General features: G+C 67.1%; 57 protein-coding genes and 2 pseudogenes (2 of these 59 cut by a window edge). 23 read left to right on the top strand and 36 right to left on the bottom strand.

Translation table 11 applies throughout. The features are described 5' to 3' along the window. Positions 1 to 846, top strand: partial view of a cyclopropane mycolic acid synthase family methyltransferase gene (locus ABQE44_RS18340; RefSeq protein ID WP_448393918.1) — the 3' portion only. 39 nt of this gene lie to the left of the window's left edge; 846 of the gene's 885 nt are visible here — the last part of the coding sequence; its start codon lies off the left edge, out of view; its stop codon occupies positions 844 to 846. Here ABQE44_RS18340 and ABQE44_RS18335 read toward each other — a convergent pair whose 3' ends face one another. Genes ABQE44_RS18335 through ABQE44_RS18325 form a run of 3 tightly spaced genes read right to left on the bottom strand, consistent with a single transcriptional unit; the run spans position 847 to position 3,806 of the window. After that, positions 847 to 1,077, bottom strand: coding sequence for a hypothetical protein (locus ABQE44_RS18335; protein ID WP_448431251.1), 231 nt, complete (start codon positions 1,075 to 1,077; stop codon positions 847 to 849). 5 nt (positions 1,078 to 1,082) lie between these two features. Further along, positions 1,083 to 2,909, bottom strand: coding sequence for an MFS transporter (locus ABQE44_RS18330; RefSeq protein WP_448393917.1), 1,827 nt, complete (start codon positions 2,907 to 2,909; stop codon positions 1,083 to 1,085). Positions 2,910 to 2,963: 54 nt separating this feature from the next. Continuing rightward, positions 2,964 to 3,806, bottom strand: coding sequence for an alpha/beta fold hydrolase (locus ABQE44_RS18325; RefSeq protein ID WP_448393916.1), 843 nt, complete (start codon positions 3,804 to 3,806; stop codon positions 2,964 to 2,966). A 61-nt stretch (positions 3,807 to 3,867) separates the two neighbouring features. On the opposite strand from ABQE44_RS18325, the gene ABQE44_RS18320 reads away from it, so the two are divergent. Beyond that, positions 3,868 to 4,518 (top strand): TetR/AcrR family transcriptional regulator, encoded by a 651-nt coding sequence (locus tag ABQE44_RS18320; protein WP_448393915.1) that lies wholly within the window; start codon positions 3,868 to 3,870, stop codon positions 4,516 to 4,518. Then, complete coding sequence (locus ABQE44_RS18315; protein ID WP_448393914.1) at positions 4,502 to 5,047, top strand: lipoprotein LppJ family protein; 546 nt, start codon at positions 4,502 to 4,504, stop codon at positions 5,045 to 5,047. The genes ABQE44_RS18320 and ABQE44_RS18315 overlap by 17 nt, the downstream gene beginning before the upstream one ends. A 10-nt stretch (positions 5,048 to 5,057) precedes the next feature. On the opposite strand, the gene ABQE44_RS18310 is transcribed toward ABQE44_RS18315, so the two are convergent. Both ABQE44_RS18310 and ABQE44_RS18305 read right to left on the bottom strand, forming a co-directional pair. Continuing rightward, positions 5,058 to 5,435, bottom strand: coding sequence for a thiol-disulfide oxidoreductase DCC family protein (locus ABQE44_RS18310; RefSeq protein ID WP_448393913.1), 378 nt, complete (start codon positions 5,433 to 5,435; stop codon positions 5,058 to 5,060). A 5-nt stretch (positions 5,436 to 5,440) separates the two neighbouring features. Next, positions 5,441 to 6,430: an NAD(P)H-dependent flavin oxidoreductase gene (locus ABQE44_RS18305; protein WP_448431205.1), complete on the bottom strand. Its 990-nt coding sequence runs from the start codon at positions 6,428 to 6,430 to the stop codon at positions 5,441 to 5,443. Positions 6,431 to 6,481: 51 nt separating this feature from the next. Between ABQE44_RS18305 and ABQE44_RS18300 the strand changes: the two genes are divergently transcribed. Continuing rightward, on the top strand, positions 6,482 to 7,432 hold the full coding sequence (locus tag ABQE44_RS18300; RefSeq protein ID WP_448393911.1) for a threonine ammonia-lyase: 951 nt from the start codon (positions 6,482 to 6,484) through the stop codon (positions 7,430 to 7,432). A gap of 347 nt (positions 7,433 to 7,779) precedes the next feature. Next, positions 7,780 to 8,556, top strand: a complete 777-nt coding sequence (locus ABQE44_RS18295) for a L,D-transpeptidase (protein ID WP_448393910.1) — start codon at positions 7,780 to 7,782, stop codon at positions 8,554 to 8,556. Here the strand turns inward: ABQE44_RS18295 and ABQE44_RS18290 are convergent. Genes ABQE44_RS18290 through ABQE44_RS18270 form a run of 5 tightly spaced genes read right to left on the bottom strand, consistent with a single transcriptional unit; the run spans position 8,553 to position 11,628 of the window. Beyond that, positions 8,553 to 9,239: a sterol desaturase family protein gene (locus tag ABQE44_RS18290; RefSeq protein ID WP_448431203.1), complete on the bottom strand. Its 687-nt coding sequence runs from the start codon at positions 9,237 to 9,239 to the stop codon at positions 8,553 to 8,555. The genes ABQE44_RS18295 and ABQE44_RS18290 overlap by 4 nt on opposite strands. Beyond that, on the bottom strand, positions 9,236 to 9,958 hold the full coding sequence (locus tag ABQE44_RS18285; protein WP_448431201.1) for a FadR/GntR family transcriptional regulator: 723 nt from the start codon (positions 9,956 to 9,958) through the stop codon (positions 9,236 to 9,238). The genes ABQE44_RS18290 and ABQE44_RS18285 overlap by 4 nt, the downstream gene beginning before the upstream one ends. A gap of 51 nt (positions 9,959 to 10,009) precedes the next feature. After that, a complete protein-coding gene (locus tag ABQE44_RS18280; protein ID WP_448393907.1) occupies positions 10,010 to 10,381 on the bottom strand; it encodes a nuclear transport factor 2 family protein in 372 nt (123 codons plus the stop codon). Between the two features lie 8 nt (positions 10,382 to 10,389). Continuing rightward, positions 10,390 to 10,809, bottom strand: coding sequence for a lipoprotein LpqH (locus ABQE44_RS18275; protein ID WP_448393906.1), 420 nt, complete (start codon positions 10,807 to 10,809; stop codon positions 10,390 to 10,392). A 42-nt stretch (positions 10,810 to 10,851) separates the two neighbouring features. Next, entirely contained in the window at positions 10,852 to 11,628 is a 777-nt protein-coding gene (locus tag ABQE44_RS18270) for a helix-turn-helix domain-containing protein (protein ID WP_448393905.1), read from the bottom strand. Positions 11,629 to 11,713: 85 nt separating this feature from the next. On the opposite strand from ABQE44_RS18270, the gene ABQE44_RS18265 reads away from it, so the two are divergent. Continuing rightward, positions 11,714 to 12,007, top strand: coding sequence for a hypothetical protein (locus tag ABQE44_RS18265; protein WP_448393904.1), 294 nt, complete (start codon positions 11,714 to 11,716; stop codon positions 12,005 to 12,007). Here ABQE44_RS18265 and ABQE44_RS18260 read toward each other — a convergent pair. Further along, positions 11,986 to 13,227, bottom strand: a complete 1,242-nt coding sequence (locus ABQE44_RS18260) for a cytochrome P450 (RefSeq protein ID WP_448393903.1) — start codon at positions 13,225 to 13,227, stop codon at positions 11,986 to 11,988. The genes ABQE44_RS18265 and ABQE44_RS18260 overlap by 22 nt on opposite strands. 218 nt (positions 13,228 to 13,445) lie before the next feature. On the opposite strand from ABQE44_RS18260, the gene ABQE44_RS18255 reads away from it, so the two are divergent. Beyond that, the gene (locus tag ABQE44_RS18255; RefSeq protein WP_448431199.1) at positions 13,446 to 13,985 is read left to right on the top strand and encodes a hypothetical protein; all 540 of its coding nucleotides are present in this window, start codon (positions 13,446 to 13,448) and stop codon (positions 13,983 to 13,985) included. Positions 13,986 to 13,989: 4 nt separating this feature from the next. On the opposite strand, the gene ABQE44_RS18250 is transcribed toward ABQE44_RS18255, so the two are convergent. The 6 genes from ABQE44_RS18250 to ABQE44_RS18225 all read right to left on the bottom strand — a co-directional run bounded on the left by ABQE44_RS18250 (position 13,990) and on the right by ABQE44_RS18225 (position 20,512). Next, entirely contained in the window at positions 13,990 to 14,406 is a 417-nt protein-coding gene (locus tag ABQE44_RS18250) for a hypothetical protein (RefSeq protein WP_448393901.1), read from the bottom strand. Positions 14,407 to 14,408: 2 nt separating this feature from the next. Next, positions 14,409 to 16,637 (bottom strand): molybdopterin-dependent oxidoreductase, encoded by a 2,229-nt coding sequence (locus ABQE44_RS18245; RefSeq protein ID WP_448431197.1) that lies wholly within the window; start codon positions 16,635 to 16,637, stop codon positions 14,409 to 14,411. Next, a complete protein-coding gene (locus ABQE44_RS18240; protein WP_448431195.1) occupies positions 16,627 to 17,223 on the bottom strand; it encodes a TetR/AcrR family transcriptional regulator in 597 nt (198 codons plus the stop codon). The genes ABQE44_RS18245 and ABQE44_RS18240 overlap by 11 nt, the downstream gene beginning before the upstream one ends. A gap of 137 nt (positions 17,224 to 17,360) precedes the next feature. Beyond that, positions 17,361 to 18,494: a nitronate monooxygenase gene (locus ABQE44_RS18235; protein ID WP_448393898.1), complete on the bottom strand. Its 1,134-nt coding sequence runs from the start codon at positions 18,492 to 18,494 to the stop codon at positions 17,361 to 17,363. 162 nt (positions 18,495 to 18,656) lie between these two features. Next, complete coding sequence (locus tag ABQE44_RS18230) at positions 18,657 to 19,421, bottom strand: HAD family hydrolase (RefSeq protein ID WP_448393897.1); 765 nt, start codon at positions 19,419 to 19,421, stop codon at positions 18,657 to 18,659. Positions 19,422 to 19,438: 17 nt separating this feature from the next. Beyond that, positions 19,439 to 20,512 carry an NAD(P)H-dependent amine dehydrogenase family protein gene (locus ABQE44_RS18225; protein WP_448393896.1) on the bottom strand — a complete coding sequence of 358 codons (1,074 nt, stop codon included), beginning with the start codon at positions 20,510 to 20,512 and terminating at the stop codon, positions 19,439 to 19,441. Positions 20,513 to 20,580: 68 nt separating this feature from the next. On the opposite strand from ABQE44_RS18225, the gene ABQE44_RS18220 reads away from it, so the two are divergent. Next, positions 20,581 to 21,330, top strand: a complete 750-nt coding sequence (locus ABQE44_RS18220) for a glucose 1-dehydrogenase (RefSeq protein ID WP_448431193.1) — start codon at positions 20,581 to 20,583, stop codon at positions 21,328 to 21,330. 14 nt (positions 21,331 to 21,344) lie between these two features. Here the strand turns inward: ABQE44_RS18220 and ABQE44_RS18215 are convergent, their stop codons facing one another. Then, on the bottom strand, positions 21,345 to 21,731 hold the full coding sequence (locus ABQE44_RS18215) for a PaaI family thioesterase (RefSeq protein WP_448393894.1): 387 nt from the start codon (positions 21,729 to 21,731) through the stop codon (positions 21,345 to 21,347). A 57-nt stretch (positions 21,732 to 21,788) separates the two neighbouring features. Between ABQE44_RS18215 and ABQE44_RS18210 the strand changes: the two genes are divergently transcribed. Next, positions 21,789 to 23,060 (top strand): competence/damage-inducible protein A, encoded by a 1,272-nt coding sequence (locus ABQE44_RS18210; RefSeq protein WP_448393893.1) that lies wholly within the window; start codon positions 21,789 to 21,791, stop codon positions 23,058 to 23,060. On the opposite strand, the gene ABQE44_RS18205 is transcribed toward ABQE44_RS18210, so the two are convergent. Beyond that, entirely contained in the window at positions 23,057 to 23,554 is a 498-nt protein-coding gene (locus ABQE44_RS18205) for a macro domain-containing protein (protein ID WP_448393892.1), read from the bottom strand. The two genes, ABQE44_RS18210 and ABQE44_RS18205, sit on opposite strands and share 4 nt — an antisense overlap. Positions 23,555 to 23,596: 42 nt before the next feature. Here ABQE44_RS18205 and ABQE44_RS18200 point away from each other — a divergent pair, with 42 nt between their 5' ends. After that, positions 23,597 to 23,821, top strand: coding sequence for a hypothetical protein (locus tag ABQE44_RS18200; protein WP_448393891.1), 225 nt, complete (start codon positions 23,597 to 23,599; stop codon positions 23,819 to 23,821). On the opposite strand, the gene ABQE44_RS18195 is transcribed toward ABQE44_RS18200, so the two are convergent. The 3 genes from ABQE44_RS18195 to ABQE44_RS18185 are packed head-to-tail and all read right to left on the bottom strand — an operon-like array spanning position 23,818 to position 25,916. Continuing rightward, the gene (locus tag ABQE44_RS18195) at positions 23,818 to 24,732 is read right to left on the bottom strand and encodes an alpha/beta fold hydrolase (protein ID WP_448393890.1); all 915 of its coding nucleotides are present in this window, start codon (positions 24,730 to 24,732) and stop codon (positions 23,818 to 23,820) included. The genes ABQE44_RS18200 and ABQE44_RS18195 overlap by 4 nt on opposite strands. Before the next feature lie 36 nt (positions 24,733 to 24,768). Beyond that, positions 24,769 to 25,617 carry a hypothetical protein gene (locus ABQE44_RS18190; RefSeq protein ID WP_448393889.1) on the bottom strand — a complete coding sequence of 283 codons (849 nt, stop codon included), beginning with the start codon at positions 25,615 to 25,617 and terminating at the stop codon, positions 24,769 to 24,771. A gap of 59 nt (positions 25,618 to 25,676) precedes the next feature. Further along, positions 25,677 to 25,916 (bottom strand): hypothetical protein, encoded by a 240-nt coding sequence (locus tag ABQE44_RS18185; protein WP_448431191.1) that lies wholly within the window; start codon positions 25,914 to 25,916, stop codon positions 25,677 to 25,679. A 121-nt stretch (positions 25,917 to 26,037) separates the two neighbouring features. Here ABQE44_RS18185 and ABQE44_RS18180 point away from each other — a divergent pair, with 121 nt between their 5' ends. Further along, the gene (locus ABQE44_RS18180) at positions 26,038 to 27,669 is read left to right on the top strand and encodes a fatty acid--CoA ligase (RefSeq protein WP_448431189.1); all 1,632 of its coding nucleotides are present in this window, start codon (positions 26,038 to 26,040) and stop codon (positions 27,667 to 27,669) included. Between the two features lie 3 nt (positions 27,670 to 27,672). On the opposite strand, the pseudogene ABQE44_RS18175 reads toward ABQE44_RS18180, so the two are convergent. Then, a pseudogene (locus ABQE44_RS18175) lies at positions 27,673 to 28,493 on the bottom strand (oxygenase MpaB family protein). A gap of 48 nt (positions 28,494 to 28,541) precedes the next feature. Here ABQE44_RS18175 and ABQE44_RS18170 point away from each other — a divergent pair. Continuing rightward, the gene (locus ABQE44_RS18170) at positions 28,542 to 29,042 is read left to right on the top strand and encodes a hypothetical protein (RefSeq protein WP_448393886.1); all 501 of its coding nucleotides are present in this window, start codon (positions 28,542 to 28,544) and stop codon (positions 29,040 to 29,042) included. On the opposite strand, the gene ABQE44_RS18165 is transcribed toward ABQE44_RS18170, so the two are convergent. From ABQE44_RS18165 to ABQE44_RS18150, 4 genes are all read right to left on the bottom strand, one after another. Beyond that, complete coding sequence (locus tag ABQE44_RS18165; protein WP_448431187.1) at positions 29,039 to 30,325, bottom strand: HNH endonuclease; 1,287 nt, start codon at positions 30,323 to 30,325, stop codon at positions 29,039 to 29,041. The genes ABQE44_RS18170 and ABQE44_RS18165 overlap by 4 nt on opposite strands. 45 nt (positions 30,326 to 30,370) lie before the next feature. Then, positions 30,371 to 31,114, bottom strand: a complete 744-nt coding sequence (yaaA, locus tag ABQE44_RS18160; RefSeq protein WP_448393884.1) for a peroxide stress protein YaaA — start codon at positions 31,112 to 31,114, stop codon at positions 30,371 to 30,373. 31 nt (positions 31,115 to 31,145) lie between these two features. Continuing rightward, entirely contained in the window at positions 31,146 to 31,682 is a 537-nt protein-coding gene (locus ABQE44_RS18155; RefSeq protein ID WP_448393883.1) for an NlpC/P60 family protein, read from the bottom strand. A 211-nt stretch (positions 31,683 to 31,893) separates the two neighbouring features. Continuing rightward, positions 31,894 to 33,030, bottom strand: a complete 1,137-nt coding sequence (locus ABQE44_RS18150) for an alkaline phosphatase family protein (RefSeq protein ID WP_448431185.1) — start codon at positions 33,028 to 33,030, stop codon at positions 31,894 to 31,896. A gap of 102 nt (positions 33,031 to 33,132) precedes the next feature. Here ABQE44_RS18150 and ABQE44_RS18145 point away from each other — a divergent pair, with 102 nt between their 5' ends. Next, positions 33,133 to 33,909 carry an ArsR/SmtB family transcription factor gene (locus ABQE44_RS18145; RefSeq protein WP_448393881.1) on the top strand — a complete coding sequence of 259 codons (777 nt, stop codon included), beginning with the start codon at positions 33,133 to 33,135 and terminating at the stop codon, positions 33,907 to 33,909. Beyond that, complete coding sequence (locus ABQE44_RS18140; RefSeq protein WP_448431183.1) at positions 33,906 to 34,580, top strand: DUF899 domain-containing protein; 675 nt, start codon at positions 33,906 to 33,908, stop codon at positions 34,578 to 34,580. The genes ABQE44_RS18145 and ABQE44_RS18140 overlap by 4 nt, the downstream gene beginning before the upstream one ends. A gap of 9 nt (positions 34,581 to 34,589) precedes the next feature. Here ABQE44_RS18140 and ABQE44_RS18135 read toward each other — a convergent pair whose 3' ends face one another. Beyond that, positions 34,590 to 35,240, bottom strand: a complete 651-nt coding sequence (locus ABQE44_RS18135; protein WP_448393879.1) for an MBL fold metallo-hydrolase — start codon at positions 35,238 to 35,240, stop codon at positions 34,590 to 34,592. Positions 35,241 to 35,358: 118 nt separating this feature from the next. On the opposite strand from ABQE44_RS18135, the gene ABQE44_RS18130 reads away from it, so the two are divergent. After that, on the top strand, positions 35,359 to 36,627 hold the full coding sequence (locus ABQE44_RS18130) for a nucleotide disphospho-sugar-binding domain-containing protein (protein ID WP_448431181.1): 1,269 nt from the start codon (positions 35,359 to 35,361) through the stop codon (positions 36,625 to 36,627). A 4-nt stretch (positions 36,628 to 36,631) separates the two neighbouring features. Here ABQE44_RS18130 and ABQE44_RS18125 read toward each other — a convergent pair whose 3' ends face one another. The 5 genes and pseudogenes from ABQE44_RS18125 to ABQE44_RS18105 form a co-directional block, all read right to left on the bottom strand. Beyond that, complete coding sequence (locus ABQE44_RS18125) at positions 36,632 to 37,291, bottom strand: alpha/beta hydrolase family protein (RefSeq protein WP_448394079.1); 660 nt, start codon at positions 37,289 to 37,291, stop codon at positions 36,632 to 36,634. 542 nt (positions 37,292 to 37,833) lie between these two features. Next, positions 37,834 to 38,193: pseudogene (locus ABQE44_RS18120) on the bottom strand (oxidoreductase); the annotation flags it as partial. Between the two features lie 65 nt (positions 38,194 to 38,258). Then, positions 38,259 to 39,002 carry a glutamine amidotransferase gene (locus ABQE44_RS18115; protein ID WP_448431249.1) on the bottom strand — a complete coding sequence of 248 codons (744 nt, stop codon included), beginning with the start codon at positions 39,000 to 39,002 and terminating at the stop codon, positions 38,259 to 38,261. A 72-nt stretch (positions 39,003 to 39,074) separates the two neighbouring features. Beyond that, positions 39,075 to 41,306, bottom strand: coding sequence for a catalase/peroxidase HPI (gene katG / locus ABQE44_RS18110; protein WP_448431179.1), 2,232 nt, complete (start codon positions 41,304 to 41,306; stop codon positions 39,075 to 39,077). A 31-nt stretch (positions 41,307 to 41,337) separates the two neighbouring features. Beyond that, a complete protein-coding gene (locus ABQE44_RS18105; protein ID WP_448393876.1) occupies positions 41,338 to 41,790 on the bottom strand; it encodes a Fur family transcriptional regulator in 453 nt (150 codons plus the stop codon). 307 nt (positions 41,791 to 42,097) lie between these two features. Here ABQE44_RS18105 and ABQE44_RS18100 point away from each other — a divergent pair, with 307 nt between their 5' ends. The 7 genes from ABQE44_RS18100 to ABQE44_RS18070 all read left to right on the top strand — a co-directional run bounded on the left by ABQE44_RS18100 (position 42,098) and on the right by ABQE44_RS18070 (position 50,872). Continuing rightward, the gene (locus ABQE44_RS18100) at positions 42,098 to 43,330 is read left to right on the top strand and encodes an acyltransferase family protein (protein WP_448393875.1); all 1,233 of its coding nucleotides are present in this window, start codon (positions 42,098 to 42,100) and stop codon (positions 43,328 to 43,330) included. A 35-nt stretch (positions 43,331 to 43,365) separates the two neighbouring features. Beyond that, positions 43,366 to 44,058, top strand: coding sequence for an Rv0518 family GDSL lipase (locus tag ABQE44_RS18095; protein ID WP_448393874.1), 693 nt, complete (start codon positions 43,366 to 43,368; stop codon positions 44,056 to 44,058). A gap of 29 nt (positions 44,059 to 44,087) precedes the next feature. Next, on the top strand, positions 44,088 to 45,410 hold the full coding sequence (locus ABQE44_RS18090; RefSeq protein ID WP_448394077.1) for an ATP-binding protein: 1,323 nt from the start codon (positions 44,088 to 44,090) through the stop codon (positions 45,408 to 45,410). Positions 45,411 to 45,437: 27 nt separating this feature from the next. Beyond that, the gene (locus ABQE44_RS18085; protein ID WP_448431177.1) at positions 45,438 to 45,872 is read left to right on the top strand and encodes a type II toxin-antitoxin system Rv0910 family toxin; all 435 of its coding nucleotides are present in this window, start codon (positions 45,438 to 45,440) and stop codon (positions 45,870 to 45,872) included. A 27-nt stretch (positions 45,873 to 45,899) separates the two neighbouring features. Beyond that, on the top strand, positions 45,900 to 47,246 hold the full coding sequence (locus ABQE44_RS18080) for an aldehyde dehydrogenase family protein (protein ID WP_448393872.1): 1,347 nt from the start codon (positions 45,900 to 45,902) through the stop codon (positions 47,244 to 47,246). 237 nt (positions 47,247 to 47,483) lie between these two features. Then, positions 47,484 to 48,281, top strand: coding sequence for a peptidoglycan-binding protein (locus ABQE44_RS18075; RefSeq protein WP_448393871.1), 798 nt, complete (start codon positions 47,484 to 47,486; stop codon positions 48,279 to 48,281). A 38-nt stretch (positions 48,282 to 48,319) separates the two neighbouring features. Further along, the gene (locus ABQE44_RS18070; RefSeq protein ID WP_448431175.1) at positions 48,320 to 50,872 is read left to right on the top strand and encodes a hypothetical protein; all 2,553 of its coding nucleotides are present in this window, start codon (positions 48,320 to 48,322) and stop codon (positions 50,870 to 50,872) included. A 5-nt stretch (positions 50,873 to 50,877) separates the two neighbouring features. Here the strand turns inward: ABQE44_RS18070 and aceA are convergent, their stop codons facing one another. Together aceA and lhgO are read right to left on the bottom strand one after the other, a co-directional pair. Further along, positions 50,878 to 53,190, bottom strand: coding sequence for an isocitrate lyase ICL2 (aceA, locus tag ABQE44_RS18065; protein ID WP_448431173.1), 2,313 nt, complete (start codon positions 53,188 to 53,190; stop codon positions 50,878 to 50,880). Between the two features lie 37 nt (positions 53,191 to 53,227). Next, positions 53,228 to 54,439, bottom strand: a complete 1,212-nt coding sequence (gene lhgO, locus ABQE44_RS18060; protein WP_448431171.1) for an L-2-hydroxyglutarate dehydrogenase — start codon at positions 54,437 to 54,439, stop codon at positions 53,228 to 53,230. A 221-nt stretch (positions 54,440 to 54,660) separates the two neighbouring features. Here lhgO and ripD point away from each other — a divergent pair, with 221 nt between their 5' ends. After that, positions 54,661 to 55,212: an NlpC/P60 family peptidoglycan-binding protein RipD gene (ripD, locus tag ABQE44_RS18055; RefSeq protein WP_448431170.1), complete on the top strand. Its 552-nt coding sequence runs from the start codon at positions 54,661 to 54,663 to the stop codon at positions 55,210 to 55,212. Here the strand turns inward: ripD and ABQE44_RS18050 are convergent. Next, a protein-coding gene (locus tag ABQE44_RS18050) for a DJ-1/PfpI family protein (protein ID WP_448393866.1) crosses the window boundary here: on the bottom strand, positions 55,202 to 55,622 show its 3' portion. 191 nt of this gene lie beyond the right edge of the window; the window shows 421 of its 612 coding nt (coding positions 192-612); its start codon lies off the right edge, out of view; it ends in the stop codon at positions 55,202 to 55,204. The genes ripD and ABQE44_RS18050 overlap by 11 nt on opposite strands.

The raw sequence follows: 55,622 nt of genomic DNA, 5'->3' as shown, positions 1-55,622 counted from the left end.
CACTTCGAGGATGTGCAGTCGCACTACGACCTCTCTGACGACTTCTTCCGGCTCTTCCTCGATCCGACGCAGACGTACAGCTGTGCTTACTTCGAGCGTGACGATATGACGCTGGAAGAAGCGCAGCTCGCCAAGATCGACCTATCGCTGGGCAAGCTGGGCCTGCAGCCGGGGATGACGCTGCTCGACATCGGCTGCGGTTGGGGTGCGACGTTGAACCGGGCGTTGGAACGCTACGACGTCAACGTCATCGGCCTGACCCTGAGCGAGAACCAGAAGGCCCACGTCGAGAAGTTGTTCGCGCAATCGTCGAGCCCGCGAAGCAAGCGGGTGCTGCTGCGCGGCTGGGAGCAGTTCGACGAGCCAGTTGACCGGATCGTGTCCATCGGCGCGTTCGAGCATTTCGGTCGCGACCGATACGACGACTTCTTCAACATGGCCTATTCGGTGCTGCCTCAGGACGGTGTGATGTTGTTGCACACCATCATCAAGCCGAGCGACGAGGAGTTCGCCGAGAGCGGGCTGCCGTTGACGATGAAGCTGCTGCGGTTCTCGAAGTTCATCATGGACGAGATCTTCCCCGGCGGTGACCTGCCGAAGCCGAACGTCGTCGAGGAGCACGCCGCAAAGGCCGGCTTCGAACTCACGCGCGCTCATCGGCTGCGCCTGCACTACGCCCGCACCCTCGATATCTGGGCCGGGGCGCTCGAAGCCCACAAGGACGAGGCCATCGCGATCCAGTCCGAAGAGGTCTACGACCGGTACATGAAGTACCTGACCGGTTGTGCGGATCTGTTCCGCGAGGGCTACACCGACATCTGCCAGTTCACGCTCGCCAAGAGCTGATCACCCGCGCCGGAACCGGCGCCACAGCCGCAACGGCAACAGCCCGATCAACGGTGCGCGCTTGCCCAGGTCGTCGGCGTCACGCTTGTTGAACGCCGCGGCATAGCGTTTCGCATCAGCGGCGGTCCGATATTGCTTGGCGCCGGCCGCTTCTCCGCACCGCTCACACGACCACCGCATGGTCTTGCCTTCGGCGACAAACGTCGGCTGGTGCCCGAACACCAGGCACATCGCAGTCACCTGGGCGCTGCCTCGCTCTCCTGCGCGACGATCAGACCGCGACGCTGGCGGGCGATTCGGTTCTCGACCAACGCTTCCCGCATGGCCTTACGGAACTCGCCGGGACCCCAGTAGCGCGCGCCGACAGCCCTGTGCAGTTCACGCAACGTCATCGGCCCGTGTTCGCGCACCGCACGGGCGATCGTTTCGATCTCGTGGTCCAGGGCGGTCTCCGGAACCCCCGGGGTGGGCGGCTCGCGCCAGGCGCCGGTCCATCCCGGAGCCGGACCGGGACGGTAGCGCCGCGCTGTCGCCAGGCTGGCCCGTTCACGTTCAGCGCGTGCGGCGATGCGCTCCGCGCGCGCCTTCCGGTCGGGATCCTCGTCGGGCTTCGACTCCGCGTCTGCGGTGGTCAACGGCGCTGCCAGCGACTCGAGGTCCTGCCCCTCGGCCTTCACACCCAAGAACAGTTCGACGACTCCGGCGCTCGCCATCACCGCGGCACCGATCAGAAATCCGATTGCCACCAGGCCGCGGTCCCCGGAACCGATCAGCTGACCGAACAGCAAGGGTCCGCTGATGCCGCCGATCGCGGTGCCGACCGCGTAGAAGAAGGCGATCGCCATCGCGCGGGTTTCCATCGGGAAGATCTCGCTGACCGTGAGATAAGCCGCGCTGGCACCCGAGGACGCCAGAAAGAAGCAGAACGCGAGCACCGCGATGAACACCCAGGCGCCACCGGCTTCGGCCAAAAAGATTCCCGCGAGCACCGCCGCGACGGCCGCCGACCCGATGTAGGCGAAGGAGATCATGGGTTTTCGCCCGATGGTGTCGAACAACCGCCCGAGCACCACGGGCCCGCCGAAGTTGCTCAACGCCCACACGATGAAGAACAGCGGGACCAGCCCGGACGCCACACCGTAGAACGTGCTCAAAATGGTGCCGAGGTTGAACGTGAACGCGTTGTAGATGAACGCCTGCCCGATGAACAGGGCCAGACACAGGAAAGCCCGTCGCGGATACAACGTGAAGGCGACCTTGGCGATCTCCCGGAACGAGATCGTCTTGCGCTGACGCACGGTGATCGAGCCCTCGGCTTCCTCTAGCGGCTGCTCGGTCTCGCGTTCTACACCGCGTTCGATCTCGCCGACGATCCGTTCGGCTTCATCCTCGCGGCCGTGGATGAAAAGCCAACGGGGGCTTTCGGGTACGTTGCGGCGCACCACCAGCACGATCAGACCGAAGACGGCGCCGAGACCGAACGCGACCCGCCAACCGATGTCGGCGGGGAAGATCGAGGTGTCCAACAGCAGCAGTGCGCCCGCGGCGCCGCCGGCCGCACCCAGCCAGTACGAGCCGTTGATGACCAGATCAACACGGCCCCGCACGCGCGCCGGAATCAGTTCGTCGATCGCGGAGTTGATTGCGGCGTATTCGCCGCCGATACCCGCGCCGGTGAAAAACCGGGTTAGATAGAAGTACCAGGGCGCGAACGCGAAAGCCGTTGCCACCGTTGCGGTCAGATACACCACGAGCGTGAGGATGAAGAGCTTCTTGCGGCCGAACCGGTCGGTCATCTGACCGAAGAACAGCGCTCCTAGACATGCCCCCGTGATGTAAATGGCTGCGGCGATACCGATTTGACCGGCAGTGAGCTCGATGCCGCTACCTTCTTCAGTCAGCCGGGATGCGACGTTGCCCACCATGGTGACTTCGAGCCCGTCGAGGATCCACACCCCGCCCAGCCCGAGGACTACGCGCCAGTGAAAACCCGACCAGGACAGTCGGTCCAACCGGGACGGAACCTGCGTTGTGATCGTGCCGGTCTCCACCTGACTGCCCATCACGCCCTCCCTACCCGTTGGTGGCTGGCGGGGGAGTACCCAACGCGCGAGCGGTTAAGCCCGGGCGGCGCGCACACCGGCGATCGCGTCGACCACGGCATCGGGCGCGTCCAGCGACACGAACGTCCGCGCGTCGGGCACCTCGACCAGGGTCGAGTGGGGGAACTGGCCGGCCAATCGCCGGCCCAGCGCAGGCGTGAACGAACGGTCGCGAAGCCCCCACACCACGGTGACGGGCTTGGTGAACTGCGGCAGCCGAGCGGCCACCTCGACCAGATCCGTCTTGGCCACCGCGCGCAACAGGGTGGCCAGGTCGCGGCGGATGCGCGCGTGGCTGCGGGCCGGTTGCACCCAGGACGCCGTCAGGTGCGGTTCGGGGCGCAACAGCAGGCCGTAGCCGAGCGGGGAGTGGCGCAACGGCCGCCACCTCAACGCTTCGAACAGCAGCTTGATCGAGACCTGTCCGCGCAACATGCCGAACACGAAGTTGAACGGGAACGGCGGAAACTTGTCGAACGCATCGCAGTTGGTCAGCACCAACCGGCCGATGTGTTCGGGATACGCGTCGACGACGAGTTGACACAGGGCGCCCCCGGTGTCGTTGCCGACCAACGTCACGTCGGAAAGGCCGAGCGCGACAATGAAGTCTCGGATCATCGCCGCGAGCCCCGCCGGCGTGAGCTGCGCCGACGGCTCGACCGGGATGGTGTGCGCGCCCAGCGGCCAGTCCGGCAGATAACAGCGGTATCCGCGGGCAGCCAGGCCGTCGGCGACCCGGTCCCACAGTCGGCTGTCGGCGAGGATGCCGTGGACGAACACCACCGGCGGATGCCGCGAGTCCTGTGGACCCAACACGCGGTAACCGACCCTGGCCTGCTCCAGCGCTATCTGCGGCATCTTCGCTATCCTTTCGATCAGAACTTACAAACAACTAGTATGGAAGTTACGTGCAGACTGTATGAAAGTCAACGACGGGAATGCTTCTGTGCCTCCGGTGCGGCGCAGCCAGGCCGAGCGGTCGGCGGCCACCAGGGCGCAGCTGATCGGTGCCGGCCGGAAATTGTTCGCCGACAAGGGATTTTCGGAGGTTTCCACGCAGGCGATCGTCGACGCGGCCGGTGTCACGCGCGGCGCCCTCTACCACCAGTTCGCCGATAAGACCGAGTTGTTCGCCGCGGTCTACGAAGATGTGGAGCGGGAACTCGTCGCCGATATCGGACGCCAGATCAGCTCTGCGCAGCCCGGTGATCCGGTGGCGGCGATGCGGATCGGCGCCCGGTTCTTTTTGGACGGGTGTTCGGCGCCCGATGTGCAGCAGATCGTGCTGATCGACGCGCCCGCCGTGCTCGGCTGGGAGCGGTGGCGCGCCGTGGGTGTCAAATACGGGCTCGGCGTCATCGAAGCCATGCTTGCGGCCGCCGTCGAACAGGGCGCGATCCCGCAGCAGCCGTTGCGTTCGACGGCTCATGTGCTGCTGGGTGCCCTCGACGAGGCCGCGCTGTTCGTCTCGCGGGCGGCCGATCGCCACCAGGCGCGCAGCGATATGGAGGCCGTGTGTGACCGATTGATCAGCGGCATCGCCGGGACGGGCCATGCCCGACCGGGGTGACTGGTTACGGTCGCGGCAGTCCACGGCGCTGCTGTGGGCCGCTCTGATGCTGTGCCTGCTTCTTGGGGTGGGGTTCGTGGTGGTCAACGAACCCGCCATGCAGGCGCCGCACCAACGCGCCGAACCTCTCACCGACGAGCAGGCTGCGGCCCAGGTCCTCGACGCGGCGCGCCAGGTCGTCGCCGCAGCGCAGCTGCAGCGGCCGGCGGGCGGCTATGCGTACATGTCGTGCAAGAACGTCGACGAGCCGCCGTATCAGGCGGTCTTTCACCTCAATTTTCCGCTACCACAAGGCAATTGGCACTATCTGGACGACGTCGCCGCGACGATGGCCGCACACGGTTGGGCGCAGGCGCCGACGACGGCCGAGCACTTCGGGCACAAGCTCACCAAGGACGGCGTCCTGGCGGTGCTGCACCGCCAGGACGAGGGCGTCGCTGTGCTGCGGCTTTACGGCGAGTGCCGCAACACCGGTGATCACCGCGACGACAACCCGGCATGGACCGACGTCTTCCTCGCGCCGCGCTGAGCGGACAGGTTCAGCAGGAAACCGGATGCGATTGGCAGTACGGGGTGGTGCCGGGAAAGCGGTGCCGGTGATCGGCGACCCAGCGGTACACCGCTTCCTGGACCGCGCCGACGCCGGGCAGGTGGTAAAGCCGCAGCGGTAGGCGTGAACCCAGCGCGCAAGACAGGGCGGCGTTCACCGCTTCGGCGCCCCCGCAGACCGCGCCGGATGCATCGAGCCAGCGCACCGACTCCAGCAGCTGTGATTCCGCAATGCCGAGGCGTTGCGCGGCGCCTTCCCCCTGCAGCGGTTCGGTCGTCAGCTCACCGGTGCGGTCGAACTTCAGCAGAAGGTTTCGCGCCCTGGTGCACATGCCGCATCGGCCGTCGAAGAACAGCACTCCGTTCATGGTCTTCATTGTCCTCGCGGCGCGAGCATCGCGACAGCCTCGCGTGCCGATATCACCGAGTCGATCCGCAGCACGGTTTCGCCGGCGTAGAGCGCCGTACGGTCGACCGCGGAGTCCGGCATGTCCACCGTCGGGGCGACGGGGGAGAACAGCGGCATGATCGGCTTCTGCAGGCCGCCCACCGATGCCGCCGCGCGGTCGGGAAGCCGGGCCAGCGGGGCGCTGAACGCGTTGAGCAACCGTGGCGCCAGCCGTGCGCGTCCGTCGTCGTCACACCAGCGTCGGGTGGCGGCGTTGGCTACCACGCGGTGCGGTGCGGGCCAGCCGAGCCCGAACAGGGTGGTCCGAAACGTCTTGTCCGCGGCCAGGATCCGCTGCTGATACCGGTGATGGGCGCGGGACTCTCGGGTCAGCAGAAACCGGGTGCCCGCCACCACGCCGCCCGCACCAGCCGCCAGCGCCGCGCGGGTGTCCTGCGCCGACGCGATCCCCCCGGCCAGCAGAACCGGCCGGCCGTCGGCGACGCGCAATGCCGCCGGCAGAAAGCTCAACGCCTCGGTGTCGCCGGTGAGGTGGCCGCCGGCTTCGCGTCCCTGCGCGATCAACCCGTCGGCGCCCCAGGCGATGGCCTGGCGGGCCTGCGGTTCGGTGCCGACCATGACGAACACGAACAACCCGCCGTCGCGGAGCTGCGAGATCATCGCCCGGTCGATTCGAAACGCCATCACCGCGACGTCGACGCCCGATTCCACGCACACCTGGACATGGCTGCGACGGACGAAGGGCATCAGCAGGTTCACCGCGACCGCGCGGCCGGGCGCGGCCTCCCGCACGTACCTCACGGCGTCGGTGAGCCGGTCGGGCGCGGTCAGCCCCAGGGTGCCCAATCCGCCGGCCGCAGCGACCGCAGCGGCCAGTTCAGGGCCGGCCAGCCCGCCGCCCATCCCCGCTTGGGCGACCGGAACGTCGAGGCGTAGGCGGTCAAGCAGATCCATCAGCCGTCACGGCGCCACCATATCGCTGCCGTCATGCGTCAGACTGAACGCGTGCGGCTCGTGACGGTCGACGACATCGAAGAGGCGGCCACCAGGGTCCGCGCCTTCATTGTGCGCACCCCGCTGCTTGCGGCGGTGTGGGCGGGCGACGAAGACCGGCCGCTGTGGGTCAAACCCGAAAGTCTGCAATCGATCGGCGCATTCAAGGTGCGCGGCGCGTTCAACGCGATCGGTCGTCTCGACGAGTCCGTGCGCACCAGGGGAGTGGTCGCGTACTCCAGCGGAAACCATGCGCAGGCGGTCGCGTACGCCGCGGCGGTGTTCGGGATCCCCGCGCATATCGTCATGCCGCGCGAGACCCCGCAGGTCAAAGTGGCCGCTACCCGCAACCACGGTGCCGAGGTGGTGCTGTGCGACGCCGGGCAGCGCGAGCGCGTGGCCGCCGACGTGGTCGAGCAGACCGGCGGGGTGCTGGTGCCGCCGTTCGACCACCCCGACATCATCGCCGGACAAGGCACCATCGGCATGGAGATCGCCGAGGACATGCCCACCGTCGACAACGTTTTGGTGCCGGTCAGCGGCGGCGGTCTGGCATCGGGGATCGGCACGGCGATCAAGGCGCTGTGTCCGAACGCGCGGGTGTTCGGGGTGGAACCGGCGTTGGCGTCCGACACCGCTGCGGCGTTGCGTGTCGGTCACCGCGTCGACTGGCCGATCGAGGACCGCAACCGCACCATCGCCGACGGCCTTCGCTCTCAACCGTCTGAGCTGACCTTCGCCCACCTGCAGGCCGTGTTGGACGGCGTCGTCACGGTGACCGAGGGTGAAATCCGGTCCGCGGTACGCGAACTGGCGCTGCGCGCACGGCTGGTCAGCGAGCCCAGCGGTGCGGTTGCGTTGGCGGCCTACCGGCAGGGCTCAACGCCACCCGGGCGCACGGTGATGGTGCTGTCCGGCGGCAACATCGAACCCGCGCTGCTGCAGGAGATTCTGTGCTCGTAGCGGCTGAGTGCACGCCCGGCATCATCTGCCTGCCGGTCCACGGCGCCAACGCGAAGACCACGACTCCGGCCAAAACTGCCATCGCGCCGATGATTCCGAAGTGGGCGAACTCACGTGCCGGATCGCAGTAGCGGGCCAAACCGACTGGATGGGCGACGAACGTGCGTCCCGCCGGCGGACCCTTAGCCTGGTCGACTGCTGCCGAGTTTGACTCGAGTTTGCCCTGAAACGATTTGGGCAATTAGATCGATGAACCGGGTAGACCGCAGGTATGGAGCCAGCCGACATGGGCGCTGGTCGACGTGCGGTTGCCGGTGTAATCGGGCGAGAGAACTTAGGATGGCAGTGTGCTGAACGACGAAACGCACGGGTTGCGGACCCTACGTCGGGCCCTGCGGTTGGTCGTGGTCACGGCAGGTGTTGCCGCGCTCACAACGATCGGGTCCGTCGCGGTCAGCCCTGCGGCCGTGACCACATCCACCCACGTCGTCGGCATTCAACCGGCAGGTCAGACGGTCGGCGTGGCGCATCCGGTGACGGTCACCTTCGCGGGCGCCGTCGCTGACCGGGCCGCCGCCGAGCGCGGCATCGACATCGCATCCCCGGAACCGCCCGCCGGCACGTTCACATGGCTCAGCGACCGGGTGGTGGAGTTCACCCCGACGACGTTCTGGCCGGCCCACTCGACCATCGCGATAACCGCGGGTGGCGCGAAGGCCAACTTTCAAACCGGCGCGAAAGTCGTCAGCGTTGCTGACATCAGCGCCCACACGTTCACGGTCAGCATCGACGGTGAGGTGGCACGCGAGATGCCCGCGTCGATGGGCAAACCCAAGTTCCCGACGCCAACCGGCACGTTCACCGCACTCGAGAAGCAGCGCCGGCTCACGTTCGACTCGCGCACGATCGGTATTCCGCTCGACGATCCCGAAGGCTATCTGATCAAGGGCGAGTACGGCGTTCGCGTCACCTGGGGCGGTGTCTACGTGCATTCGGCGCCGTGGTCGGTGGGTTCACAGGGCTACGCCAACGTCAGCCACGGCTGCATCAACCTCAGCCCATCGAACGCGGCCTGGTACTTCGACACCGTTCGCATCGGCGATCCGATCATCGTCCGAGCCTAAGAGCCTTGCCTACCCGCCACCGATACCTGTTCGGCATGAAGGTTTTTCACCGTAGGTGAGTTCTCCACCGTGGCCGGGTCGGGATACGTCCCGAGCACCCGGTCGGCGGTGCCAGAACTGGTCACGGTGAACCAGTAGCGCTCGTTCTTGAAGTGGTGCTGGCGGTGGTTGCGCCAAATCGCGCGGTATAGACGTGTTTTGGGCTTGTAGTCGGTGTGGATCAGGTAGTGCGTCCACTCATAGGCCAGACCGAACGCTGCGATGCACACCAGGAAAGTCAGGCCCATGCCCAACCGCGGGAAGGCCAGCAGCGCGACGCCGAGCGTGAGCGGAAGCACCCACAGCAGCGCCTTCCACGGGATGAAGATCAACGCGACGGTGCGCGGGTCCCGGTGGTGAGCCCGGTGCTCGCGGGCAAGGAGCGGATCGAAGGTGAACTGACCGAATTTCTTTGGCCGCCAGTGCAGGATGAACACGTGCACGATCCACTCGAGGAACGGGAACAACGCCACCATCACCAACGGCACGACCGCGTCGGTGGGCGCAAAGTCGCCGATGGCGATCCGCGCCACAAACGCGACACCCAGCAACGCGCCGATCATCCACGGGGACGGGTGCTTCCAGAACTCGCGGCGCGCATCGGCCAAGGTGAACGTCTTACGGGCGGCACGCGTGGCGCTCATCGCTGTTCCTCCAGGTTCTCCAGTGCGGCCAGCAGGGCGGTGGTCGCGGGTTCGAGAAGCTCGTGTGCGGCCTGTCTGGCGCGCTCCGGCTCACCCGCCTCGATCGCGTCGGCCACCGCGCGATAGGCCTGCGGGCGGCCGACCTCGTCGGCCATCACCGCGGCCAGGGCAGGCAACGCGGGTTCGTAGGTGGCGCGCAGCGTGTTGTACATCAGGCGGAACGCGATCGAATCGGCGCCGTCGACGACGCGATCCCAGAAGGTCAGCGCATGGCGCTGCTGTTCGACCGGGTCGGGTTCGGCGCCCAGAGCGCGCAATACGTCGTCCAGCAGCCCCGCCAGCTCCGGACCGCGTCGCTCGGCCGCCAGCTCAGCCACCTTCGGCCCGTTGTGCAGCCGCGTCTCCAGGATGCTGCGCACCACCGCCACATCCAGTTCGCCCGAGCGGATGAGCAGCCGGGGCAGCAGGTCCAGCCCGGCGTGCCTGCGGAAGTCGCGCACGGTGGTGGCGTCGCCCTGTCGCACCTCGACCAGACCGGCGGCGGTGAGCCGCTTGAGCGCTTCACGCACGGCGGGCCGCGACACCCCGAGCACCTCGGCCAACCGGCGTTCACTGGGCAGCGTTTCCCCGGGCTGCATCTGGCCGCTGAGCACCTCGGCGACGATCTGCTCGAAGACGTCTTCGGGCACGGAGCGTCGGTTCACCGGTTGCAGGGCCATGCTGCCACCCTGCCAGCGCACCGGCCAGAGGTCAAGTGGTCTGACCAGTTGTCAGGTCGCGCTGAGCCGGGCCTTCATTGCCTCGGCCAGCGCCAGCATCGCCGACATGGGCCGCACCATGACGGTGAGCTCGGTGATCACGCCGGCGTCATCGCGCCGGATGAAGTCACAACCCTCCAGACGCTTGTCACCGACCCTGGCCTCGAACACCAGCGCATGATCGGGGCCGTCGTCGGCACCGATTTCACGGACATAACGAAAATCCTCGAACACCTCCACCACGGCCGCCAGGATCTGCCGCAGCGGTTCCCGCCCGACGTACGGGGCGAACACGACCGGGCTCTTGAACACCACGTCATCGTGGGTCAGCGCGAGGGCAGAGTCCAGGTCTTTAGCTTCGATCGCGCGGCGGAAAGGATGCATCGCCGGGCTCAGCAGTCGGCCTCGATGCGGAACTGCGCGGTGACGGCGTTGCTCGGGTTGTCGGTGAACGCACCGTCGGCCGACCCGTCGATGATGAAAGTGCCGCGCTCGCTGGTCACCTCGGCTTCACCGATGCTGCCGTTCCAGAAGGTGCCCGTGAAGCCGCCGATGTCGCGGAACTCCACCGACTGGACGGTGACCTGATCCCCGGTGTCGATGCTGGCCGTGAACCCCTTGTCCTCGCCGGGAGTTTCGATGGTCCACGCCCATCCCGACTGTGAACAGCTCACGGGATGGGGCTGGCCGGTGCTCTCGCCGTTGATGATCACCTTCGCGGTCGTGCTGCCCAACGCCGCCGGCTGCGCCGCACATCCAGCCGCGCCGGCGATCAGGGCGACTGCGGCCGTCGCAACAAGTCGGTTGTCCATGGGGCCAGACTCTATTGCCGTTGGCGGTCATCGGTGTGTGTTTCACCGCAGAGCGGCAGCGGTGTCGTCGTCGGCAGGGAGGAACGCCTCGATGGAAAGCTCTGCGGCGGTGACGTCGAGCGCGGTGCCGAACGTGGTGACCATGCTGAGGAAGGTCAGCAGTCGACCGTCCGGTGTGCAGAGCTCAAGGGGGACGGCGACACCGCCGAGGTCGAGGGTTTCGTCGAAACCTCCTGGATAGTCTTCGATCTCGGCCAAAAGCGCCGACAGGTCGGCCGAGCCGCTGACAGCCGCTTCGCGGCGCAACCGGGCGATGAGGTGGTGGCGCCACTGCGCGAGGTTGCGGATCCGCGGCGCCAATCCGTCGGGATGCAGAGCCAGGCGAAGCGCGTTCGGCCGTTCGAGGAGGTGGGATGCGACGCCCTCCAGCAGCACGCCGGTGCCGGCGTTGGCGCGCACGATCTGCCAACCCCGGTCCACCACCACGCACGGAAAAGGGTTGTAGGCGCCAAGAACCCGATCGACCCCGTCCCGCACCGCGGCCATGTCCGGATCGTCGAGGGAGCGTTCGCCGTACACCGGCGCCAGCCCGGCGGCCAGCAGCAGCTGGTTCTGTTCGCGCAGGGGCACGTCGAGCACCTGGGCGAGGCGCAACACCATGGCCCGGCTCGGCGCCGACCGTCCGGTTTCGATGAAGCTGACGTGGCGCGCCGAGACGGCGGCCTCGATTGCCAGGTCGAGTTGCGACAAGCGGCGGCGTTGGCGCCAGTCGCGCATGAGGGCGCCGAACGCCGGAGCCGACGCGTCGAGTGTGCTCACGGGTTCAGTGTCGCCGACCACTACGGCCGCGACCACTACCTGTCAGGTAATTGCGACGCTTACCTGCGGGGTGCACGGTGAGGGCATGAACAACCAGCAGCCGATTCCACGGTGGCTGCGCTTCGTGTTGGTCTCCGACCGCGCGGGGTCGGCGGCCTACATCGGCGCCGGCTTCTTTTTCGCCCCGGTGCTCGCGGTGCTGTCACCGTGGCCGACGGTGACCGCGGTGCTGTGGGCGGTCATCGGGCTGTTCGGGTTGTGGCTGGCCCTGCTCGGGATCGCGATGGCGACCGGCCTGGCGATGGTCTTGCGCGCGAACGCCGAGATCCCCGAGGAGTACTGGCGTTCGATCATCGACTACGGGCGTGCGCCGGAGTAGTCCACCTGCCAGTGTTTGATGCCGTTGAGCCAGCCCGACCGTAGCCGTTCAGGCTTGGCCAGCGGAGCCAGGTCGGGGATGTGGTCGGCGATGGCGTTGAACATCAGGTCGATCGTCATGCGGGCCAGGTTGGCGCCGATGCAGTAGTGCGCGCCGGTGCCGCCAAATCCCACGTGCGGGTTGGGATCTCGCAGAATATCGAAAGTGAACGGATCGTCGAACACGTCCTCGTCGAAGTTGGCCGAGCGGTAGAACATGACGACCCGCTGGCCCTTCTTGATCTGCACGCCGGACAGCTCGGTGTCCTTTAGCGCGGTGCGCTGAAACGAGGTGACCGGGGTGGCCCACCGGACGATTTCGTCGGCGGCGGTGCCCGGGCGTTCCTTCTTGAACAACTCCCACTGATCGGGGAAGTCGGTGAACGCCATCATGCCCTGGGTGATGGAGTTGCGCGTCGTCTCGTTGCCCGCGACGGCGAGCAAAATGACGAAGAAGCCGAGTTCGTCGTCGGAGAGCTTGTGCCCTTCGACGTCGGCCTGCACGAGCTTGGTGACGAGGTCTTCGCCGGGCTGGTCGGCGCGCTCGGCGGCGAGCTTCATCCCGTACATGATCAGCTCCGCCGACGCGGTAAGCGCGTCGTTGTCGGCGAACTCTGGGTCCTGGTCGCCAACCATCTGGTTGGACCAGTGGAACAGCTTCATCCGCTCTTCCTGCGGCACCCCCATCAGGCCCGCGATGGCCTGCAGCGGCAGTTCGGCGGACACCTGCTCGACGAAGTCGCCGGTGCCTTCGGCTGCGGCGGCCTTGGCGATCGCCTGTGCGCGCTGGCCGAGTTCCTCGCGCAGCCGCTCGACGGCCCGTGGGGTGAAGGCCCGCGAGATGATCTTGCGCAGATGGGTGTGGTGCGGTGCGTCCATGTTGAGCAGGACGTATTTGCCCCGCTCGACCTGCTCGCCGACCGTGCCGTCGCGGTAGCGCGGCAGCGCGGTCTTGGCCAGGCTGGAGAAGACGTCGCTGCGCAGCGACACCTCCTTGACGTCCTTGTGCTTGGTGACCACCCAGAAGCCGCCGTCGTCGAAGCCGCCCGTTCCGATCGGCTGCTCGTTCCACCAGATCGGTGCGAGCCTGCGCATCTCGGCGAGTTCCTCGACCGGCAGTCGCTCGGCGTAGATGTCGGGATCGGTGAAATCGAAGCCGGGCGGGAGATTCGGGGTCGGCATGGATGCATTCCTCACATGACGGGATCTAGTGCGCCTATCGCATTGCTACACCACAGTTGAGCCTGTTGAGCCGTGTTGAGGAATTTCGGAAGTGAAACGTGTTCCGACGGCGTCGCTAATTGACTTCTTGGTCACTAGGGGCACAGGTGTAACAATTCTGGCGGCCCGGCATATTCATCCAGTGACGCCACCTGTGGAGTAACCGGAAGGGGGCATGCGTGAGGTTGGACATCGACGCGAAGGCACTCGGGGTCACCGCAGGCCTCGGCCTGCTCTCGGCGCTGCTCATCGGAGCGCCGTCGGCGCTGGCCGCGCCCGTCTCGCCCACGCCGCCCGCCCCGCCGCCGCCCGCACCGGTTACCGCGCAGACGGTGCCCGTCCCGTCTGCACAGCCCGCGCTCGCTGCGCCCGCGCCGACCACGCCGGCACCTGCACCACACACCCCGCCTGGCGATGGAGTTGTCGCGGAGGCCGCTGCGCCGGTGGAAGGTACGCCGCACCTGCCGAGCCCGCAGAACCTGCCGCCCAACACCACGATGGTGCCGACCGACAGATCGCAGAGCCGAGGGTTGACCTACCTGCGTGAGCTGTGGCATGCCGTGCGGACTCAGGAGGTCAGCGGCGAGGACGCCCTGCTGCTGCTGACGCAGCGTCCGCTCGACCCGAACGCCACCCCGCCTCCCGGCTTGTCCGCGCATCCGAACCCGCCGCCTGGCACCGCACCGCCGCCACCCGCTGCACCTGCGCCTGCACCCTGAGCGGTTAGCGACGGCTGGCGTCCTCCAGCAGCGAAGTCACCGTGCGCACATGCGTCGGTTTCACGGCCGCCCACAGCAGCCGGACGATCGGGTTTCCGAATTGCACAAAGGTCGCGAACAACAAGCCGTGCTCGGTGCGCCGCAACAACAGCTCACCGGGCATACCGATCCGTGATTTCCGGCCGAGCAATACGAAATCGGCTGTGCTGTCCCTGATCTGCCAGCCGAGTATCGACCGCTCGGAGCTGTGCGGGACTGCCTTGAGCCCCAGCGATTTCCAGCCCGAAAGCAACTGCCGCCGCACCGCCGCCGGCGCGCCTTCGAGGATCACCCGCATCCATTGTTCGGCCGTGCGCGCCTGCGGCGATGCGACGTCGACGAAGAACGTGTCCTCGTAGTCGATCCGAGAAAGCGTGCTCACGGTCATGGTCGCTGTCCCGGAAGCGCCTCAATGCGTGCCGGCACATGTTTGTGCCACGGCGTCGCGGAGTAGGCGTCACGCCATTCGGAGGAGGTCAGCGCGTTCAGCGCGACACCGGCGACATCGTTTTCGAAGTCGAGGCCGTAACCATTGGGCAGCGACGCGTGCCCGGGCAGCATGGCCTCGCTGATCTCGACACTCGCCTCGGCGGCGCCTGCGACGGTGGTGATGCGGGCGCGGCCACCGTCGCTCAGCCCCAGCGCCTCGGCGTCTTCGACGCTGACCCGCAGCGCACCGTCGCGGTCACGTTTGCGCCAGGACGGGTCGCGCAGGATGTCGTTGGCGGTGTAGGCGCGACGCTCGCCCGCCGACAGCACGATCGGGAACTCCTGGCTGGTCAGCGGGGGCACCGGCGCGGCGAGGGCACGGATCTCGTCGAGCATCTCGGGTATGTGCATGGCGATCTTGCGGTCGCGGTGGCTGATCAGCTCGAAGTCGTCGCCGTAGTCGTGCACGGTGAACGTCAGCCCCGACGGGCTCGCCAGGATTGCGTCGAACAACGCGTTACCGTCGGCGTACCCGGCGCGGCGGACCGCATCGGGATAGGTCAGTGCCACTTTCTGCGCCAGCCCCCATAACGCCGCCGCGCTCCGCAGCTCTTCGGGCAGCGTGGGACCCAGCGTCTCGTACAGCACAAAGGGGAGCACCTTGCCCAGCATCGGCGAGGACCCGACCGCGTTCAGGAAGGCTTCTGTGAACGCTGCGCGGCCCTGTTTGGCCGCCACTCGCAGCGGCGCCAGGTCGGCCTCGTCGACCACGTCGAGCCGACGCACGAACCGCGCCCAGATCTCGGCCTCGGGCAAGGTGCCGGGCAACGGATCCATCAGCGGATGACGCAGGTGAAATGTGTTGTGTGGGAACTCCAGGTTGAAGAACGTCGCCTCGGCCTTCTCGAACTGGGTGGCTGCCGGCAACACGTAATGGGCGAGCCGGGCCGTTTCGGTCATCGCGACGTCGATGACCACCAGCAGGTCCAGCGACCGGAACGCGTCGCGGCACGCCGCGGAATTCGCCAGCGAGTGCGCCGGGTTGCTGCTCTCGACGATCATCCCCCGGAACCGGTCGGGGTGGTCGGTCAGAATTTCTGCGGGCACCACGTTGCCCGGCACCAGACCACCGATGACCGGCGCGCCGGTGACCGGGGTCCGACCGATCTCAGGCGCGTGCCGCAGCAGCGGACCGAACGTCGAATGCAGGTGTTGTCCACCGCGTTTGGCGAAGTTCCCAGTCAGAATCCACAACAGCTTGTTCAAGTAGGAGCACAACGTGCTGTTGGGGGACTGCTGCACACCGAGGTCTTCGAACACCGCGACGCTGCCTGCGCTGCCGATCCGCCGCGCCGCGACTCGGATCAGTTCATCGTCCACGCCGCACCGCTGTGCGTAGTCGACGACTGAGACGTCGCGCAACGCCGCACGCACCGGCTCGGTGCCGGTGACGTGGGCGGCCAGAAATGTTTCGTCGCAGAGGTCTTCCTGCACGAGCACGGCGGCGATCGCAGCCAAACACCAGGCGTCGGTCCCCGGCCGGACCCGCAGGTGGAAGTCCGCCATCTTCGCGGTGTCGGTGAGCACCGGGTCGATGACGATCATCGAGCGGTCGGGGTCCTTTGCGATGTCGTTCAGCACCACGCGTGCGCGCGGGAAACTCTGCGACATCCACGGGTTCTTGCCGACGAACACTGCGACCTCGGCAAGTTCGAACTCGCCGCGGGTGTGGCCGCCGTAAAGCTGTGCGTCGATCCAGGCCTCGCCGGTCTTCTCCTGCGCCAGCGCATTCGACCGGTACCGCGAGCCAAGCGCGTTGAGAAACGCGCCGCTGTAGGCGCCGCCGAGGTGGTTGCCCTGGCCGCCGCCGCCGTAGTAGAAGATCTTGTCGCCGCCGTAGCTGGCCGCAATGTCCTTGAAGCCGTCGACGATCTCAGAAACCGCGGTGTCCCAGTCGATCTCCTCATACTCACCGTCGGGCCGTCGCCGCAGCGGCGAGGTCAGTCGGCCGCGGTTGTTCTGATAGTGGTCCAGCCGCAGCGCCTTGTTGCACGTGTAGCCCCGTGAGGCCGGATGCGCCTTGTCGCCCCGGATCTTCGTCAGGTTGCGGCCGTCGACTTGGACCACGATGCCGCAGTTGCATTCGCAGAGGATGCAGGCTGTCGGCTGCCAGTCACCGGTCATCTACGGGTTTCCTTTCCGGCATCGACGCCTTCAGCAGCGTCCGCAGTTGGCCGTGAACAAGATCCAGCGGCTTGACGTCGCGGGAAGCCCGCGCCACCACGATCGCCCCCTCGATGGCGGTGGTGACCAGCATGGCGAGCTCGTCGGCGTGCTTCTTCGGCACCCCGTCGGCGATCAGCTGTGCTGCGATGAGGTCGGTCCAGCGACCGAAAGCTGCGGCGGCGCGCTCGATCACGGGGGCGGTTTGCTCCTGCTTGGCAGGTTCGCCGGCCTCGACGCTGACGGCGACGACGGGGCAACCCGCCCGGTAGTCGGTGCGGAGGAGTTCTTTGCGATAGTCGCTGACAACCCGGTCGAGTATCTCGATTCCGCTGCGGCTTTTTTGAATTCGCGCAGCAATATGGTCGCCGGCGAAATCGATGGCCTCACAGAGCAGTTGGGTGCGGCCGCCGGGGAAGTAATGGTACGCCGAACCGCGCGGGGCGCCGCTGTGTGCGAGCACGTCGGCGATGGCGGTCGGATGCGCGCCGCGTTCGCGGATCAACAAGGCAGCGGAGACGACCATCCGCTCTCGATGGCTGACCATGTGCGACCGACCCTCCGTCCGCCGTTATGTATGACACCATACATAACGGCGGCGCAGCGCACCAGACCCGCGGCCGAGCCGCGAATTAGACAGCCGCGGCCGAGCCGCGAATTAGACAGCCGCGGCCGAGCCGCGAATTAGACGGAAGCGGCCTCGTTGATCTCGTTGAGCGTGTTGGTGGCTTCCAGGTACTCCTGAACCCAGCGCTCGATCACCGCTGCGGACCTCTCCACCTTGCTGAACTGCCCGACGACCTGACCGATCGGGTTGAACGCCACATCGACGCTCTCGTTGGGATACTTGTGGGTGGCGGCGACCGCCATGCCCGAGACCATGTACTGCAGCGGCATTCCCAGCGGCTTCGGGTTGTCTGGGTTCTCCCACGCCTCGGTCCACTCGTTGCGCAGCATCCGCGCGGGCTTGCCGGTGAACGAGCGGCTGCGCACGGTGTCGCGGCTGGTGGCCTTGGCGTAGGCGGCGTGCTGCACCGGGGTGTGCTCGGACTCCTCGACCATGACCCACTGCGAGCCGGTCCATGCGCCCTGCGCGCCCATGGCGAGCGCCGCCGCGATCTGCTGACCGCTGCCAATTCCGCCTGCGGCCAGCACCGGCACCGGCGCGACCTCCTTGACGACCTGGGGCCAAAGCACGATCGAGCCGATCTCGCCGCAATGGCCGCCGGCCTCACCGCCCTGGGCGATGATGATGTCCACGCCGGCGTCGGCGTGCTTGCGGGCCTGCGACGGCGAACCGCACAGCGCGGCGACCTTGCGGCCGGACTCGTGGATGTGCTTGATCATGTCGGCGGGCGGGGTGCCCAGCGCGTTGGCGATCAGCGTGCACTTGGGGTGCTGCAGTGCCACCTCGACCTGCGGGGTGGCGGTCGCCTCAGTCCAGCCCAGCAGCTGCAGCGCATCGTCGTCGCTGTGCTCGACCGGCACGCCGTGGTCGGCGAGGATCTTCTTGGCGAAATCGATGTGTTCTTGGGGCACAAGGTCGTTCAGCGTCTTCTTGAGCACGTCGGGGTCGAGGTCGCTGGCGTCCATGCCCTCGTACTTGTTCGGGATGACGATGTCTACGCCATAGGGGTGGTCGCCGATGTTCTCGTCGATCCACTTCAACTCGATCTCGAGCTGCTCGGGCGTGAACCCGACCGCACCGAGCACGCCGAACCCGCCGGCCTTGCTCACGGCGACGACGACATCGCGGCAGTGGGTGAAGGCAAAGATCGGGAACTCGATATTGAGTTCGTCGCAGATGGGGGTGTGCATGCCGGCTCCTCGATAGGACGCTGTCGCGAACTGAAACGTGTTCTAGTTTAGCGTAGTGGCTGCGTCAACCGCGCCTCGAATCCGGCGAACGTGGGTTACCCGCACGCCGCGGTCGCGTCGAGCGTGTTTCGACCCCACACTCGGCGGCAAAGGGGCGCCGGGTCAGTCATAGCCGACGAGCCGGCGTAGCGACCGGCGCCGTCGCGGCGATCCGGCCACGCGCAGCACCGGCCAGCCGTGCTCGGCGGCGATCGCGGACAGCCGCGGGCGCGGGTTGACCGGCCGGGGGTGGCCGACCAGCACCATCAGCGCAGCGTCCTCGTCTCCGTCGGCGTAGAAGTAGCTGTGCTTGAGGTCGATCCGGTTTGACTCGCAGAAGCCCTGCACCGCAGTGGATTTCCGCCGCCCCCAGATGACGGGTTTGGCGATGCGCCCGGTGAGCAGACCGGCGTCGTCGAGCTCGAAGCGGTTGCACAGTACGTGGTCGATGCCGAGGTAGCGGGCGACGGGTTCGGCGTGGATGGTCAGCGCCGAACTGCTCAGTACGACCGTGTGCCCACGCTGCTGGTGCGCGACCACGATCTCGTGCATGACGGGAAACACCCGCGAGAGGACGCGTTCGACGAACAGCCGCTCGCCGAGCACGTCGAGTTCGGCCAGCGATTCGCCGCGCAGGTATCCGGCGGCTCGGGTGAGCAGGCGCTCGAACTGCATGCGCCCGAAGCGATATCGCAGCGAGGCCTCCACGACGCCGAGCACCTCGCCGATACGCGCCTGTCTGCGCCTGATGCGGTCGGCGGCGTGCGCGGTCGCGGTGAAACCGTCGACGAGCGTGCCGTCCAGGTCGAAGAACGCGCCGACGTGCGGGCCGGGCGGGCTCGCGGCGATTTCCGCGATCGGGTCGGGTGCCACCGGGTGGGCGCTCATGTTGCGCTCCAGACTACTTAAGGGCGCAGCAGGCCCTTACCGGTCACGAGCGGCATGTCCAAGGTGGTCCGGATGCCGGGCGGCGCGGCGAGCACGTCCGGGATGGCGTTGACGATGCGTCCGGCCGCAGCGAGGATCGCCGCATAGTTGTGGTCGCCGTTGCGGCTCGTCGGGCAGATGTCCATGGTGTAGGACGGCTCGCCGACGATCTCCACGCGGTAGGAACCGCCGGGCTGGGCCGACTGCGCCCAGTCCGGGCGCAGGTCTGGTCGCAATCGGGTGATGTGTTCGACGACGATCACCGGTTTGCCTTTGACCATGCCTTCGATCTGGAAGCGCAGCGCGGCCACGGCGCCCTTCTTGATGGTGCCGACGGCGACGTCGAAGTCCTCGGGCGCCGGTTCCTGTTCGACGGAGTCCTTGATCTCGTCGACCTCGACCCCGAGCCCGGCGGCGAGCTGCCGGATCGCGGTGCCCCAGGCGATGCTGAGCACCCCGGGCTGAAACAACAGCGGGAAGTCGCCGATCTGGTTGCCGAAGCCCATCACCTCGAACATCACCGTCGCGCCGTCGTAGCTGGCGTAGTCGGCGATCTCCATGGTGCGGATCTGCTCGATGCGCTGGCAGGTGCCCGCCAGCGCGAACGGCAGCAGGTCGGTCGCGAACCCGGGATCGACGCCGGTCATGAATACACTTGAATCGCCCTGGCGTGCAGCGTCTTCGATGCGTTCGATGTACTTGTCCGGAATCACCTGCCACGGGTACTGCAGCACCCCGGGCGCCGAACCGACCACATCGATGCCCGCGGACAGGATCTGGCGGATGTCGGCCATGGCCTGGGGAAGCCGGGTGTCGCCCATCGCGCAGTACACGATGGCCTGCGGTTGTGCGGCGATGATCGCGTTGAGGTCGTTGACTGCGGTGACCCCGGTGGTGACGTTCAACCCGGCCAATTGCCCGGCGTCCTTGCCGACCTTGGCGTCCGAAGACACCCAGACGCCGGTGAGGTCGAAGCGCGGATCGTCGACGAGTTGCCTCAGCGCGAGGCTGCCGCAGTTGCCGGTACCGATGAGCGCGACGCGGATGGCCATCCTGCTTCCCTTCGCCGAACTGGAACAGGTTCTACTTGTAGCACGTGTGCCCTGTAGCCTGACCCCTCATGGGACGCGTGGACGGAAAAGTTGCACTTATCAGCGGCGGCGCCCGAGGTATGGGCGCCGCGCACGCCCGGATGCTCGTGGCCGAGGGCGCCAAGGTGGTCATCGGTGACATCCTCGACGGCGAGGGCAAGGCGCTGGCCGACGAACTCGGCGGGGCGGCACGCTACGTGCATCTCGACGTCACCGACTACGACCAGTGGCAGGCTGCGGTCGCGACCGCGACCCAGGACTTCGGCACGCTCAACGTGCTGGTCAACAACGCCGGCATCGTGGCGCTGGGCCCGCTGAAGACGCTGGACGTGAAGAAGTGGCAGGACGTGCTCGACGTCAACCTGACCGGCACCATGCTCGGCATCAAGGCCGTGATCGATCCGATGACCAACGCGGGCGGCGGTTCCATCATCAACGTCTCGTCCATCGAGGGTCTGCGCGGCGCCGCCTGGGTGCACAGCTATGTCGCCTCCAAGTGGGCGGTGCGCGGCCTGACCAAGTCGGCGGCACTCGAACTGGCGCACAACAAGATCCGCGTCAACTCGATCCACCCCGGCTTCATCCGGACCCCGATGACCAAACACCTGCCCGAGGACATGGTGCAGGCGCCGTTGGGCAGGCCCGGCACCGTCGACGAGGTGGCGACGTTCGTGCTGTTCCTCGCCAGTGACGAATCATCGTTCGCCACCGGGGCCGAGTTCGTCATGGACGGCGGCCTGGTCGCCGACGTGCCGCACAAGGCGCTGCCGACGGGCTGACCGACCCCCGGCGCTCAGTCGACGGCGGCGAAGTTGACCGTCGCGGTGGCGCAGACCTGCTCGTCGTTGCCGCGGTAGATGTCGACCTGCACCACCACCGAACGCTTGCCGGTGCGCAGGATGCGCGCCACGGCGCGGGCCGGGCCGACCTTGATGGGCCGCAGATAGCGGATGAACAGGTCCGTGGTGGCGATGGCGAGCCCGAACGGGGTGGCCCGCGACGCGAGTTGGCCTGCGGTGACATCGGCCATCGTGGCGATCAGCCCGCCCTGCAACCCGCCCGCGGTGTTGACGGTGCGCTCATCGACGGGCATCTCCATCACGACGGTGTCGTCCGACGACGGGACCTCGGTCAACCCGAGCTGATCGAACAGTTCGCGAAGCGACTTCGGCGCCGTCATGGGTAATGACATTACCGGGCTGCTGCTCCGACGCCGTTGTGCGTAGTCTCGTAGCTCGTGAGCGCACGCGCGGGCATCGTCGTCACCGGGACCGAGGTCCTCACCGGCCGCATCCAGGACCGCAACGGCCCCTGGATCGCCGACCGTCTCCTCGAGCTCGGCGTCGAGCTGGCGCACATCACGATCTGCGGTGACCGGCCCGGCGACATCGAGGCCCAGTTGCGGTTCCTGGCCGCCGAAGGAGTGGACCTGATCGTGACGAGCGGCGGCCTCGGCCCGACCGCCGACGACATGACCGTCGCAACCGTGGCCCGGTTCTGCGGCCGCGACCTCAAACTGGACAGCCGCGTCGAGGCGATGGTCGCCGACATCGTGGCGCGGCTGATGGCGCGCTTTCCGGACGTGAACGCCGAGGCGCTGCACGCGGCCAACCGCAAACAGGCTCTGATCCCCGATGGTGCCCACGTGCTGGACCCGGTCGGCACCGCACCCGGTGTGGTGGTTCCCGGTAAGCCGACGGTCGTGGTGCTACCCGGCCCGCCGCGCGAACTGCAGCCGATGTGGCGGGCCGCGGTACAGACACCCGCCGTGCAGGAGGCGATCGCGGCACGCACCGCCTACCGCCAGGAAATGGTCCGCATGTTCGGGCTGCCGGAATCCGGGCTGGCCGAAACACTGCGCGAAGCCGAGCAGCGCGTCGACGGTTTTGACCGGCTCGAGATCACCACCTGCCTGCGTCGCGGCGAGATCGAAATCGTGACGCGCTATGAACCTGGTGCGGCCGGCGCGTACGCGGACCTGATGACGCTGCTGCGGCAACGCCACGGCCACGAGATCTTCTCCGAAGACGGCTCCACCGTGGACGAGCAAGTCGCCGACCTGCTGGCCGGGCGTTGGCTGGCCACCGCGGAATCGTGCACGGCCGGACTGCTGGCGGCTCGCCTCACCGATCGGGCCGGCTCATCGGCCTACATCGCCGGGGGAGTGGTGTCCTACTCCAACCAAGCCAAGTCGGAACTTCTCGGCGTCGACCCCACACTAATCGAAACCCACGGGGCGGTGTCGGAACCGGTCGCAGAAGCCATGGCCGACGGCGCATTGCGCCGCTTCGGGGCTGACACCGCCGTCGCGATCACCGGTATCGCGGGCCCCGGCGGCGGTACCGCCGAAAAGCCGGTGGGAACAGTCTGTTTCAGCCTCAAGATGCACGACGGCCGCATCGTGACGCGCACCTTGCAGCTGCCGGGGGACCGCGCGGATGTACGCGAACGGTCGACCACCGTCGCCATGCATCTGTTGCGCCGCACATTGAGCAGCGACGTGGTTTAGCCCCGTTCCACTTCGGCCGCAAACGCCTGTTCGGCGGCGTCACCGTGGACGGCGAACACGACGCGCTGCAGGCTCTGCGGCTCGTGGCGACGCGCAACACCGACCATCAGCCGCGCGGCCTCCTCGAGCGGGAACCCGCCGACGCCGGTCCCGAAGGCCACCAAAGCCAAAGAGCGGCAGCCGAGTTCGTCGGCCTTGGCCAGCGCGGAGCCGGTGGCGCGCTCGATGATCTCCCCGGAGGTGGGCCCGCCGAGCTCCATCGTCGCGGCGTGGATGACGTAGCGGGCCGGCATGTCGCCAGCGGTGGTTTCGACCGCCTCACCGAGCCTGATCGGCGCCTTCTGTCGCGACTCCCGTTGCAGTTCGTCGCCGCCGGCTCGGGCGATGGCGGCGGCCACCCCGCCGCGGTGCCGGAGCTCGGTGTTGGCCGCGTTGGTGACCGCGTCCACGTCGAGTTTGGTCACATCGGCCTGAAGCACCTCGAGTTCAATCATGCGGGTATCGTCTCTCGCCGGGCGACACAGGAGGAATACCTAATGACGACAATCGTCGAACGAGGGGAGCTATCCGAGTTCGCCACGGAGGCCGGATGGCACCGCAGGGACTCGGACCGGGTCGACTACTACACCCGCAGCCCGGTGCGCGTGCACGTGATCTGGCAGGGCGATGACGCGATCAGCGGCGGCGCGCTGTATCAGGACGATGTCCTGATGGCCTACTCGCGCGACCTCAAAACGGTCGTGGGCTGGCTGAAACGCTAAGCCGCGTACTCGTCCCAGACCTTCATCATGGTCTGCAGGATCTCCTCGGCGCGCCCGAGACCGGCGAGATGGCTCTCGCCGGGCATCGGGTAGAGCTCGGCGTCGGCCAGGTTCGACACCACGTGCTGACCGTGTTCGTACGGGACGATGTGGTCGGCGTCGCCGTGCCACCACCGCACCGGCACCCGGATATCGGCGAGCGTAAAGCCCCAGTACCGGGAGAACGTGACGATGTCGGAGAACGGGGCGGCCATCTGCTTGCGGCTGCCGTGGAGGATGTCGTCGAGGAACATCGCCTTGACCTCGGGGCGAGCCAGCAGACGCCGGTCGGCCTCCGGCGACACCCGGCCGTACAGGTCGGCGATGGGCTCGGCGACCGGCTTGATCACCCGGATCAGCGCGCTGGCCACCACGCCGATCGGGGCGCCGGCGATCTGCAGCAGCGGCGCCACGCGAGTGCCGACGTTGCCCATCAACCCACCGGAGATGGCGTCGACGCCCACTGTCGGGGCCACACCGCCGATGACACCGGCGGCCACGACGCGGTCCGGTAGCGCCGCCGCGGCGGCCAGCGTGTAGGGACCGCCGCCGGACAAGCCGATCACGATCATCTTGTCGATGCCGAGTGTGTCGGCGATGATGCGCAGGTCGTCGGCGACGGCAATCACGCAGTCGTACTGGTGCGGGGTGGACGAGCCGATGCCGGGCCGATCGAGGCCGATCAGCCGGATCGCTTCACGCTCCGCATAGACCCGGGCCTCCATCGGGATCTGCCGACGCGCGCCGGGCGTTCCGTGCAGCCAGAAGACGGGGCGGCCCCGTGGATCGCCGAATTCGGCGAACCCGATGCGCCGGTTGTCACCGACGGCGATGCTGCCCTCGAGCTTGGGGCGGGCGATTGCGACAGCCATGCCGAAAGTGTCTCACGGTCCACAGCTGGCCTGCGGCTACACCACCCGGAACTGATAGGAGCCCACGGTGGTGAGCCGGTCCTCGAACCCTTCGTCGTACATGTGCACGCGCACGGCGACCATGCCGTCGGGGCCGGATATGGGTTCGGTCTCCAGGCGGAACGGGCCTGCTTTTCCGCGGGCCATGAACATGACGTGGTTCGACACGCCCTGGATCCGGTCGGTGCCCGCGAACGTCGCCGCCGCGTCGATGGCGGCCGTCTCGAGCATGACGAACTGCGGACCGATGTGCAGGGCTGCGTCCGGCGAGGCGACCTCGACGGCGAGTTCGGGCAGCCCCCAGTTGCCGTCGTCCCTGCGGAACCCGCCGAAGACCTGCCACAACGCAGGCAGGTCGGGGGAGTCGACGACCTCCAGCGGGTTGGCCTCCATCTTCTGCAGGCCTTCGGGCGGTGTGCCGATGCTGACGCCCTGGCCCTCGATGAGCGCGAGCACCCGGTCGCGGTTCTCGGCGTCGACGATCGTCGCCCGGCTGTACCCCATCTGGCGGCCGCGCCGAAGTTCCTCGGAGATGATCTCGATGCGTGCGACGTCGCGGCCGGGGTCGAGGATCTGACACGAATGGATGACCGGGTTGGGCACCGCCTCCAGATCCGACATGTGGCCGCTCTCCGGCGCGCAGATGCCCAGCACCGCGAACAGCAGCCCGCCTGTGGTGTTGCGCATGTCGCGGCGCAGCGTGACGGTGTTGTCCTCGGGGCCGAGGTCCATCTGCGCGTAGCGGCGACCGATGTAGCGGTAGCTCAGCAGGCCGCCCCAGCGGCGACGCAGTTCGGCGGCGTACTCTCCCGGCGAATCGGTCAGCTCACGGATATCTCGCAGCATGCGCGCTCCCATCGGTGTCGACTTGCTGAGCTAATCATGTGTGCGTCGCACCGGCGCAACTACCAGAAGTGCCGGGGCGACCTACCCATCTGATATCCGGCGGGGAACGACATTTCGATCACCCGAAACTGGTCGTCGACCTTGGATTCCAGTTCCAGGACCACACAGCCTTCGCCGAGGACCTTGGATTCCAACACCTTGTAATGCTGACCGCCACCGTTGACGTCGGTGATGGGGTCACCTGAGCGCAGTGCCTCGACCGGGATCAGATCGGGGGCTTTTGCCGGGTGTGCTTCCACGCCTGAAACGGTAGGGGAATGCGGCGCGGTGATACGCCTTTTTTCGTTTCCCGCCGAATGGCTGCGGCATCGACCATCATGGCGCTCATCGGGCGCCGGCACCTGTTAATGGGAGTGGTTCATGGACAGTACGATGCAAGACTTTCCATTGACGGTTACCGGGATCCTGCGGCACGGAACCGGGTTCTACTCGGGCCGCAAGGTCATCACGGCGACCTCTGACGGTCACCGCGAGATCAGCTTCGGCGAGTTGGGGACGCGGGTGGCCCAGCTCGCCCACGGGCTGCGGGAACTGGGCGTCACGCCCGGCCAGCGGGTGGCGACGTTTCAGTGGAACAACCAGGAACACCTCGAGGCGTACTTCGCCGCACCGTGTATGGGTGCGGTACTGCACACGCTCAACATCCGGCTGACGGCTGACCAGCTCACGTTCATCGCCAACCAGGCCGAGGATTCGGTTGTGCTGGTTGATATGTCGCTGGCCCCGTTGCTCGCGCCCATGTTGCCGGAGATGACGTCGGTGCACACCGTGGTCGCCGTGGGCGAGGGCGATCTGGGCCCGCTCGAGGAGTCCGGGTGCAACGTGGTCCGCTACGACGCCCTGATCGAAGGCCAGCCGATCACCTACGACTGGCCCGAACTCGACGAGAAAAGCGCTGCCGCAATGTGTTACACCAGCGGCACCACCGGAAAGCCGAAAGGCGTGGTGTACAGCCACCGTTCGAGCTATTTGCATTCGATGGCGGTGTGTGCGGCCAACGCCGTCGGCCTGGCCGACGGGGACCGGGTGCTGCCGGTGGTGCCGATGTTTCACGCCAACGCGTGGGGGCAGCCGTATGCAGCGGTGATGGCGGGCGCCGACCTGCTGTTGCCTGACCGGTTTCTGCAGGCTGCTCCGCTGGTCGACATGATCGAACGCCACCGCCCGACGGTCTCGGCTGCCGTTCCGACCATCTGGAACGACGTACTGCAGTACCTGCACGCCAACCCCGGCCGCGACATCTCGTCGCTGCGACTGGTCGTCTGTGGCGGTTCGGCGGTTCCGCTCGGGATGATGAAGGAATACCAGGAGCACTACGGCGTGATGATCCGCCAGGGCTGGGGTATGACCGAGACGTCACCGTTGGCCGCGGTGGCCACCCCGCCGCCGGAGGTCACCGGAGCCGACCACTGGACGTTGCGCGCCTCGGCAGGGCGGGTGATGTGCGGGGTGGAGACGCGACTGGTCGACGACAACGGCGACGTATTGCCCAACGACGGAAAGGCCGTCGGGGAGATCGAGATCCGCGGGCCGTGGATCACCGGCTCCTATTACCTCAATGCCGATCCGGAGAAGTTCGACGACGGCTGGCTGCGCACCGGAGATGTCGGCCGCATCGACCCGCAGGGCTTCATTACCCTCACCGACCGCGCCAAGGACGTCATCAAGTCCGGCGGGGAGTGGATCTCCTCAGTGGAACTGGAGTTGCGCATCGCCGATCATCCGGCAGTGCGGGAGGCGGCCGTGGTGGCGGTGCCCGACGAGCGGTGGCAGGAGCGCCCGCTGGCGGCCGTCGTCGTGCAGGAGGGTGAGTCGCTGACGCCGCAGGAGCTGCGAGATCATCTGTGCGACAAGGTTGCCCGATTCTGGTTACCGGAGTGGTGGACGTTTATCGACGAGGTGCCCAAGACCAGCGTCGGCAAGTTCGACAAGAAGCGGATCCGGTCGCGCTATGCCGACGGCGGCTACGACGTCGTCGAGTGCCGGGAGTAACCGTCAACGGCCGGCGCTGAGCGCCCAGCGGATACCGCCGACGAGAATGCGGCCGGACATTCGGATCACGGTCGATTCGATCGGAGGAAAGTAGGGCAGCAGCAACGGTTTGCGCGCCCACGGCGGCAGCATCGACACCGCCGTCGCTGCCAGCACGCCGTAGGGTGCGCGCGCCACGAGCGGTAACGGGGGAGTCAACAGCAAGAACCGGGCGGCGTCGCGGGCGGCGGTGGTGCCGCGCAGCTCGGGGCGGTAATCCTGGACCCGTTGGACCAGTTGGCTTTCGGTGCGTGGCGGGTCGGGCACCCCGAGTGCGGCGGCGACGCGGGCGGTGTCGGCCACATAGTCGTCGCGGCCGCGTTGGTCGAGCGGCGCCGCACCATAGAGTTGGTGGGCGAGCAGAAAGCTGTCCGTCTCGGCGATGTGCACCCACTCCAGCAGGTGTGGGTCGACGGCGTGATACGTCCGCCCGTCGGGGGCGGTGCCGCGTACCCGCTGATGGATGCCGCGCACCCGGTCCACCGCACGCTGGGCGTCGGCGGCGGGACCGAACGTGGTGACGGCGAGGAAGGTACTGGTTCGCTGCAGGCGGCCCCACGGGTCGGACCGGTAGTCGGAGTGGTCGGCGACACCCGCAATCCGCCGACGAACATGGACGCGTCGGCGTGCACACGTCGGATCGGGCGGTCCTCGTCGAACCAGCGCGGGCCTGGGGTGTCATGGATCTGTGCGCGGTTGGCTGGGCCTTCGGGGCCGGCGACCATGCTGAACAAACTGCGTCCCAGGTGTCTGCGCACGCCGTCCAGGTCCGGCACCACCGACATGGGTTCAACACTATGCCCCTGGACTCGCGGGTGGTTTAACGTAGTGACGTGCAGAAATTGACTCGGGTTGTGATCATGGCGGCGGCAGCTGTTGTCGCGGCGCCGCTGGCGCCTGCACTGACTACTGGTGCCGGCACGGCGGGGGCTGCAGATGGCACGTTCATGCCGTTCTCCCAGGTGCTGCGTCGGTGCGACTTCAGCGAAACGAACTACAACGGCCCGACGGGCCAGGGCAGACCTACCGCCAATGTCCGTTCGGACGGGTCCGGGGTGACCGCTGACGTCCAGCTGGTGCTGGCAATCCCCAACACTCCCTACCAGGTGCGGCTGATCCAGACGCCACGGCCATCGTCGGCGCCGTGCTGGGGCAACGATCCCGGCGTCGCACAGGCGACCTTGCACACCGATGGGGTGGGCGCTGGCGCGGTGACGCTGTCGGATGCGATCGAACCGGGCGCCACAGGCGTGTGGGTGTTCGTCACCCGTCCGGACGCCTTCTCGCAGACCCCCGCCGAGTTCTACACCACTGACCTGATCGCCAGCATCTAGGCGGCGTGCAGGTTGGCGAGTTCGATGCCGATGCGCATCTCGAGCTCGCTGACCTCAATTCGTGGAGGACCCGGCGGCGGTGGTGCCGCGGAGTGATACGTCGCCCCGGTCGGAGTGATGAATTCAGCCTCATGGACACCGTCGACCTCACGGGTGTTGACTTGCCAGCCCGGGGCTTCCTTGACGTAATTGCACCGTTCACACATCCCCACTCCGTTCACTCGGCTGGTGGGCCCGCCCCTGTGATGCGGCACCGCATGGTCGCGGTGTCGAATCGGGGCATCACAATACGGGGTGCGACATCGCTGGTCGCGCAAGCCGATAAACAGCGCCAATGCCTTGGGAAACCGCCGCGTGCGCGACTCCATCGCCACCAACGCCCCCGACTTCGGGTGCCGATACAACCGCCGCAGGGTGGCCTTCGAGCGCTTGTCGGCGATGGAGGCCAGCACCAGTTTGCGCGCCACCGCCGCCGGAATCGGCCCATAACCGTCCACCACCGCCGGATGCTCATCATCACCCAACAGGCTCTGGTCACTCATGACCAGGTTGACCGCCACCGGCTCGGCCTGCTCGGCAGGGCGCCCGGTGACACGCTCCACGAGCGTGTCGGCCATCACCTGTCCGCGCGAGCGCCCATCAAAGGTCGTGTCCGCAGCGTGTTTGAGCGCCGCATACACCGCCACCCCCACCGCGACCGGCAACAACGCCGTCACATAGGTCATGGTGTCGGGGGCTGGGCGGATGCTCACCGAGCGGTCCTTCTCGGCTTTGGCGGCGCGCTCCACTACAGCTTGCGGATCAAGCCGGTAGGCAATGCTTTTGGCCTCGGACTCCACCCGCGAATCGCCCATACCGTCGAGGCCGGCGATATCGGCGCACATCTCGGCGTCCAAGGCCCGGCGATCTTCAACCGTCAAACAGGCTGACTCGCGAACGATCACGGTTGCGCGCCACTCCGAAAGCGCACCACACTCCAACGCGGCCAGCGTGTACGGCATCTCATGGACCAACGCCTTGGCCAACCCCAGATGCCGGTTGCCGCACGACGGGGAATCACGCCGTGCCAGCGCCACCTCGCTGGCCACCCCGCGGCCCTGCTTGGCCTTAGGCACTCCGGCGGCCGCCTCGCGGGCCCGGCGCTTGGCGTCCAATAATGCCGCAGCGCGAGCCTGACCGGCCGCCGCAGCCGACTTCATCTGCTCCAACTCCGCGATCCGTTCGACCAATACAGCTTCATCGGCGTGCGGGTCCACCGCCGCCAGCGCCGTCGCATCGAACATGACCCGACAATAAAACCCGCCACCGACAAATTTCGGAAGGCGGTCTCAGCCTGCGACGACGGTGAGGTCGTTGCCTGCACGCTCCACCCGCATGCCGGCGCGTCGGGCGATCGTTGCGACGGCGGCGGCGTTGTCGGGTTCGGCCCGGGAGGACGCGAGTACGCGGGCCAGCCTGCCCTTGTGGGCCTTGTTGAAGTGGGTGACCACCTTGCGGTTGCCGGCGGCGTCTTCTGCGACGACGTCGACGCGGACGGCCGCAGTGAGCCTGCCGAGCGATGCGTATGAGCCCGACCGCAAATCGACCACCAACTGGTTCTCGGCCAGCCGAGCCAGCGTCGGTTCCAGCAGAGGCCGCCACCGAGCGGCCAACGTGGGCTGTCCCGGCAGCTTCGAGCCCGCCGACAGCCGGTAGGCGGGGACGGGATCGTCCGCACGCAACAGTCCGAACAACGCAGAACCGATAAACAGCCGATCGCGGGCGCGTGCGGCGGGCGCGCCGCGCAGCGATCCGATGTCAAGTGCGTCGTAAAGCACGCCGGTGTAGCGATGGATCGCGGGCAGGGTGGCCGCTGTGCGCAACTCGGCGTTGCGATCGATTTCGGCATCCTGCTTGGCCGACAACCCGAGCGCCTTCCGGGACGCCGGGCGATCGTGGGCGAGTTCCACCAGCTCATCGAGCAATGTGGTACGCATCGGCGTCAGTTCGGGACAACTCAATGCGTCGAGCCGCAGTGGCGGCCCGTCGCCCCCGACGCGCTTGGTCTCCGAGGGCGGCAGCAGGACGATCACGCCGCAGAGGTTATCTGGGCGAGCGTCGCGGTCAGGCCGGCGGCATCCCGGGCGGAGGCGGCGGTGGCGCCGGCGCGAACGGGTCCGCGGGTGGCGGAGGCGGCGGGGGTGCCATGCCCGGGGGAGGCGGAGGCGGCGGCATGCCACCCATCTGCACCACCGGCGCCGGCGGCGCGCCGGGAGGAACCGGTTGTTCGGGCGGCATCGGCAAGAACATGTGGCGGGTGAACTGCTCTTGGTAGGCGCCCCCGCCGCCAATCTTCACTCCGCCGCCTTCACCGGCGGAAACCGGAGTGCCATCCGGCAGTGTCACCGCGGTGTGGCCGCTGTTCCAGCCGACTACCAGGGCACCGGGCTGCGTGCCGGGTTGAAAGCCACGCGCCAGCAGGGCGTTCTCGATGTTTCCGGTGTGGAACCGATCTCCATAGATCGGTCGTCCGGTTGCTGCGTTGGCGACCCAAGAGACCAGGCCCGAGCAGTCCGTACCGGCAGGAGAGTCCCCGCCCGTGACGTACGGCGTGCCCGACACCTGGTTCACAAGTGTCAGCAGCGTCGCGATAGCAAACACGCGGTCGGACGTTAACAGAGCATTTTGCGCCGCTGCAAAATCTGTGACGGCATTCACAACCGGTTACAACTATCGCGCGGTTCACGAATAGTGTTGACGGTAGCAGCCTTTCGAGGATCTACAGCACTGGATCACCAAACGATAGCTCCGCCAAGCGAATTACATTGTAAACAACGCCTAGTGCACTAAACACGCTGACACACTGCGTATCTCAGCCGTACGCGAGCAGCAGCGGCACGACCTGTTCAGCAAAGGTCAACGAGCCGTGATGGCCGATCAGTGACGACTCCATCGGCTCAACGTCACGCCGAACCATGACGGCGGAGTGGCGCGCAGCGGCCACCACGTCACCGATTCGTGGCCTGACCGTGTCGCTGACGTGCTCACCGAACCACCCGGCGTCGATCGCCTGGTCGCGAGATACCGCCCAAGCTCGATCGGCCAGCACCTCCTGCCAAGCTGCGAGCACGTCGTCCAGCGCGCCGTCGTCGACGTACACGTGCCGTGCACGCGGCTCGCCACCGACGGCCGCCACACCGTCGAGCAGCGCATCGTGGTCATCGATGTCGACGATGTCGGCGGGCTGCGCACTGACCATGCCGTGATCGGCCACGACGGCCAGCAATCCGCCGGCCGGCATCTCCTCGAGGATCGACTCGACCAGCCGGTCGACGTGGCGCAACTGCATCCGCCATGCCTGCGACCCCGGACCGTACAGATGACCCAGAAGGTCGAGTTCGCTGTGGTAGCCGTAGCAGAACCCGTTGGCGGCCAAGGTTTCTCGGATGTTCGACGCCAGGTCGCCGAGCGCTTGGACGCCGACGTACCGACCGCCCCGCAGCGCAGCCCGGGTCATACCCGAGTTGGTGAACTCCGCGCCGGAGATGATGTTGACCGCGACGCCTGCCGACGTGGCTCGCTCGAAGACGGTGGGGTGCGGTTGCACGTCCTCGGGCGGCACGTCACCGCGAAGGTCGTTGCCCCAGGGGTGCGGTCGCCACCGCAGCGGGTTGATGAGCCCGACGTCGGGCAGCCGGAACGAGTAGCCGACCAGGCCGTGCTCACCGGAGCGGCAGCCGGTGCCCAACGCCGCAAGCCCGGCCACCGTCGTCGACGGAAATCCGACCTGCAACGTTTGGCCTCGCAGACCGGCCAGCACGGGGGCGTCGGCCACGTGGGCATCGAGCAGTTGCGCACCCAGCCCGTCGATCAGCAGCACACACGCCCCGGCGATGTCGTCGCGCAGGCCAATGCGGTGGTCAAACCCCTCTACACCCATCGCGGCGAGCACTGACGGCACCACGTCGGCCAGGTGCGGAAGATCGGCGTCGGGCTGCGGAAGGTCCACGAGCCCGAGCCTGCCACATCGTTGAGCATTGACATGCAGCCACGCGGCTGCCTACTGTGATATATGCAGCCATCCGGCTGCCTATAGCAGATGATGGCAATGATGGATGAGGTATTCCGGGCGCTCGCCGACCCCAACCGGCGTCGCCTGCTCGACAGCTTGAACGCCCGCAATGGGCAAACCCTGCGCGGTCTGTGCGCGGGTCTGTCGATGGCGCGACAGTCGGTGAGCAAGCACCTGGCGGTGCTGGAGGACGCGAAGCTGATCACCACCATGTGGCGGGGCCGGGAAAAGCTGCACTACCTCAACGCCGCACCCATCAACGCCATCGCCGACCGCTGGATCAACCAGTACGACCGCTCGCGGGTGCAGACGCTCGCCGACCTCAAGACAGCATTGGAGACCCAACCGATGGGCAGCGCCGAATTCGTTTACACGACCTACATCCGCACCACCCCCGAACGACTGTGGCGAGCAGTCACCGACCCGGCATTCTCACACCGATATATGGGCCATGCCTTGGTGTCGGATTTCGAGAAGGGCTCGCGTTACGTATGGGCTGACCGCAATCTCGAGATCGAGCACCCGGATCAGGTCATCCTCGAATCCGAGCCCTATCGCAGGCTGGTCTTCACCTTCCACACATTCGTACCCGAACTGACCGCGGTGGGACTGGACGAAGAGACGATTGCAAAGGCGGCGGCCGAAAAACGGTCCCGGGTGTCGTTCGACATTGAACCGGTCGATAATGGCATGGTCAAGCTGACCGTCATCCACGACGCCTTCCCGCCGGAAAGCACTGTGCGCGAGCTGATCTCGGGCGGATGGCCGTGGAAGCTGGCCAACCTCAAGAGTGGTTTGGAGGAGGAATCGCGATGAACACACCACCCATCGTGACGGCGCAGGAGTGGGAGGCTGCGCGCCGGGAGATGCTCGTCGACGAGAAGGAGGTTCAGCGGGCCCGGGATGCCCTCGCTGCGAAGCGGCGCAGGATGCCGTGGATGGCCGTGGACAGGGAGTACCTGTTCGACGGCCCCGACGGCACAGTGAGCCTTCTCGATTTGTTCGACGGCCGCCGCCAACTGATCGTCTACCGTGCGTTCATCGAACCCGGCACCGGCGACTGGCCCGAACACGGCTGCGTTGGTTGCTCGTTGATGGCCGACCATGTGCCGAACCTCGCTCACCTCAATGCGCGGGACACCACGTTCGTATACGTGTCGCGCGCCTCCCAATCTGACCTCACGCGGATGACGTCAAAGATGGGCTGGCGCCACCCGTGGTTCACGATCACCGACGATTTCGACAAGGAATTCGGATGCGACGAGTACCACGCCACCAACGCATTCATTCGTGACGACAGCGATCGGATCTTCCGTTCCTACTGCATCGACGGCCGCGGCGACGAAGTGTTCGTCAACACCTGGAGCCTTCTCGACATGACTGCCCTTGGGCGGCAGGAGGACTGGGAAGATTCGCCCGAGGGGTACCCACAGTCCGCGCCATATGAGTGGTGGATCTGGCACGATACGGGCACCGGTGAGTCGTAGGTCAAATCGCTAGGACGGCACGCTGGCCAACGCCTGCGCAACACACTCCGACCAGCGAGCCCGGTCGACCGTCTCGAACGCCTCGTCACCGCCAAACGCACTGGAGATCACCAGATCAGGGCTGACACTGTCCAGCAGCTTGAGGCTGTCGCGCATGGCGGCAGGATCTCCCCGCCCCGGCACCACGAAGGTGGACCAGGTGCCCGCGTCGGTCGGAAACATCGTGTCACCGGTGAAAAGGTACTTCTCGCCACCACTACCGGTCACCAGATAGCAGGTACTTCCGGCTGAATGTCCCGGTGTCGGAAGTACTTCCACATCGTTGTCATCCACGTGCCGTACCGCGCGCACCGCGACGTCGACGCGATCATGCTTGGAGATGTCGTCGACTTCGGCCGCAGGAGCGTGCAACCGCCGGCCGAAGCGCTCCGAGATTCCGACGAGGTTCGGTCCTGCCTCGTCGAGATGGGAAAGGTACTGCTCGCTCACCCCGCCAAGCGCGTCGAGCGCGTCGAACTCCGCGTCGGTGGCGGGGTTGTAGAACAACACGTTGCCGGTGGTCCGACGCCACAAGTAGGCGTGCGTGGTCAAACCGGGGAACGGCGAATCCATTCGCGTCTGGAACAGATCATCACGGATGCGTGTCAATGTGTTACTCATGCTTCCCAGCCTGCAATCTCAACCGCTGTTGAGGTCAACACTTGATCGAAGTCACGTTTGAGTCCGCATGACCTTGGTAATCCGTAGGCAGTCGAAAGGCGAGGTCTTGGGTCGAATCGTGGTAGCCGCCAGTCCGCTGGCCGGACATGTGGTCCCGATGTTGCGTATCGGCACACACCTCAAAGACCACGGTCACGACGTCATTGTCATCACCGGCTCCGAGTTCGGCGACGTCGTTCGCCGCGCCGGGCTGTCACTGCAGGCGCTCGACCGGTCGGGGCTCATCGACGACCTGCCTTCGCCGTGGGTGCTGCGTACACCGAAGCTGTTGCGCCGCTATTTGCTTGGCATTGCCGAGATGCGGTCGACTTTTGTCGAGCCGTTGACCGCCCAGTTTTCCACGCTCAACCGGGTGTTGGAGCAAGGCCCGGTCGATACGGTGCTCGCCGATCTGACCTTCACCGGGGTGCTGCCCCTGGTGCTCGGCGAGCGGCCGCGTCCGCAGATTCTGGCCGTCGGCGTCGGGCCTCTCACCCTGACTAGCGCCGACACCCCGCCCTTCGGAATGGCGTGGCAACCACAGCCAGGAACGGACTACCAACCGATGAACGACGTGGTCCGGAAGTTCCTCCTGCGCGGCATTTCCGCCGACCTGAACGACGCACTCGCGCGCTGCGGCACACCACCGCTGCCCGTACCGCTCACGGACTGGCCCCGGCTGGCTGACCGGCTGCTCCAGCTGACCGTACGCGGATTCGAATACCCCCGCAGCGACCTGCCCGTCAACATCGACTTCGTCGGACCGGTGATACCGGACAGCTCCGAGCATTTCGAGCCGCCGCCGTGGTGGAATGAGATCGTCGCGGCACCGACCGTCGTCCACGTCACCCAGGGCACTTTCGACAACCGGAACATCAACCAGTTGATCCGCCCCACGCTGCGGGCGTTCGACGGCATGAACATCGCTGTTGTCGCAACCACAGGCCGGCCCGTTGACCAAACCATGACCGCAGACCTTCCGCGAAACGCGTTCGTGACCGATTGGATCCCGTACTCGATGCTGCTGCCGCACGTCGACGCGGTCGTGACCAACGGCGGCTACGGTGGTGTGCATCATGCGCTGCGCCAAGGCATTCCGCTGGTCATCGCGGGGGAGACGTCTGACAAGGCGGAAGTGGCCGCCCGGGTGGCCTACTCGGGTGCCGGCGTCAACCTCGGCACCGCGACGCCGACGTCCACGCAGATTAGAGCGGCGGTGTCGGAAGTGCTCAGCGAATCGTCCTACCGCGCAGCGGCACACCGGATCGGCAGCGACATCGTCGCCTCCGACGCGCTGGGCACCATAGCGGAGCGCGTCACCGCCTCCACCAGGGCTTCCGAACTCTAACCGCTCACTGCACAATTCGCGCAGCGACGTCATCGGCGACGGCCAACGCCTGCGGATTTTCGGCCGGTATATAGCGATCGGCGAGGGCATCGTGGGCCGCGCCGGCAATCGCCGCATGGTCGGTGTCGAGTTCGACCAGTTCGACAGGCCACTCGTTGGTGCGCAGCGTTTCCGCGAAGTCGCGGCTGACTGTCACCGGAACGATGTGGTCACCGATGCCATGCAGCAGCGTGATAGGTGAAGGGTTATATCCGGACAGATCGGTGGGTAAGGCTTCTCCCGAGATCGGGTCGGCCACCACGAACGCACCAGCCAGGCAGACGGTGCGCGTGAACCGCACGCCAAGCGCGCCGGCATGGATCGTCGCCCCGGCCGCGGCGAGCCCGCCCAACGACCATCCGACCAACACCAGCGCGTCGGGGTCCGCGCAGCGACCGCGTGCAAACTCGAGCGAGCCCAACAGATCGGCGCGACCACGGTCGTCGGTCTGCGAATTCCAGTCGGGCACCACCACCGCGAAGCCGCGGTCCGCCACCCGTTGCGCGAGCGGCCGCATCGTCTCGCGGGCGTCGGTCTGCGCCCCGTGCCACATGAGAACGGTGCGTTGTGCTTGCTCGCCCCAGAGATCGACCTGCCGGCCCGGAGCGTATTCGGCTGTCTCCATGGACACAGGCATTCCCCGCCGACGCGGGGGACTAACGGACCAAGACGCGACGCACCAGCGCGTCGAGCGTACTTGCCGCAAAATATGTGGTCATCGCGGCTTCCACGTTGCGACCTGATCTGGGGGAGCGGCCCCGGCTGATGCGGTGGATCTGCTCGGTGTACCAGATGGTTTCGGCCGCGCCGGCGAACCGAGGAATGCGGCCCCGCCGCGGTCGTGCCGTGCTCACCGCATACGTCGATGGCTCCGGAATGCAGCGCGGCCTCCATCGCCGCGGCGCTTCGCAGACCTCCGGTCAGCATCAACGGCATACGTGCGCGTGCCCGCACGCGTTCGGCGTAGTCGAGAAAATAGGCTTCCCGCGCGCGGGTGGACTCCGCCGCCCCGGTCATCATCGCGGTCGACTCGAACGTGCCGCCCGATATCTCCAGCAGATCGACACCCGCATCGCCGAGGCTGTCGACGACTGCCATCGACTCCTCCTCGTCGAAGCCGGCGTGCACAGCGATCTGCGCGCTGCGCGCGAAACGCTGCACCAAACCCGCGATTTCGGAGATGGTCAACGCTCGTGGCCGCGCGAAGCCACCGCGCAGGCTCGTCATCTCCTGCGCGGACGGCGCAACCGGGCGGCTGGACAAACTGCGGGGTATCTGGCGCCCGGCGTGGTTGAGCTGCACCCAGCACTGCGCGCCGCCGGAGCGGGCGGCAGCCGCCCAGGCCCGCAGCGTCGAGATGTCTCGCTCGTCCTCGACCACGACCTGGCGCGGCTCGGAGACCGCGGCGCGGTCGACTATCACGTTGCCGGTGACCACCAGCCCGCATCCGCTGCGCGCCCAGGTGTCATACAGCCGCACGTGTGCGCGGGTGGGTTTACCGGTGAGCGTCGCCAGCTGCTCACTCATCGCCGCCTTCGCGACACGGTTCGGCAGCACTGTGCCACAGGGTAATTCGAGCGGCTGTGCAAGCATCATGCCGGCCGAGTGTACCGCTCGACGAACCGCCGCAGGATGGTCGGCGGGTGTTGCACATCCCATTGTCGCGCAGCTTCTTTCAATGCTTCTGCGGATTCCGGCGCGAAGTAACCGTGGTTCTTGTAAACGGTGATACGGGTGAAGATACCGCCGATGTCGAGTTCGGGATGGAACTGTGTGGCGTAGACGTTCTGGCCGACGCGGAACGCCTGGACCGGACAATCCGGTGACGACGCCAGGCACGCGGTATCCGGAGGAAGCTGCGCGGCGGCCTCCTTGTGTCCGCCGTAGGCGTCGAAAGCCTCTGGCAGATCGGCAAACAGCGGATCGTCGCGGCCCTCCTCGGTGACGGTGATCCGCATTCCGCCGACCGGTTCGGTGTAGGTGCGGTCGATGGTCGCGCCGATGAGGGTGCCGAGCGTGCCGACGCCGTAACAGCATCCAAGGAACGGAAAATCCTGTTCCACCATGCGCGCGATCAACGCCAGCAGTTCCGACTCGGCGCGTTGTTGCACGGCCGATTTGGTATCGGCCGGATCGCTGACGTTGTAGGGTCCGCCGCCGAGGATGACGCCCGACCAGTCGGCGAGGTCGACGGGCCCCAGCGGCCGGTGGGTCAGCCGGATCCGGTGCAGGCTTGTGGTGTCCAGGCCACCGAAACGCATCATCGCCAGGTATTCGTCGTCGGCGGCTTCGTCTTCACCGCGGATCGACAGCAGCAGAAACGGACGATGCGCCAATTGCACGGCACCCCGCGAGCCAGCTGAGCCCGCGGGGTGTCGCACCCAGCTATTGTCGGCCAAACACCGGTGTTACTGGTGCAGGTCGAACCGATCGTTGTTCATCACCTTGGTCCAGGCGGCAACGAAGTCGTCCACGAACTTCTGCTTGCAGTCGTCCTGCGCGTAGACCTCGGCCAGCGCCCGCAGCTGCGAGTGCGAACCGAACACCAGGTCGTTGGCGGTCGCGGTCCACTTGGGCTGGCCGGTGGCCCGGTCCACACCCTCGTAGACGTTCTCGGCCTGTCCGCCCTTCCATTCCGTGCGCATGTCGAGCAGGTTGACGAAGAAGTCGTTCGTCAGCACGCCGGGCCGGTCGGTGAGCACGCCGTGCTTGGTGCCGCCGAAATTGGCGCCCAGCACGCGCAGGCCGCCGATGAGCGCCGTCATCTCCGGAGCGGTCAGGTTGAGCATGTACGCCCGGTCCACCAGAAGCCGTTCGACCTGGGTCTTCTCATTGGGCCGAATGTAGTTGCGGAACCCGTCGGCCCGCGGCTCGATGACGGCGAACGACTCGACGTCGGTCTGCTCCTGCGAGGCGTCGGTGCGACCCGGCGCGAACGGCACCGTGACGTCGAATCCGGCGTCCTTGGCGGCCTTTTCGACCGCCGCGGAACCCGCGAGCACGATCAGGTCGGCCAGTGAGATCTTCTTGCCGCCCGATGCGGAGCCGTTGAAGTCCTGCTGGATCTTCTCGAGCACCGGCAGCACCTTGGCCAGCTCGGCAGGCTCGTTGACGTCCCAGTTCTTCTGCGGTTCCAACCGGATCCGGGCACCATTGGCGCCGCCGCGCTTGTCGGTGCCGCGGAAGCTGGCCGCCGACGCCCACGCCGTCTTGATCAACTGGGTGCCAGACAGACCCGACTCCAGCACCTTCGCCTTCAGCGCAGCGATGTCGGCGTCGTCGACCAACTCATGGTCGACGGCAGGCACCGGGTCCTGCCAGACGTAGGTTTCGCTGGGAGCCCACGGTCCCACGTATCGCGACGCCGGACCCATGTCGCGGTGCAGCAGCTTGAACCACGCCTTGGCGAACGCTTCGGCCAGTTCCTCCGGATGGTCGAGCCAACGCCGGGTGATGTCGGCGTAGATCGGGCTGACCCGCATCGACACGTCGGTCACCAGCATGTAGGGCTTGCGCTTCTTGGTGGGGTCGTGCGGTTCGGGGATGACGTCCTCGGCGTCCTTGGCGACGTACTGCCAGGCCCCGGCGGGGCTCTTCGTCAGCTCCCACTCGTAGCCGTACAGGGTTTCCAGGAAGCTGTTGTCCCACTTGGTCGGGGTGGGCGTCCAGACCACCTCGAGACCACTGACCACCGCGTCGGCGCCCTTGCCCGAGCCGTAGGCGCTCTTCCAGCCCAGCCCCTGCTGCTCGATGGGCGCAGCTTCGGGTTCCGGGCCGACCAGGTCGGCGTCGCCGGCGCCGTGGGTCTTGCCGAAGGTGTGGCCGCCGACGATCAGCGCGGCGGTCTCCTCATCGTTCATCGCCATGCGGCCGAACGTCTCGCGGATGTCGATCGCGGCCTTGATCGGATCGGGCTCACCTTCGGGGCCCTCCGGGTTGACGTAGATCAGGCCCATTGTCGTCGCGCCGAACGGCTCGGCCAGTTCACGTTCGCCGGAGTAGCGCTTGTCGGTGCCCAGCCAGGTGTCCTCGAAGCCCCACAGGGTCTCCTCGGGCTCCCAGATGTCCTCGCGGCCGAACGCGAAGCCGGCGGTCTTGAAGCCCATCGACTCCAGCGCGACGTTGCCGGCCAGCACCAGCAGGTCGGCCCACGACAGCTTGCGGCCGTACTTCTGCTTGATCGGCCACAACAGCCGGCGGGCCTTGTCCAGGCCATTGTTGTCCGGCCAGCTGTTGATCGGGGCGAAGCGCTGGGCGCCCTGACCACCGCCGCCGCGGCCGTCGTGGATCCGATAGGTGCCCGCAGAGTGCCAGCTCATCCGGATGAACAAGCCGCCGTAGTGGCCGTAGTCGGCGGGCCACCAGTCCTGCGACGTGGTCATCAGCTCGGCGAGGTCGCGCTTGACCGCGTCGAAGTCGAGCTTCTTGACCTCCTCGCGGTAGTTGAAGTCAGCGCCCAACGGGTTGGCCTTGACGTCTTGGGCGTGCAACACCGAGACGTCGACCTGGTTGGGCCACCAGTCCTGGTTTTTGAGCGGGGCGTGCGCCTTCGGGGTCGGGGAGGGGATTACCGGGTTTTCACTCTCGCTGGTGCTTTGGGTCTTCTCCGCTGAATGCGGCGGGCGAGCGTCGGATGTCACAATCTTCCTTCCGGTGGTTATCGGGCTGCGATCACGGTTGTGATCGGGAAACTTGCGAAATCGAGCAATCGGGACAAAGACCCCAGTAGATGACCTCGGCTTCGTCGAGTACGAAGCCGTCGAGCGTGCCGTCGTCGGACGGCGTGAGGCACGGTGCGTCACCGACGGCGCAGTCGACGTCGGCGATGACGCCGCACGACCGACACACGACATGGTGGTGGTTGTCGCCGACCCGCGACTCGTATCGTGCGACCGAGCCGGATGGCTGAATCTTGCGGACCAGGCCCGCACTGGTCAGCGCGGCAAGCACGTCGTACACCGCCTGGCGTGACACGTCGGGCAGAACCTTGCGGACGGCGCCGAAGATGGTCTCGGTGTCGGCGTGCGCGTGCGCGTACACCGTATCGAGCACTGCCACCCGCGGACGGGTTACGCGCAGACCAGCCCGTCGAAGCTGATCGGCGTAATCCGGCGTAGCGACCACATGACCAATATGCCGTCGTATCTGGAATCAGTCAAGACTTTACGCGGCGTGTTCATACTGGCGAAAGGCGACGTCACAGCGCGCGGGTTAGTTGCTCACTGGTTGCTGTTGAGCCCAAACCGCGCGGTTACCAATAAATTTCGGTTTCCCCGGGCGCGGCGCGCCGGGTTCCCGTTCCGCGGCGACGACGGGGGCGCTGGTACTCTGCGAAGCTGCCGTCAAGGTGGTGCGGGGAGGCAAGCCGCCCGACGACCAATGCTTGAGCGTGCCAGACCGAAACACCTGTAGCCCTCGCGAAAAGAGTTTTGTGCGCCCTACAGAGATCAGAGCCCTGTCTGGTCTGCGCATCGTCGCTGCCGTGTGGGTGGTGCTGTTTCACTTCCGTCCGCTGCTGGAGCAGGCCGCGCCGGGGCTGCGGTCGGCGCTGGCGCCGGTGCTCGACTGTGGCGCCCAGGGCGTCGACCTGTTCTTCATCCTCAGCGGGTTCGTGCTGACCTACAACTACCTCGACCGGATGGGTGAGAGGTGGTCGTGGCGCTCGACGCTGCACTTCCTGTGGCTTCGGCTGGCCCGGGTGTGGCCGGTCTATCTGGTGACGATGCACCTGGCGGCGCTGTGGATCATCTTCACGCTGCACATCGGGCACGTGCCGTCGGAGGCCGCCGATTCGCTGACGGCGATGAACTACATCAAGCAGTTCCTGTTGGTGCAGTTGTGGTTCCAGCCGTTCTTCGACGGATCGAGCTGGGACGGGCCGGCCTGGTCGATCAGCGCCGAGTGGCTGGCGTACCTGTTGTTCGGGGGACTGGTGCTGATCGTCTTCCGGATAGCCCGCTCGACCAGGCCCCGCGGTCTAGTTCTGCTCGCGGTGGCTGCCGCGATGCCGCCGATCCTGCTGTTGATGTCGACGGGCCAGTTCTATACGCCGTGGAGTTGGCTGCCGCGGATCGTCATGCAGTTCACCGCGGGCGCACTGCTGTGCGCCGCGGTCTGCAAGTTGCAGCCCTCGGATCGGGCCCGGCGCGGGGCCGGCTATGGCGCCTTATTGCTGGCCGCCGCGATCGTCGCCATCCTCTATCTGCTCGACGCGTACCCGCTGGCCAAGATCCCCGATTCCGCCGGTCTGGTCGATGTGCTGTTCGTGCCGTTGGTGTTCACGTTGGCGATCGGCGCGGGCGCCCTGCCGGGGCTGCTGGGGATCCGCCCGATGGTCTACCTCGGGCACATCTCGTTCAGCCTCTACATGGTGCACGAGCTGGTGCACACCACGTGGAACTGGATGGTCGACCAGTTCGAACTGCGCTTGCTCGCCGATTTCAACGGCAAGCTGACACTGCTTGCCATCATCGGGGTCGCGTTCGCCGGCGCGGTACTGCTGTATCACTTCGTCGAGGAGCCTGCTCGCAGGTGGATGCGCGGCATGATGAAACCCAGCGGCCCCGGCATCGAAGCAGGCATTGATTCGCCGCCCGGCAAGCTCGCGCCCATCCATGCGCCGCGCGAAGAGCGAGCCAAAGCGCTTTCGGCCCGCGCGGTGTGATCAACGTTTGCGCCGTCGCGCAATACGCTGTAGCGGTGAGACGTCTGGTCACCGTCGTAATCGCGCTCGCGCTGTTGGTCGGATTGGGTTGTCACCCGCCAACCTCGGTCAGCCACAAGGAGATAGTGGCGCTGGGTTTCGCGCTGAACCGCGTCGCGGTGATCAGCGACTCCTACACCACGGGCGGTGACGAGGGCGGTCTCGGCGAGAAGGGCTGGACCACGCGCGCCTGGCAGATGCTCGCCAAGCAGGGCATTGCCACCACTGCGGACGTCGGCGCCGAGGGCGGCGCGGGCTACGGCACCCGCGGTAACCGCGGGCATCTCTTCGAAGACCTGACCGCCGCGACGGTCAAACCCGACGACACGCTGGTGATCTTCTTCGGCTCGCGCAACGACCAAGGTGTCAACCCCGCCCAGCTGTCGATCCTGGTCTACGGCACCTTTCAACTGGCCCGCCGCATCGCTCCTGCGGCGAAGTTGCTGGTGATCGGTCCGGCTTGGCCCACCGCGAATCCGCCGGGAGACGTGCTGCGAATGCGCGACATCCTCGCGTATCAAGCCGATCTGGCCGGTGCGACGTTCGTCGACCCGATCGCAGCAGGCTGGTTCGTCGGGCAACCCGGGCTGATCGGCGCCGACGGCGTGCATCCCACCGACGCCGGACACGTCTACCTGGCGGAGAAGATCGCGCCGCTGATCCTCGCTCAACTACCGAGGCGCGTGTGACGGTGACTCTCGGCGCGCACCTCTACCGGATGCTGACCCGGCTGATGTCGCTGCGGGTCATCGTGATCGTGGCGGCGCTGTCGGTGGTCGCGTTGGTGATCACGCTGGGCGCGTGGGTCTGGTTCGGTGTCACCAACGATCAGTACAGCCAGCTGGACCGGCGATTGGATTCGGTGAGCAGCCTCGGTGATATCGGGGCGATGCTGGCCACCGCACAGCAGGACGACGCGGAGGCGCCGGTACCCAGTGGCGGGCTGGTGCGCACCGCGCGGGTGGACGGCGCCACGGTGTCGGTTCCGCCCGACATCGTGCTGCCCGAGTTCGAAGTCGGCTACACCGACACCACGATCGACGGCGTCGAGTACCGGGTGCGCACCTTCGAGGCCGGCGGCGCGACCATCGCGGTCGGCGCGCCGCTCGCCGACACCCAGCGCCGCATCGACGAGCTGCACCGGCGGGTGTTGCTCATCTGCGGCGGGGTCATCGTGGGCACCGTGCTGGTCGGCTGGGTGATGTGGCTCATCATGATCAACCCGTTCCGGTTGCTGGCCCAGCAGGCTCGCGCCATCAACGCGCAGTCGGCCCCCGACGAAGTCCAGGTGTGGGGCGTGCAGGAGGCGGTGGAGATCGCCGAGGCCGTCGAGGGAATGCTCGCGCGCATCGGCGACGAACAGCAACGCACCAGGGCCGCGCTGGAATCGGCCCGCGATTTCGCCGCAGTGGCCTCCCACGAACTGCGCACCCCGTTGACGGCGATGCGCACCAACCTCGAGGTGTTGTCCACCCTCGAGATGCGCCCCGACCAGCGCGAGGAGTTGATCGCCGACGTCATGCGGACTCAGAGCCGCATCGAGGCCACCCTGACCGCGCTAGAGCGCCTCGCCCAGGGTGAGCTGACGACCACCGACGACTTCGTGCCCTTCGACATCACCGAACTGCTCGACCGCGCCGCACACGATGCGCGGCGCAACTACCCCGGTGTCGACGTGTCGTTGCCGTCGTCGACGACGGTGCTGATGGTCGGGCTTCCCGCTGGACTGCGCCTGGTCATCGACAACGCGATCGCAAACGCGATCAAACACGGTGGCGCCACCGAAATCCGGCTCAGCGCCCTCACTTCCGGCGAGGGCGTCGAGATCGCCGTCGACGACAACGGGGCCGGGGTCCCGGAAGAGGAACGCGCTCGGGTGTTTCAGCGGTTCTCCCGAGGTTCGACGGCGGCAAGAGCGGGTTCGGGGCTCGGGCTTGCGCTGGTGGCCCAGCAGGCCGAGATTCACGGCGGTACCGCAAGCCTGGACGCCAGCCCGCTCGGCGGGGCGCGGCTGCTTCTGCGGTTACCGGGACCCCGGTGAGGGCAGAATTGGCATTAACATCTGCGGATGGCAAAAGTCGAGCTGACCCGTGAACTGACGTTGAGCCCGGAAGATGCGTGGGACCGCGCCTCCGACTTCCACTCGCTGGGCGACTGGCTGACGATGCACGAAGGTTGGCGAAGCGAGCTACCCGACGAATTAACCGTCGGGACAACGATCGTCGGGGTGGCCGGCGCGAAAGGCCTGCGCAATCGGGTCACCTGGACGGTGAAGAGTTACGACCCGCCCCGGCTGCTGGAAGTCACCGGCAGCGGCGTGGGCGGGACCAGGTACGGCCTCAAGATGAGGGTCACACCGAGTGAAACCGGCTGCACTTTCACCGTCACCGTCAACCTCGGAGGGGCGCCGTTGTTCGGCCCGATCGGTTCGACCGCCGCGCGTGCGGTTAAAGGCGATATCGACCGCTCGATCGAGCGATTCGAGGAGCTCTACGGCGGGTAACACCGTGTCGTGTCACAAACTGCGGATTTGACTGTTCTTGACCCTCGAACCGGCGACACGGTCAGCCGGATCCCGATCACCGACAACCACGCGTGCGAGGACGCCGTCGCGCGGGCCCGCGCGGCATTTCCGGCCTGGGCGCGCACACCTGCCGCCGAACGCGCGGCCGCGCTGAGCGCAGCCGCCGAGGCCGTGCGCGCCGCATCGGAGGAACTGGCCGAGCTCAACGAACGCGAGACCGGCAAGCTGACGGAGGACGCACTCGGTGGCGTCGCGGCAGGCGCGGGCACCCTCGCGCAGTACGCCGAGCTGGGCCCGCTTCACCGCGGTCGAAGCCTGCAGGGCGGTTGGGGTGCAACGGATCTGATGATCCCCGAACCGCGTGGCGTCGTCGCGGTGCTGACGCCGTGGAACGACCCCGTCGCCGTGGCCGCCGGCCTGTTGGGAGCCGCGCTGGTCACCGGAAACACCGTGGTGCACAAGCCAAGTGAACGCTGTCCCCGCACCGGACGCCGGTTCGCCGAACTGCTGGCTGCGCAGCTGCCGCAAGGTGTCCTCGAAATCGTCGACGGTGACGGGGAACTCGGCGCCCAGCTGGCATCCTCCGAAGAGGTGGACGTCGTGGCGCACGTGGGCAGTAGCGCCACCGGCCGGGCGATCGCGCGCTCGTGCGCCGAACGCGGCGCCAAAGCGGTGCTGGAGAACGGCGGTAACGACGCGCTGATCGTCGACGCCGGCCTTAATCCCCGGTGGGCCGCCGAGCAGGCCGCACTGGGCGCGTTCGCCAACGCCGGACAGATCTGCGTCTCGGTCGAGCGGGTGTACGTGGTCGAGTCCATCGCCGAGGCGTTTCTCGACGAGTTGGTTGCCGAAGCTCGCGTGTGGGGCGATCGGATCGGGCCGATGGTGGACAGGGCACAACGTGGACTTGTGCACGATCAGGTCGCCGGCGCGGTCGCCGAGGGGGCGCGGGTGTTGATCGGCGGTGCACCGCGCCCGGGCAAGGGCGCGTTCTACCCGCCGACCGTGCTCGCCGACTGCACACCGCATATGGCGGTGTTTGGTGAGGAGACGTTCGGCCCGGTGGCGCCGGTCAGGGTGGTCGAGACTTTCGAGGCCGCGTTGAGCGAGGCGGCCGACGACCGCTACGGGCTGTCCGCCACGGTGCTGACGGCCGATATGGCTCACGCACAGGAGGCGTGGCGCACGCTGCCGGTCGGCACGGTCAAGATCAACGACGTGTTCGGCGGAGCGCCAGGCGGCGCATCCGAGCCGCGCCGCGCCAGCGGCAACGGTTTCGGGTTCGGCCCCGAACTGCTCGACGAGTTGACCGAGATGAAAGTGGTGCACTGGTCACCGCCCGGCGCCTCGTAGCAAATGTTCGATAAGGGGTCGAAGCGCACCTGCCGACCCCGCGATATGGCGCCAAATGACGAAAACGAATCAGCGCCAGGCTAATTAGGGCATCGCCACTTATTCGATGTGGCAACGGAAACGTTGGAAATTTCTGTGAAATTGCTGTGTTGATCATGGGATTCGCCGGGTGCCCGTGGCGCACTTGACCGGTTGGTCTTCAGCAACGTCGGGGTAACACGGAGAGGAACTGCGGCGATGACGAATCACGGATTGACACCTGACGAGTTGGCGGCCGAGATGGCCGTCGCACTACCCGACAAAGAGGTCGTGTCCATCCTCGACCTCAACGTCGACGTCGACGTGTTCCTCGACGTCGCATCGCCGATCGACCTCGCGGTAGCCGCCCAACTGAACGTCGGCGCGCCGATCGACGCCGCGGCGGGCGCAAACGTGCTGTCGTACAACTCAACTGCCGGCGCCATGGTCGAGCAGACCGCGCAGGTCGACCAGCTCATCGAAGCCGACGCGTTGGCCGTGGCTGACCAAGACAGCGCCATCGACCAGAGCGACGTCGCCGACGGCGATCCCACCGTGCCCGATGATGATGACGACGACGGCAACGTGGAGGTCGGCGACCTGGCCACCCTGGAGGGCCCGCTGCTCAACGTCGACGTCAACGTGGATGTCGACACCGATCTGACCGCCCCGATCGCCGGCGCCGTGGCGGCCAACGCCAACGTGGCCGCACCCATCAGCGCCGCGGTGGCCGCCAACGTGCTGTCGATCGACTCCGATGCGGACGCGATCGCCACTCAGGATGCCGTCATCAACCAGGAACTCAGGGGTGTGACCAGCGCCGAGGCGATCCAGGTGTCCGACGTCGTGCAGGGCACCTCGCAGCCTGACGCCGACGGCGGCACCGACACGGCGGTCGGCGACGCGACGGGCGGCGAGTCCGCGGCGGCGGGCGCCGGCAGCGGTTCTGGTGCCGCGAGCGGTTCGAGCGGTGACAGCGGCGGGTCCGGCGGCGACGGCGGGAGTTCTGCCGGCTGAGCCGGCCTGAAACCCGCTGAGCCGTGGGGAGTGCCCAGGTGACCGCGACGGTCGACCGCGTCGTGCCGCGACGTGCGGACGGTGTCGAGCTGATCGGTGAACTCGAGGGATCGGGCCACCGGGTTGCGCCCGGCCTGGTCCGTCGCGCCGACGGCCAGACCCTCGCGTTGACCCCGTTGTTGTACGCGACGCTGCGCGAACTCGACGGTCACCGCACGCCCGCGGATGTCGCCGATGCGGTGACGGCGGCGACGGGCCGCAGCGTCAACGCGGACAACGTCAGCCACCTCGTCGAGCAGCGGTTGGCACCCATGGGCCTGACCGCCCTCGCCGACGGCAGCGAACCACAGGTGCAGAAGCGAGATCCGTTGCTGGGCCTGAAGTTACGCCGCACGATCACCGACCCGGCCCAGACCCAACGCCTCACCGATCCGTTCCGGTTCCTGTTCCGGCCAGCCATCGTCGTCGCCGTGCTCGCGGCGTTCGCGGTCGTGTGCTGGTGGGTGTGCTTCCACAAGGGGCTCGCCGCGGCGGCCTACGATGCGTTCGAACGACCTGGACTGCTGATCCTGGTGTTCGTCGTGACCGTGCTCTCGGCCGGCTTCCACGAGTTCGGCCACGCCGCGGCCGCCCGGTACGGCGGCGCGACCCCTGGTGTGATGGGCTTCGGCCTGTACCTGGTGTGGCCCGCGTTCTACACCGACGTCACGGACTCCTACCGGCTCAGCCGCAGGGGACGGCTACGCACCGACCTGGGCGGCTTGTACTTCAACGCCATCGTCGCGGTCGCCATCACGGCCTTGTGGCTTGGCCTGCGCTACGACGCGCTGCTGCTCGTCGTGGCCACCCAGATCATCCAGATGATCCGGCAGCTCACCCCGATGGTCAGGTTCGACGGCTACCACGTGCTGGCCGATCTGACCGGCGTGCCCGACCTGTACGGCCGGATCAAGCCGACCCTGCTCGGCATGTTGCCGTGGCGGTGGCGCGAACCGCAGGCAAACCAGCTCAAGTGGCGGGCGCGGATCGTCGTGACGGTCTGGGTGGTCACCGTGGTGCCGTTGCTGATCGCGATGCTGGTGCTGGCAGTCGTCGCGCTACCGCGGCTGCTCGGTTCGGCGTGGGCGGCCCTTGGCAAGCAGCACGACGTGCTGAGCAGCGCGTGGGCAGACGGCGATCTGGTGCAGGTCATCGCGCGGGTGCTGGCGATGATGGCGATCGTGATCCCGATGGCCGGCATCATCTACCTGCTGCTGCGGGTGGCCCGCCGCATCGGCGCCACCGCGTGGCAGTCCTCCGCGGGCAAGCCGGTGCAGCGCGCCGTCGTTGGCCTGCTCGGCGCGGCCGCCCTGATCGGCATCGCCTACGCGTGGTTCCCACACGGGGAGAACTACCGGCCGATCCAGGCGTCGGATCGCGGCACGATCAGCGACATCGTCTATGCGCTGCGGGTCGAGGCGATGGGTGAGCCGCGGCGGGCGGTCACCGGCGCCCCGGGCCCGGTCGCCGTCACCCAGCCACTTGCCGCGGGGCAGCGCGGTGTCATGCAGGCGCTGTGGGACACCCGCACGGCGCCGCCGACGTTCAACTCCCCACAGCTTGCGGTCATCGTCATACCCCGCCACGTGACGTCCGTGGCGAACGGCGGCGGATTCTTCACCACCGGGGCCGCCGCTGCCGCGCAGGACGACGTCGGCTGGGTCTTTCCGTTCGACAAGCCGATCGCTCCGGAACCCGGTGACGGCAACAATCAGGCGCTCGCGGTGAACACGACAGACGGAACAGTGGTCTACGACACGGCTTTCGCGCTGGTGTGGACCACCGACGAGGAACACGCGATGAACGTCAACGAGGCGCACGCGTATGCATCCTGTAATACGTGTGCGGCCGTCGCGGTCTCGTATCAAGTGGTGTTCGTCGTCGACCAGGATGACACCAACGACAACGTGGCTGTGCCGCAGAACTTGTCGGGCGCGCTGAACTACGAGTGTGTCAACTGCATGACGGTGTCGCTGGCCCGACAACTGTTCGTCACGCTCGACGAAGAGCTGTCACCGCAGGCCAGGGCCGAACTCGAGGCGCTGTGGGTGGAGATCGACGCCTACGGTGACGACATCGCGGCCGGGAAGGTGCCGTTGAACGAAATCGACGGCCGCCTCGACGAATACACCACCGAGATCATGTGGATCGTCGAAGAGGACCAACCCGGGACGTTTCCGTCGCTCACACCGACAACCGCTGCGCCCACGCCGACGCCGGTCTCCGTCGAGGAACCGCTGCCGTCGGTGACGAGCCCGCCGCCCAGCAGCACCACCACCACCGCGCCGGAGCCGTCGCTGACCACCGAGCCCGCCGAGCCCAGCGAAACCGCCGTCGGGGTAACCACTTCCAGCCCGACTACGACGAATGCCCCGACGACGACCCAGGATTCGGTGACCAGCGAGCCGACCACGGAGAGCACGGGCGTCGAGGACGCGACGACCGGCGCCGATACGACACCGGATGACACCGCGTCCGGCGACACCGACTCCGCCGACACATCGTCGGGGGCGTCATCCTCGGACGGCTCGTCTTCGGACGGGTCGACGTAGCGGCGTCAGCTCGCGGGCTGATCCTCCTTGCGGATCAGCCGCTGCAGCGCCTCGCGGTCCGAGGCCAGCAGCTCGTCGATGCGCTGCTGGTTCACGTCGGCGACGATGATCTCGCCGACCTCCTGGTAGACGTCGCGGAAGATCCCGTGGGACTTCATCTTCTCGGTTTGGTAGATGTTGTCCTCGGTGGGCGTGACGTAGTAGACCACCTCGGCCTTGAAGCGGTGGATCAGCCACAGATGGATGATGTCCATCAGGCGCTTCTGCCGCAGCTTCTCGGCGAAGGTGTTCTGGTCGCGCACGGTCAGGATGCTGCGTCCGTGCCGGTCCTTGATCGGGTCGACGATCGCGTTGGCGAGCTTCTCGCTCTCGCCGCTTTCCCGCTCGCCGAAGATGCCCAGCTCCAGCACGTCGGAGCCGGGCCGGGTCGGCCGCAACTGCACGCGCAGCGCCTCGTCGAGTTGGTAGTGCTTGCTCCACAGCGCCAGCCATTCCTCGAGCAGTTTCTTGGGCACCTCGGTCTGCACCAGGTGCTGGTGCTGTGTGGAGCCCTTGCCCATAGCCTTCGTGGTCGCCGTGCGGCCTGACGACGCGGCCAACGCGGCGTCGCTTCGCGGCCCACCGACCAGCGTTTGCGGTGTGCGGTAAGGCGATTCGACCAGCCGCATCTTGCGCTGCAGCCGCGCCAGCGCCAACATCCCGTCCTGTTTGAGGGCGGTCGCGAACTCCTCGGAGGCCACCCCGTCGACCTGGTGGCCGCCGTAGGTGATGAAGTTGAAGACGAAGCCCATCTTGGCCAGTTCCTCGGGGAAGGCGCGCATCTCGTCATCGGTCATGCCGGTGGTGTCCCAGTTGAACGAGGGGGACAGGTTGTAGGCCAGCATCTTGTCGGGGAATTCGGCGTGGATCGCCTCGGCGAACTCGCGTGCGTCGGCGAGATCGGCCGTCTTGGTCTCCATCCAGAGGATGTCGGCGAACGGCGCCGCCGCCAGCGATTTGGCGATCGCATACGGGATACCGCCGCGGACCTGGTAGTAGCCCTCCGGCGTCTTGGCCAGCTCGCAGTCCCAGCCCACGGCCGCGCCGACCTCGCGTGCTTTCTCGCGCGCGCTGTACATCGGCGCCCGGGTCGCGAACTCACGCCAGTCGTCGACGCTCATATCGAGCTGTTCGCCTTCGCTCTCCCGGAATTCGAGCAGCTCGGCGACGGCTTCGCCGTAGGTCATCAGCCCGGCATCCAGCTGCCAGGCGTCGACGAACTTCGACTCCACCTCGTCGAACAGGGCATCGAGTGATTGCTGCGGATCGTTCTGGTAGGTCGAGGCCGCCTCGCTGACCGCGTCGGCGATGCCGTGATGCTGCAGCCAGGCGCCGGCGGTCTCGTACTCGCCTTCGGGCAGCGCGTAGAGCAGGTGCCCGTTGAGTTCGGTGACGCCCAGCTCATAGAAGCGGCGCATCATCGCCAGGTAGCACGCCTTGTACGACGGGATCCTCAGGTTGGTGACCCCGAGCAGGAAGGGCTGGTCCCGCTCGTCGGCGCGGCTGTCGATCAGGTTCGCGGCCTCGGCGTCCGTGCGGGCCACGATAATGCCCGGCACACCCATCACGTCGAGCTGGAATCGCGCGGTGTTGAGCCGCTTGATCTGTTCGTCCGACGGCACCAGCACCTTGCCGCCCTGGTGTCCGCACTTCTTCGTGCCCGGGCGTTGGTCTTCGATATGGTAGCCGGGCACTCCGGCCTCGACGAACCGGCGGATCAGGTTGCGCACGTGCGGATCTCCGCCGTGGCCGGTGTCGGCGTCGGCGATGATGAACGGACGGAAGTCGACGGGAGGCGTCGCCGCAAGTTGTTCGCTGGTCATCTTCAGCCGCAGGTAGTGCTGGTTGCGGTCGGCGGTCAGCAGCGCCCGCACCAACCCGGCGGCCTCCTCGGGCACCTGGCTCAGCGGGTAGCTGGCCAGGTCGGGTCCGGGGTCTTCGGTGGTGGATCCCTTCGCCGACGTCGCCCAGCCTCCCAGATAGATCCCCTCGATACCGGTGCGCTTCATCGCGACCGCCTGGCCGGGGGAGTAGGGGCCGAAGGTGGTGATGCTCTTCTTCTGGGCGAACAGCTCACGCAGCCGGGCGTAGAAGGCGGTCGCGGCCTCCCGCGCGATGATGTAGTCCGACGGGATCGTGCCGCGTTGCTCGACGACCTGCCGTGCGGTGTAGAGCCGGGTGATCCCGTCGAATCGTGGGCTGTCGAAGTAACTCTGGGTGGCGGCGACGGCACGCTCGGACGGTGTCTGAGGCGCTGCATCCGCTTCGATGATGGCCATGAAATCAAGCCTACGGGCAGTGCGTCCGCGGCGATGCCTAATCAGGGCGTCCGACCGTGGTGACGATGTGCTCGGCGATCGCCAGCGACGATGTCGCCGCAGGCGACGGCGCGTTGCGCACGACGACGACGCGGTCGCGGAAGCTGAGCCGGAAGTCGTCAACCAGGCTGCCGTCGCTGTCGAGGGCCTGCGCCCGCACGCCGGCCACGCCGGCGACCACGTCGTCGTCGGCGAGTTCGGGCACATAGGCGCGGGCGGCGGCCAGGAACCTGCGCCGGCTCACCGACCCGGACAACTCCCGGACCCCGGTACGCCAGTGCTTTCTGGCGAACCGCCAGAAGGCCGGGGTGCCGGCGATGTCGACGAGGTCGCGCGCCGATACCGTCCGCCACCGGTAGCCCTCGCGGGCAAGGGCCAGAACAGCATTCGGACCGATCAGCACTTCCCCGTCGACGCGCGGGGTCAGGTGCACGCCGAGGAACGGATACCGCGGATCAGGCACCGGATAGACGAGCCCGTTCACCAGGTTGCGTCGATGCGGCTTCAGCGCGTAGTAGTCCCCGCGGAACGGCACGATCACCGGGTTGGCACCGTCGCCCACCAGCGCGGCCAACCGGTCGCTGTGCAGGCCGGCGCACACCACCACCCGGTCGAAGGCGCCATCGCGAACTGATTCGCCGCAGCGGGCGGTGATCACCACCTCGTCGCGTACCGTCTGCATCCCGACGACTTCATGGCCGAGCAGAATCTCGGCTCCGCCTGCGGCGGCGTCGGCGGCCAGCGCCCTGGTCACCTCGGCGAAGTCGACGATCGACGTCGACGGCGAATGCAATGCGGCGACCCCGCGCACGTGCGGTTCGAGTTCGCGCAACTCCCCGGGACCGATGATGCGCACGCCCGGCACCCCGTTGGCGTGTGCGCGCGCCGCGATGTCGTCCAGGCGGGCCCGTTCGGTGTCGTCGAGTGCGACGAGCACCTTGCCGCAGTCGATCCGGCGGATTCCGCGCTCGGCGCAGAACTCCTCGAGGAGTTCGACACCGCGCCGGCACAGCCGCGCCTTGTGGGAGCCGGGCTGGTAGTACAGGCCGGCGTGGATGACGCCCGAGTTGCGCCCGGTCTGGTGTGCGGCCAACCGGTTCTCTTTTTCGAACAGCGTCACCGCCGATTCCGCTTGGCGCCGCAGGATTTCGCGGGCTACGGCGACGCCGACTATGCCGCCGCCGACGACCGCGATGCGCGAACCTGTCATCCGACCTCCGGAACTGTTCCGATCGTGCCTTATAGCCTGCCCGCTGCGGCCGTCACAGCCGTTGGAGTCACCGTTCGGTCACGTTCTGGCATCTCATTGATCTTGTGCCATGCGGTGATTGGACGAAGTGACACTCGTGCAAGTAAAAGTGATCTTGCGGCTGTTGTGCACCAGACGATGGGCGCAACCGCGCGTGCCCTGTTCGAGAAAGTGGACATCTGATGAGACGCATCCTGGCCTTGGTGATCGGGCTGGCCCTGTTGGGGGCGGCACCGGGGATCGCAACCGCTCAGCCGACCACGCCGACCACTCGGACCGCAGCCAACCAGCAGGCCGTCGACCTGGTGATCGCCCGTGGGCTTTCCCAGCGCGGTGTGCCGTTCTCGTACGGTGGCGGCGACGCATCCGGCCCGACCCGGGGCAGTGGCACCGCCGAGAACGTCGCCGGACTCGACCGTGAGGGTCACATCGTCGGGTTGGACCCGGCGGTGAGCACCGTCGGATTCGACGCATCCGGGCTGATGGTCTACGCGTACGCCGGGGCCGGGGTCAAACTGCCCCGCTCCTCGGGTGCGCAGTACCAGGTCGGCCAGAAAGTGGCGCCGTCCCAAGCCCTTCCCGGCGACCTGATCTTCTACGGCCCCGAAGGCACGCAGAGCGTGGCGATGTTCCTGGGCAACGGGCAGATGCTGGAAACCGCCGACTCGGGCGTCACGGTTTCCCCGGTGCGCACCGACAACATGGCGCCGTACCTGGTCCGCATCATCGCGTGACGGTGTCGGGCACCCGCCACACGTCTGGCGCCACGGGGTAGGCGATCGCCCGACGCACGGCCCCGGCGATCTCGGCGCCACGCTCGCGCTCCAGCAGCCACAGCGCCAGATCGACACCGGATGTCACACCGCCCGCGGTCACCACGGAGCCGTCGTCGACCACCCGGTGCTGCCTGATGGTCGCGCCGTATTGTGAAAGCTCCTCTAACGCAGCATGATTGGTGGTCGCGTTGCGGCCGTGCAGCAGGCCTGCCGCACCAAGTAGCAGCGCGCCGGTGCACACCGACGCCACCCAGCGCACCGAAGGGGCCAGCTCGGCGACGGCTCTGGGCAGCGTGCCGCGCCGAATCTCGCGTCGCACACCGGTATCCGCCGCGTCGATCCAGCTGCCGCCGGGCACCAGTAGGGCA

It is taken from the genome of Mycolicibacterium sp. XJ2546, assembly GCF_053483195.1.
Note: the sequence above shows the minus strand (reverse complement) of the source record. Positions and strands in the feature narration are given on the sequence as shown.

Bases quoted from the DNA above. Each gene is read 5' to 3' on its own strand.
- ABQE44_RS18335 (WP_448431251.1), bottom strand. From the start codon at position 1,077: ATGTGCCTGGTGTTCGGGCACCAGCCGACGTTTGTCGCCGAAGGCAAG.
- ABQE44_RS18330 (WP_448393917.1), bottom strand. From the start codon at position 2,909: ATGGGCAGTCAGGTGGAGACCGGCACGATCACAACGCAGGTTCCGTCC.
- ABQE44_RS18325 (WP_448393916.1), bottom strand. From the start codon at position 3,806: ATGCCGCAGATAGCGCTGGAGCAGGCCAGGGTCGGTTACCGCGTGTTG.
- ABQE44_RS18320 (WP_448393915.1), top strand. From the start codon at position 3,868: ATGAAAGTCAACGACGGGAATGCTTCTGTGCCTCCGGTGCGGCGCAGC.
- ABQE44_RS18315 (WP_448393914.1), top strand. From the start codon at position 4,502: ATGCCCGACCGGGGTGACTGGTTACGGTCGCGGCAGTCCACGGCGCTG.
- ABQE44_RS18310 (WP_448393913.1), bottom strand. From the start codon at position 5,435: ATGAACGGAGTGCTGTTCTTCGACGGCCGATGCGGCATGTGCACCAGG.
- ABQE44_RS18305 (WP_448431205.1), bottom strand. From the start codon at position 6,430: ATGGATCTGCTTGACCGCCTACGCCTCGACGTTCCGGTCGCCCAAGCG.
- ABQE44_RS18290 (WP_448431203.1), bottom strand. From the start codon at position 9,239: ATGAGCGCCACGCGTGCCGCCCGTAAGACGTTCACCTTGGCCGATGCG.
- ABQE44_RS18285 (WP_448431201.1), bottom strand. From the start codon at position 9,958: ATGGCCCTGCAACCGGTGAACCGACGCTCCGTGCCCGAAGACGTCTTC.
- ABQE44_RS18280 (WP_448393907.1), bottom strand. From the start codon at position 10,381: ATGCATCCTTTCCGCCGCGCGATCGAAGCTAAAGACCTGGACTCTGCC.
- ABQE44_RS18275 (WP_448393906.1), bottom strand. From the start codon at position 10,809: ATGGACAACCGACTTGTTGCGACGGCCGCAGTCGCCCTGATCGCCGGC.
- ABQE44_RS18265 (WP_448393904.1), top strand. From the start codon at position 11,714: ATGAACAACCAGCAGCCGATTCCACGGTGGCTGCGCTTCGTGTTGGTC.
- ABQE44_RS18260 (WP_448393903.1), bottom strand. From the start codon at position 13,227: ATGCCGACCCCGAATCTCCCGCCCGGCTTCGATTTCACCGATCCCGAC.
- ABQE44_RS18245 (WP_448431197.1), bottom strand. From the start codon at position 16,637: ATGACCGGTGACTGGCAGCCGACAGCCTGCATCCTCTGCGAATGCAAC.
- ABQE44_RS18240 (WP_448431195.1), bottom strand. From the start codon at position 17,223: ATGGTCAGCCATCGAGAGCGGATGGTCGTCTCCGCTGCCTTGTTGATC.
- ABQE44_RS18235 (WP_448393898.1), bottom strand. From the start codon at position 18,494: ATGCACACCCCCATCTGCGACGAACTCAATATCGAGTTCCCGATCTTT.
- ABQE44_RS18230 (WP_448393897.1), bottom strand. From the start codon at position 19,421: ATGAGCGCCCACCCGGTGGCACCCGACCCGATCGCGGAAATCGCCGCG.
- ABQE44_RS18225 (WP_448393896.1), bottom strand. From the start codon at position 20,512: ATGGCCATCCGCGTCGCGCTCATCGGTACCGGCAACTGCGGCAGCCTC.
- ABQE44_RS18220 (WP_448431193.1), top strand. From the start codon at position 20,581: ATGGGACGCGTGGACGGAAAAGTTGCACTTATCAGCGGCGGCGCCCGA.
- ABQE44_RS18215 (WP_448393894.1), bottom strand. From the start codon at position 21,731: ATGACGGCGCCGAAGTCGCTTCGCGAACTGTTCGATCAGCTCGGGTTG.
- ABQE44_RS18205 (WP_448393892.1), bottom strand. From the start codon at position 23,554: ATGATTGAACTCGAGGTGCTTCAGGCCGATGTGACCAAACTCGACGTG.
- ABQE44_RS18200 (WP_448393891.1), top strand. From the start codon at position 23,597: ATGACGACAATCGTCGAACGAGGGGAGCTATCCGAGTTCGCCACGGAG.
- ABQE44_RS18195 (WP_448393890.1), bottom strand. From the start codon at position 24,732: ATGGCTGTCGCAATCGCCCGCCCCAAGCTCGAGGGCAGCATCGCCGTC.
- ABQE44_RS18190 (WP_448393889.1), bottom strand. From the start codon at position 25,617: ATGCTGCGAGATATCCGTGAGCTGACCGATTCGCCGGGAGAGTACGCC.
- ABQE44_RS18180 (WP_448431189.1), top strand. From the start codon at position 26,038: ATGGACAGTACGATGCAAGACTTTCCATTGACGGTTACCGGGATCCTG.
- ABQE44_RS18165 (WP_448431187.1), bottom strand. From the start codon at position 30,325: ATGTTCGATGCGACGGCGCTGGCGGCGGTGGACCCGCACGCCGATGAA.
- ABQE44_RS18145 (WP_448393881.1), top strand. From the start codon at position 33,133: ATGGATGAGGTATTCCGGGCGCTCGCCGACCCCAACCGGCGTCGCCTG.
- ABQE44_RS18140 (WP_448431183.1), top strand. From the start codon at position 33,906: ATGAACACACCACCCATCGTGACGGCGCAGGAGTGGGAGGCTGCGCGC.
- ABQE44_RS18135 (WP_448393879.1), bottom strand. From the start codon at position 35,240: ATGAGTAACACATTGACACGCATCCGTGATGATCTGTTCCAGACGCGA.
- ABQE44_RS18125 (WP_448394079.1), bottom strand. From the start codon at position 37,291: ATGGAGACAGCCGAATACGCTCCGGGCCGGCAGGTCGATCTCTGGGGC.
- ABQE44_RS18090 (WP_448394077.1), top strand. From the start codon at position 44,088: ATGCTGACCCGGCTGATGTCGCTGCGGGTCATCGTGATCGTGGCGGCG.
- ABQE44_RS18085 (WP_448431177.1), top strand. From the start codon at position 45,438: ATGGCAAAAGTCGAGCTGACCCGTGAACTGACGTTGAGCCCGGAAGAT.
- ABQE44_RS18075 (WP_448393871.1), top strand. From the start codon at position 47,484: ATGACGAATCACGGATTGACACCTGACGAGTTGGCGGCCGAGATGGCC.
- aceA (WP_448431173.1), bottom strand. From the start codon at position 53,190: ATGGCCATCATCGAAGCGGATGCAGCGCCTCAGACACCGTCCGAGCGT.
- lhgO (WP_448431171.1), bottom strand. From the start codon at position 54,439: ATGACAGGTTCGCGCATCGCGGTCGTCGGCGGCGGCATAGTCGGCGTC.
- ripD (WP_448431170.1), top strand. From the start codon at position 54,661: ATGAGACGCATCCTGGCCTTGGTGATCGGGCTGGCCCTGTTGGGGGCG.